The sequence below is a fragment of the Drancourtella sp. An12 genome (assembly GCF_002160935.1).
In the GTDB taxonomy this organism is placed as follows: domain Bacteria; phylum Bacillota; class Clostridia; order Lachnospirales; family Lachnospiraceae; genus Sellimonas; species Sellimonas catena.
Genome location: NZ_NFLO01000024.1, coordinates 1 through 57,671, shown reverse-complemented (window position 1 = coordinate 57,671; position 57,671 = coordinate 1). Strand labels below are relative to the sequence as shown.

At 47.3% G+C, this 57,671-nt stretch carries 60 protein-coding genes; all 60 read left to right on the top strand.

Going from position 1 to position 57,671, the window contains the following annotated elements; translation table 11 throughout:
- The first annotated feature begins 56 nt into the window (after positions 1-56).
- The 60 genes from B5E64_RS15880 to B5E64_RS15595 all read left to right on the top strand — a co-directional run bounded on the left by B5E64_RS15880 (position 57) and on the right by B5E64_RS15595 (position 57,252).
- The gene (locus B5E64_RS15880) at positions 57-827 is read left to right on the top strand and encodes an ABC transporter ATP-binding protein (RefSeq protein ID WP_087169429.1); all 771 of its coding nucleotides are present in this window, start codon (positions 57-59) and stop codon (positions 825-827) included.
- 31 nt (positions 828-858) lie between these two features.
- Positions 859-1,170 carry a PadR family transcriptional regulator gene (locus tag B5E64_RS15875; protein WP_087169428.1) on the top strand — a complete coding sequence of 104 codons (312 nt, stop codon included), beginning with the start codon at positions 859-861 and terminating at the stop codon, positions 1,168-1,170.
- Positions 1,171-1,185: 15 nt separating this feature from the next.
- Positions 1,186-1,833 carry a hypothetical protein gene (locus B5E64_RS15870; RefSeq protein WP_087169427.1) on the top strand — a complete coding sequence of 216 codons (648 nt, stop codon included), beginning with the start codon at positions 1,186-1,188 and terminating at the stop codon, positions 1,831-1,833.
- Positions 1,749-2,606 (top strand): ABC transporter ATP-binding protein, encoded by an 858-nt coding sequence (locus tag B5E64_RS15865; protein WP_343284093.1) that lies wholly within the window; start codon positions 1,749-1,751, stop codon positions 2,604-2,606. The genes B5E64_RS15870 and B5E64_RS15865 overlap by 85 nt, the downstream gene beginning before the upstream one ends.
- 39 nt (positions 2,607-2,645) lie before the next feature.
- A complete protein-coding gene (locus B5E64_RS15860) occupies positions 2,646-3,347 on the top strand; it encodes a hypothetical protein (RefSeq protein WP_087169425.1) in 702 nt (233 codons plus the stop codon).
- Between the two features lie 27 nt (positions 3,348-3,374).
- Complete coding sequence (locus B5E64_RS15855) at positions 3,375-4,052, top strand: hypothetical protein (RefSeq protein ID WP_087169424.1); 678 nt, start codon at positions 3,375-3,377, stop codon at positions 4,050-4,052.
- Between the two features lie 189 nt (positions 4,053-4,241).
- Positions 4,242-5,159 carry a 1-phosphofructokinase gene (gene pfkB, locus B5E64_RS15850; protein WP_087169423.1) on the top strand — a complete coding sequence of 306 codons (918 nt, stop codon included), beginning with the start codon at positions 4,242-4,244 and terminating at the stop codon, positions 5,157-5,159.
- Positions 5,160-5,162: 3 nt separating this feature from the next.
- Positions 5,163-7,079 carry a fructose-specific PTS transporter subunit EIIC gene (locus B5E64_RS15845; protein ID WP_087169422.1) on the top strand — a complete coding sequence of 639 codons (1,917 nt, stop codon included), beginning with the start codon at positions 5,163-5,165 and terminating at the stop codon, positions 7,077-7,079.
- Positions 7,080-7,183: 104 nt separating this feature from the next.
- A complete protein-coding gene (locus tag B5E64_RS15840; RefSeq protein WP_343284092.1) occupies positions 7,184-7,963 on the top strand; it encodes a DeoR/GlpR family DNA-binding transcription regulator in 780 nt (259 codons plus the stop codon).
- Between the two features lie 354 nt (positions 7,964-8,317).
- On the top strand, positions 8,318-8,614 hold the full coding sequence (locus B5E64_RS15835; protein WP_140398881.1) for a hypothetical protein: 297 nt from the start codon (positions 8,318-8,320) through the stop codon (positions 8,612-8,614).
- A gap of 91 nt (positions 8,615-8,705) precedes the next feature.
- Complete coding sequence (locus B5E64_RS15830; protein WP_087169420.1) at positions 8,706-9,398, top strand: response regulator transcription factor; 693 nt, start codon at positions 8,706-8,708, stop codon at positions 9,396-9,398.
- The gene (locus B5E64_RS15825) at positions 9,391-10,710 is read left to right on the top strand and encodes a HAMP domain-containing sensor histidine kinase (RefSeq protein WP_087169419.1); all 1,320 of its coding nucleotides are present in this window, start codon (positions 9,391-9,393) and stop codon (positions 10,708-10,710) included. The genes B5E64_RS15830 and B5E64_RS15825 overlap by 8 nt, the downstream gene beginning before the upstream one ends.
- 362 nt (positions 10,711-11,072) lie before the next feature.
- Complete coding sequence (locus tag B5E64_RS15820; protein WP_087169418.1) at positions 11,073-11,975, top strand: ComEC/Rec2 family competence protein; 903 nt, start codon at positions 11,073-11,075, stop codon at positions 11,973-11,975.
- Between the two features lie 80 nt (positions 11,976-12,055).
- Positions 12,056-12,739 carry a response regulator transcription factor gene (locus tag B5E64_RS15815; protein ID WP_087169417.1) on the top strand — a complete coding sequence of 228 codons (684 nt, stop codon included), beginning with the start codon at positions 12,056-12,058 and terminating at the stop codon, positions 12,737-12,739.
- A complete protein-coding gene (locus tag B5E64_RS15810; protein WP_087169416.1) occupies positions 12,736-14,205 on the top strand; it encodes a HAMP domain-containing sensor histidine kinase in 1,470 nt (489 codons plus the stop codon). Before B5E64_RS15815 ends, B5E64_RS15810 begins: the two co-directional genes overlap by 4 nt.
- Positions 14,206-14,286: 81 nt before the next feature.
- Positions 14,287-14,901, top strand: a complete 615-nt coding sequence (hisH, locus tag B5E64_RS15805) for an imidazole glycerol phosphate synthase subunit HisH (RefSeq protein WP_087169415.1) — start codon at positions 14,287-14,289, stop codon at positions 14,899-14,901.
- Between the two features lie 3 nt (positions 14,902-14,904).
- Complete coding sequence (hisF, locus tag B5E64_RS15800) at positions 14,905-15,666, top strand: imidazole glycerol phosphate synthase subunit HisF (RefSeq protein WP_087169414.1); 762 nt, start codon at positions 14,905-14,907, stop codon at positions 15,664-15,666.
- Positions 15,667-15,680: 14 nt separating this feature from the next.
- Positions 15,681-16,355 (top strand): uracil-DNA glycosylase, encoded by a 675-nt coding sequence (ung, locus tag B5E64_RS15795; protein ID WP_087169413.1) that lies wholly within the window; start codon positions 15,681-15,683, stop codon positions 16,353-16,355.
- A gap of 18 nt (positions 16,356-16,373) precedes the next feature.
- On the top strand, positions 16,374-16,745 hold the full coding sequence (locus B5E64_RS15790) for a metalloregulator ArsR/SmtB family transcription factor (protein WP_087169412.1): 372 nt from the start codon (positions 16,374-16,376) through the stop codon (positions 16,743-16,745).
- 40 nt (positions 16,746-16,785) lie between these two features.
- Complete coding sequence (locus tag B5E64_RS15785; protein WP_087169411.1) at positions 16,786-17,322, top strand: tetratricopeptide repeat protein; 537 nt, start codon at positions 16,786-16,788, stop codon at positions 17,320-17,322.
- Complete coding sequence (gene hflX, locus B5E64_RS15780; RefSeq protein ID WP_087169410.1) at positions 17,319-18,557, top strand: GTPase HflX; 1,239 nt, start codon at positions 17,319-17,321, stop codon at positions 18,555-18,557. Before B5E64_RS15785 ends, hflX begins: the two co-directional genes overlap by 4 nt.
- A gap of 9 nt (positions 18,558-18,566) precedes the next feature.
- Entirely contained in the window at positions 18,567-21,914 is a 3,348-nt protein-coding gene (gene addB, locus B5E64_RS15775; RefSeq protein WP_087169409.1) for a helicase-exonuclease AddAB subunit AddB, read from the top strand.
- Positions 21,915-21,919: 5 nt separating this feature from the next.
- Entirely contained in the window at positions 21,920-25,477 is a 3,558-nt protein-coding gene (gene addA / locus B5E64_RS15770; protein ID WP_087169408.1) for a helicase-exonuclease AddAB subunit AddA, read from the top strand.
- A 9-nt stretch (positions 25,478-25,486) separates the two neighbouring features.
- Positions 25,487-25,756, top strand: coding sequence for a DUF1294 domain-containing protein (locus B5E64_RS15765; RefSeq protein WP_087169407.1), 270 nt, complete (start codon positions 25,487-25,489; stop codon positions 25,754-25,756).
- A gap of 15 nt (positions 25,757-25,771) precedes the next feature.
- Complete coding sequence (locus B5E64_RS15760; protein ID WP_087169406.1) at positions 25,772-26,674, top strand: carbon-nitrogen hydrolase family protein; 903 nt, start codon at positions 25,772-25,774, stop codon at positions 26,672-26,674.
- 1 nt (position 26,675) lies between these two features.
- Complete coding sequence (crcB, locus tag B5E64_RS15755; RefSeq protein ID WP_087169405.1) at positions 26,676-27,050, top strand: fluoride efflux transporter CrcB; 375 nt, start codon at positions 26,676-26,678, stop codon at positions 27,048-27,050.
- Between the two features lie 203 nt (positions 27,051-27,253).
- Positions 27,254-27,574: a PadR family transcriptional regulator gene (locus B5E64_RS15750; protein WP_087169404.1), complete on the top strand. Its 321-nt coding sequence runs from the start codon at positions 27,254-27,256 to the stop codon at positions 27,572-27,574.
- Positions 27,574-28,302 (top strand): DUF1700 domain-containing protein, encoded by a 729-nt coding sequence (locus B5E64_RS15745; RefSeq protein WP_087169403.1) that lies wholly within the window; start codon positions 27,574-27,576, stop codon positions 28,300-28,302. The genes B5E64_RS15750 and B5E64_RS15745 overlap by 1 nt, the downstream gene beginning before the upstream one ends.
- A 1-nt stretch (position 28,303) precedes the next feature.
- Positions 28,304-29,137 (top strand): DUF4097 family beta strand repeat-containing protein, encoded by an 834-nt coding sequence (locus B5E64_RS15740; RefSeq protein WP_087169402.1) that lies wholly within the window; start codon positions 28,304-28,306, stop codon positions 29,135-29,137.
- A gap of 50 nt (positions 29,138-29,187) precedes the next feature.
- Positions 29,188-29,391, top strand: a complete 204-nt coding sequence (locus B5E64_RS15735; RefSeq protein ID WP_087169401.1) for a PspC domain-containing protein — start codon at positions 29,188-29,190, stop codon at positions 29,389-29,391.
- Between the two features lie 50 nt (positions 29,392-29,441).
- Entirely contained in the window at positions 29,442-29,639 is a 198-nt protein-coding gene (locus B5E64_RS15730; RefSeq protein WP_087169400.1) for a small, acid-soluble spore protein, alpha/beta type, read from the top strand.
- A 278-nt stretch (positions 29,640-29,917) separates the two neighbouring features.
- Positions 29,918-30,616, top strand: a complete 699-nt coding sequence (locus B5E64_RS15725; protein WP_162610211.1) for a WecB/TagA/CpsF family glycosyltransferase — start codon at positions 29,918-29,920, stop codon at positions 30,614-30,616.
- Between the two features lie 197 nt (positions 30,617-30,813).
- Positions 30,814-31,902: a helix-turn-helix domain-containing protein gene (locus tag B5E64_RS15720; protein WP_087169398.1), complete on the top strand. Its 1,089-nt coding sequence runs from the start codon at positions 30,814-30,816 to the stop codon at positions 31,900-31,902.
- Positions 31,903-31,950: 48 nt separating this feature from the next.
- Positions 31,951-32,637: a cell division ATP-binding protein FtsE gene (gene ftsE / locus B5E64_RS15715; RefSeq protein WP_087169397.1), complete on the top strand. Its 687-nt coding sequence runs from the start codon at positions 31,951-31,953 to the stop codon at positions 32,635-32,637.
- Positions 32,627-33,535: a permease-like cell division protein FtsX gene (gene ftsX, locus B5E64_RS15710; protein WP_087169396.1), complete on the top strand. Its 909-nt coding sequence runs from the start codon at positions 32,627-32,629 to the stop codon at positions 33,533-33,535. Before ftsE ends, ftsX begins: the two co-directional genes overlap by 11 nt.
- 21 nt (positions 33,536-33,556) lie before the next feature.
- Positions 33,557-34,729, top strand: coding sequence for a M23 family metallopeptidase (locus B5E64_RS15705; RefSeq protein ID WP_242960258.1), 1,173 nt, complete (start codon positions 33,557-33,559; stop codon positions 34,727-34,729).
- 23 nt (positions 34,730-34,752) lie between these two features.
- Entirely contained in the window at positions 34,753-35,961 is a 1,209-nt protein-coding gene (locus tag B5E64_RS15700) for a S41 family peptidase (protein WP_087169395.1), read from the top strand.
- Between the two features lie 96 nt (positions 35,962-36,057).
- Positions 36,058-37,392, top strand: a complete 1,335-nt coding sequence (locus tag B5E64_RS15695; RefSeq protein ID WP_087169394.1) for a dihydroorotase — start codon at positions 36,058-36,060, stop codon at positions 37,390-37,392.
- 5 nt (positions 37,393-37,397) lie between these two features.
- Positions 37,398-38,324 (top strand): orotidine-5'-phosphate decarboxylase, encoded by a 927-nt coding sequence (gene pyrF, locus B5E64_RS15690; RefSeq protein ID WP_087169393.1) that lies wholly within the window; start codon positions 37,398-37,400, stop codon positions 38,322-38,324.
- A gap of 24 nt (positions 38,325-38,348) precedes the next feature.
- Positions 38,349-39,131, top strand: a complete 783-nt coding sequence (locus tag B5E64_RS15685) for a dihydroorotate dehydrogenase electron transfer subunit (RefSeq protein ID WP_087169392.1) — start codon at positions 38,349-38,351, stop codon at positions 39,129-39,131.
- Positions 39,131-40,036 (top strand): dihydroorotate dehydrogenase, encoded by a 906-nt coding sequence (locus B5E64_RS15680; RefSeq protein ID WP_087169391.1) that lies wholly within the window; start codon positions 39,131-39,133, stop codon positions 40,034-40,036. Before B5E64_RS15685 ends, B5E64_RS15680 begins: the two co-directional genes overlap by 1 nt.
- A 125-nt stretch (positions 40,037-40,161) precedes the next feature.
- Positions 40,162-40,299, top strand: coding sequence for a hypothetical protein (locus B5E64_RS18830; protein ID WP_343284091.1), 138 nt, complete (start codon positions 40,162-40,164; stop codon positions 40,297-40,299).
- A gap of 12 nt (positions 40,300-40,311) precedes the next feature.
- The gene (locus B5E64_RS18825; protein WP_343284090.1) at positions 40,312-40,587 is read left to right on the top strand and encodes a GNAT family N-acetyltransferase; all 276 of its coding nucleotides are present in this window, start codon (positions 40,312-40,314) and stop codon (positions 40,585-40,587) included.
- Between the two features lie 163 nt (positions 40,588-40,750).
- The gene (pyrE, locus tag B5E64_RS15670) at positions 40,751-41,431 is read left to right on the top strand and encodes an orotate phosphoribosyltransferase (protein WP_087169390.1); all 681 of its coding nucleotides are present in this window, start codon (positions 40,751-40,753) and stop codon (positions 41,429-41,431) included.
- 13 nt (positions 41,432-41,444) lie between these two features.
- The gene (locus B5E64_RS18230) at positions 41,445-41,597 is read left to right on the top strand and encodes a hypothetical protein (protein WP_171027886.1); all 153 of its coding nucleotides are present in this window, start codon (positions 41,445-41,447) and stop codon (positions 41,595-41,597) included.
- Positions 41,598-41,609: 12 nt separating this feature from the next.
- A complete protein-coding gene (locus tag B5E64_RS15665; protein ID WP_087169389.1) occupies positions 41,610-42,113 on the top strand; it encodes a VanZ family protein in 504 nt (167 codons plus the stop codon).
- Positions 42,061-42,462 (top strand): DUF6142 family protein, encoded by a 402-nt coding sequence (locus B5E64_RS18530; RefSeq protein ID WP_087169388.1) that lies wholly within the window; start codon positions 42,061-42,063, stop codon positions 42,460-42,462. The genes B5E64_RS15665 and B5E64_RS18530 overlap by 53 nt, the downstream gene beginning before the upstream one ends.
- A 1-nt stretch (position 42,463) precedes the next feature.
- Complete coding sequence (locus tag B5E64_RS15655; protein ID WP_242960256.1) at positions 42,464-44,512, top strand: aminopeptidase; 2,049 nt, start codon at positions 42,464-42,466, stop codon at positions 44,510-44,512.
- 164 nt (positions 44,513-44,676) lie between these two features.
- Complete coding sequence (purE, locus tag B5E64_RS15650) at positions 44,677-45,198, top strand: 5-(carboxyamino)imidazole ribonucleotide mutase (protein ID WP_087169387.1); 522 nt, start codon at positions 44,677-44,679, stop codon at positions 45,196-45,198.
- Between the two features lie 33 nt (positions 45,199-45,231).
- Positions 45,232-46,257, top strand: coding sequence for a phosphoribosylformylglycinamidine cyclo-ligase (gene purM, locus B5E64_RS15645; RefSeq protein WP_087169386.1), 1,026 nt, complete (start codon positions 45,232-45,234; stop codon positions 46,255-46,257).
- Positions 46,251-46,877, top strand: coding sequence for a phosphoribosylglycinamide formyltransferase (gene purN / locus B5E64_RS15640; RefSeq protein WP_087169385.1), 627 nt, complete (start codon positions 46,251-46,253; stop codon positions 46,875-46,877). Before purM ends, purN begins: the two co-directional genes overlap by 7 nt.
- Before the next feature lie 72 nt (positions 46,878-46,949).
- Positions 46,950-48,224 carry a phosphoribosylamine--glycine ligase gene (gene purD, locus B5E64_RS15635; protein ID WP_087169384.1) on the top strand — a complete coding sequence of 425 codons (1,275 nt, stop codon included), beginning with the start codon at positions 46,950-46,952 and terminating at the stop codon, positions 48,222-48,224.
- Between the two features lie 203 nt (positions 48,225-48,427).
- The gene (gene cysK / locus B5E64_RS15630) at positions 48,428-49,357 is read left to right on the top strand and encodes a cysteine synthase A (protein ID WP_087169383.1); all 930 of its coding nucleotides are present in this window, start codon (positions 48,428-48,430) and stop codon (positions 49,355-49,357) included.
- A 98-nt stretch (positions 49,358-49,455) separates the two neighbouring features.
- On the top strand, positions 49,456-49,830 hold the full coding sequence (locus B5E64_RS15625) for a GntR family transcriptional regulator (RefSeq protein WP_087169434.1): 375 nt from the start codon (positions 49,456-49,458) through the stop codon (positions 49,828-49,830).
- A gap of 20 nt (positions 49,831-49,850) precedes the next feature.
- The gene (locus B5E64_RS15620) at positions 49,851-52,289 is read left to right on the top strand and encodes an ATP-dependent Clp protease ATP-binding subunit (RefSeq protein ID WP_087169382.1); all 2,439 of its coding nucleotides are present in this window, start codon (positions 49,851-49,853) and stop codon (positions 52,287-52,289) included.
- A 68-nt stretch (positions 52,290-52,357) separates the two neighbouring features.
- Positions 52,358-52,771, top strand: coding sequence for an endosialidase (locus B5E64_RS15615; protein WP_087169381.1), 414 nt, complete (start codon positions 52,358-52,360; stop codon positions 52,769-52,771).
- A gap of 130 nt (positions 52,772-52,901) precedes the next feature.
- Positions 52,902-54,257: a DNA repair protein RadA gene (gene radA, locus B5E64_RS15610; protein ID WP_087169433.1), complete on the top strand. Its 1,356-nt coding sequence runs from the start codon at positions 52,902-52,904 to the stop codon at positions 54,255-54,257.
- Between the two features lie 74 nt (positions 54,258-54,331).
- Positions 54,332-54,985 carry a TetR/AcrR family transcriptional regulator gene (locus B5E64_RS15605; protein ID WP_087169380.1) on the top strand — a complete coding sequence of 218 codons (654 nt, stop codon included), beginning with the start codon at positions 54,332-54,334 and terminating at the stop codon, positions 54,983-54,985.
- An 83-nt stretch (positions 54,986-55,068) separates the two neighbouring features.
- Positions 55,069-55,971, top strand: a complete 903-nt coding sequence (locus tag B5E64_RS15600) for an ATP-binding cassette domain-containing protein (RefSeq protein ID WP_087169379.1) — start codon at positions 55,069-55,071, stop codon at positions 55,969-55,971.
- A 24-nt stretch (positions 55,972-55,995) separates the two neighbouring features.
- A complete protein-coding gene (locus tag B5E64_RS15595) occupies positions 55,996-57,252 on the top strand; it encodes an MFS transporter (RefSeq protein ID WP_242960255.1) in 1,257 nt (418 codons plus the stop codon).
- Positions 57,253-57,671 lie beyond the last annotated feature (419 nt).

Sequence of the window (57,671 nt, the reverse complement as noted above, 5' to 3'; positions counted from 1 at the left end):
TATATAATATAGTCAAGAGAAGAACCTTATCATACAAGGTAGACTGGAGGGAAATCATGGGAACAGTGTTAGAAGTGCAGGATATTATCAGAAATTATTCTAAAAAAGGTGATGGAGCCCGTCCGGCAGAGGATGATATCAAGGTCATCCGCGGGATCAGTATGAAAGTCGAGAAGGGAGATTTCCTTGGCATTATGGGAAAGTCCGGATGTGGAAAGTCGACTCTGCTGCGGGTGCTCGGACTTCTGGACCGGCCGACAGAAGGAAAAATTTATTTTGAAGATTTTGATACGGAAGAATTGTGGAAAGATGAGCTGGCAGACATCCGCAGAAGGAAGATCGGATTTATCTTCCAGGACTACTACCTGATGGACAGTCTGACGGTGAGGGAAAACATGATTCTGCCGATGATTTTAGACAAGGCGGATTCCGCGGAAATGAAAAAGCGGGCGGAAAAATATGCGGAACAGTTTGAGATTTCGCATCTTCTTGAGAAAAAGCCGACGGAGCTTTCCGGCGGAGAGAAGCAAAGAGCCGCGATCTGCCGGGCGCTGATTAATGACCCGGAACTGATTCTGGCGGACGAACCGACGGGAAATCTGGATTCCAAATCCGGAAAAATTGTTCTGGATGCACTCAAAGAGATTAATAGATGGGGAAAGACTATCATCATGGTGACCCATGACCCTCAGATGGCGAGCAATTGTAAGCATGTGATTTTGCTGAAAGATGGCGTGATTTTAAAGACACTGGACCGCAAAGGAGACGATGAAAAAGAGCGGGAACGCTATTATCGGGAGATTCTCGGAGAAATGGAGCAGCTTTAAGTGAAACAACAAGAGACAGGCGGTGAGAAATATGGACAAAGCGCAGCTTATGAAAGGAATTCTGGAAGGATGTATTCTGAAGATCATTGATCAGGAAGAAACATACGGATATGAGATCGTAACAAGGCTCCAGGATTATGGATTTTCTGATGCAAAAGAAGGCACGCTTTATCCGCTTTTACTCCGTCTGGAGAAAAAAAAGCTGATCAAGGGAACCTTTAAAGAAAGTCCTTTAGGGCCGAAGCGGAAGTACTACGCACTGACTCAGGAGGGAAAGGACTATGTCGATCAGTTTTATCAGGCATGGCAGGAAGTGAAAGAGTCTGTTGACCGGATCTTCTGACAGGAGGCGAGAAAAATGTTATGGAAAAATGAATTGACAGAAATAAGAAATGAGAATGCAGAGCAGATCAGAGAAATGAGCGAAACAATGTGGGATCAGCTTTCTCCGATGGTAGAATATATTTCCTCTTTTTCGATTCCGATGTTTGAAGAGGAAGTGATCAAAAAAGATCTGATCGGCATGGCAGAGGAGGCAGAGATCGAAGAGATTTCTCTGGAAGAAAAACTGGGGATGCCGCGGAAAGAATTTTGCGACAATCTGGTGAAAGAGGAAATGAGAAACGAAAGAATAGCAGAGAACATCATGGAGTTTGCTGTACATTTTGTCTGGAATCTGACGTTTTTCTGGGCAATAGAGCTTTTTCTGTTTGGAAATCCTGACAAGGTTTATGTGGCAGACGCAGTAGTATCCTTAGTGATGGCGTTTTTAGGCGTATGGAATTTGGGAGGGCGTATGGCATGGAATAAATGGAAAGAGTGGATCAAATGTCTGTTATTCATCGGTTTTATTGTGATGCTTCTGGCTATGAATGTCCGAACAGATCTGGCTATTACAGGAAATGGATTTGTCATAGGAGGGTGTCTGATTTTGTTATCTGTTTTGGCAGCTTTTATCAGTACGAACTACTGGAAAAAGCAGTCACAGCAATACAACTGGAAATAGAAAGCGGGGGAAAGAAGATGTATGTGCTTGAAGTTGAAAATTTAATTCGTAATTATCAGAAGGCTGTAGGGAAAAAGGGAACAGAAGATATAAAAGTTTTAAAAGGACTGAACTTTCAGGTGGAAGAAGGAGATTTCACCGGAATTATGGGAAAATCCGGATGTGGAAAGACGACCCTTCTGAAAGTTCTGGGGATGATTGATAAGCAGACAGATGGAACGGTCCGATTCATGGGACAGGACACAAAAGGACTTTCCGGAGATACGCTGGCGGATATCAGAAGAACGAAACTCGGATTTATCTTTCAGGACTATTACCTGATGGACAGCTTAACGGTTGAGGAAAATATCATGCTTCCGATGATTCTCGGGCAGGAGGATGCACAGAAAATGATGGATGCGGCAAAGGCATATGCGGAAAAGTTTCAGATCGATCATCTGTTAAACAAGAATCCGTATGAACTCTCCGGTGGAGAAAAACAGAGAGTGGCAATCTGCCGGGCACTGATTAACAATCCGGATTTGATTCTGGCCGATGAGCCGACGGGAAATCTGGACTCCAAGTCCGGCAAAATCGTGATTGAAGCACTTCGAACCATCAATCAGGAAATGAAGAAGACGATCGTCATGGTTACTCACGACCCGCAGATGGCAAGCAACTGCCGGAAGATTATCCTTTTGAAAGACGGAGTGATTTTGGAAACGCTGGAACGGGGAGAAAAGAGCCAGGAAGAATTTTATCAGGAAATCATCGGAAAGATGGAGGAACTGTAAAAAAGTAGAGACAGGTCAAAGCGGGGAAGAAGGGATCATATGCTGCTGACAAAGTTATGGGAAAATGATCTGATCAAAATCAGACAGGAAAATGTAAACCGGATATCCGTTCTGGATGGGAAAATGTGGGATCAGCTTTATCCGATTGTAGAATATCTGGATTCCTCGTCACTTCCGCTCTTTGAAGAGGAAGTGATCAAAAAGGAACTGATCGGAATGGCAGAAGAAGCCCTGATTGAAGGAATCACTCTGGAAGAGAAGCTTGGCATGCCGGGACAGGAGTTTTGTGATCAGATGCTAAGCTCCAGAGAGAAAAGTGACAGGAGAAAAAAAGGAGAATATTTGGTAGAATTTGCAGTTCACTTCGTCTGGTTTCTGACATTTTTCAGTATAGAAACCATCTTGACAAATCAGATTGAACTGGATATGAGTACTGTGATCCTGGCAGTGATAGGTGCGGCCGCTTCTCTTTGGATTCACGATCAGATATTTATTCATCCTATTACAGATTACAGAGGGAAGATCGCATTCCGGTCTAAAAAATCACAGGCGCTGATCATCCTTTTGGTGATTCTGTGTCTGATCTTTGCAGACTGGCTGCTTTGGAGAATGGATATCCGGATTTCCATTCCATGCGGAGGCAGAATCTTCTTTGCAGGAATGCTGGTATTATCCTACCTGATGCTGCTTGTAAGAAAACAGTACTGGAACCGCCGGTCAAAGGAATATGAATGGGCATGATGAAGAAAAGGCAGGAGGCATAAAGACATGTTCTGGAGGAACGATTTGACAACATTAAGAAAAGAAAATACAGGCCGTATCGCGGACATGGGAGAAGAGATGTGGGAACAGCTGTATCCCGCACTACAGTACCTGTCGACCAGGCAACTTTCACTTTTTGATCGGGAACTGATCAAAAGCGAACTGATCGGCATCGCGGAAGAGGCAGAGATCCAGGGGGCCAGGCTGGACCGGAAGATGGGGATGCCTTATCAGGCATTCTGCGATTTTCTGATTGAAAAACGGGGAATCAGGAAAAAAAGTTCCATTGGAGAACAATTACTGGAAACAGGGACTTGCTTTATATGGTGGCTGACGTTCTTTGCAGTAGTCAATCTGATTCAGAATGATAATGCTGTCCGCTCTAATGAGATTCTGGCGGCGCTGGTAGCAGCCATGGCGGTTGTTCTTCTGGGAGACCACATGTTTGAGTACAGAGGAAGACTTTCCGTGGATCAAAAGAAATGGCGGATACAGATTGGAGTGATGGTGGTCTGCTTTTTCGTTCTGGCGGCTGTGACATCCAGGTATCCGATTGCCATACCTCTGACAGCAGGTAGATGGATTGTGATCGGGATTCTGCTTGTTGCTTCCGTTCTTCTGCTGCTTATCAGAAACTGGTACTGGAACAGCAGGTCAAAGCAATATAACTGGAAATCTGAATAAAGAGTGGAAAAGAACTCCTGCGATGTTGGGGAATGAAATCGCAGGAGTTCTTTGTTACACTTAAATGATTGAATTTGACTGATTGTGAAAGATTTACAAAAAACAAGTAAAAATATTGTGAAATAAAATGATTGATTATGACTGATAATGGTGCTATGATAAGCATAGAAAGAACGGAGGTAGAAAAGAATGATTTACACAGTAACATTTAATCCGTCACTGGATTATATTGTGACAGTCAATGATTTCCGGCTTGGAGAGACGAACCGGACGGCATCAGAGCAGATGCTCCCGGGAGGCAAAGGAATCAACGTGTCTACGGTACTGGAAAATCTCGGATTTGATAATACAGCGCTTGGATTTGTGGCAGGATTTACCGGAAGAGAGATTGTAAGCAAAGTACGGGAGCTTGGATTTCAAAGTGAATTTATTGAGCTTGACGAGGGATGGTCAAGAATCAATATCAAAATGAAGGATTTTGACGGAACCGAGATCAATGGACAGGGACCGGCGATCAGCGGGGCGGCTTTGCAGGCACTTCTGGAAAAGCTGGACGGACTGAAAGAAGGAGACGTCCTGGTGCTGGCAGGAAGTATTCCGGCAAGTATTCCGGAAACGATTTATGCGGAGATTATGAAGCGGTTGGATGGAAAAGGAGTGCTCACAGTGGTGGATGCGACCAATGACCTGCTGATGGAAGTACTTCCGTATCATCCATTCCTGATCAAACCGAATCAGCACGAACTGGGAGCGATATTCGGAGTGGAACTTGATACGCAGGAATCTGTTGTGCCGTATGCCCGGAAAATGCAGGAACGGGGTGCGCTGAATGTGCTCGTATCCATGGGCGGCAAGGGAGCCGTGCTTCTGGATGCAGACGGAGAGGTGCATATGCTTCCGGCGCCGGAAGGAACTCTTGTCAATGCAGTGGGCGCAGGAGACTCCATGGTGGCAGGATTTCTGGCAGGATGGCTGGAAAAGAAAGATTACGAACATGCTTTCCGGATGGGAGTGTCCGCAGGAAGTGCCAGTGCCTTCTCGGAGCGTCTGGCAACAAGAGCAGAGGTGGAAACATTGTATCGATCGATAGAGGATGGGAGGAAATAGAGGATGAGAATCACAGAATTACTGGATAAAAGAAGTATTTCTCTTACTGCCGCGCCGGCTTCCAAAAGCGAAGCACTTGATATGGCAGTGGATCTGATGGCGGCAAGCGGAAAGATCCGGGACAAAGAAGCGTACCGGAAAGAAGTGTATTTAAGAGAAGAAGAAAGTACGACCGGAGTCGGAGGCGGCATTGCGATTCCGCACGGAAAATGTGACGCAGTGGAAAAGCCTGGCCTTGCAGCGATGGTGATCAAAGACGGAGTGGATTTTGATTCTCTGGACGGGGAACCGGTAAATTTGATTTTCCTGATTGCCGCGCCGAATACAAAGGATAATATTCACCTGGATGTGCTGAGCAAACTTTCTATTCTCCTGATGGATGAGCAGTTTTCAGAGAATCTGAAAAAAGCATCCACACCGGAAGAATTCCTTCAGATCATCGATGAGGCAGATGAAGAGAAACCGGATGTCGATGAACAGCTGGCGGCACAGACGGAGTCCGAACCGCAGGAAAAGGCATGCAGGATTCTGGCAGTGACTTCATGTCCGACTGGTATTGCACACACGTATATGGCTGCGGAAGGAATCGAAAAAGCAGCGAAAAAGGCAGGATGCTTTGTAAAGGTAGAGACGAGGGGATCCGGCGGAGCAAAGAACGTACTGACAGAAGAGGAAATCGCAGAGGCAGACTGTATCATCGTTGCAGCAGACGCAGAAGTACCAATGGACCGTTTCCATGGAAAACGTCTGATCGAATGCCCGGTTTCCGATGGAATCGGTAAGGCAGATCAGCTTGTAGAGCGGGCGATGCATGGTGATGTGCCGATTTACAAAAGCGGAAATCCGAATGCAGGCAAGTCACAGAAATCATCCGGAGGCGGAGCCCACAAGGTATATACACAGCTGATGAACGGAGTTTCCCACATGCTTCCGTTCGTAGTTGGAGGCGGTATCCTCATTGCCCTTGCGTTTCTGATTGATGGCCTCAGCGTCGATATCAATTCCCTTTCCGATGAGATGCGTGCAAACTTCGGTACGATCACGCCGGTAGCAGCGGCATTGAAAGGAATAGGAGATACGGCATTTGGATTCATGCTCCCAGTACTTGCAGGATTCATTGCCATGAGCATCGGAGACCGTCCGGCACTGGCAGTCGGATTTGTCGGTGGAATGCTCGCATCTCAAGGAAAATCCGGATTTCTTGGAGCTCTTCTTGCGGGATTTGTAGCAGGATACCTGATTCTCCTTCTGAGAAAAGTATTTGTGAAACTGCCGCAGTCCATTGAAAAGATTGCGCCGGTGCTTCTGTATCCATTGTTCGGAATTCTGATTATGGGACTTCTGATGAACTATGTGATTGAGCCTCCGGTCGGAGCATTGAATACCGCGCTCAATACAGGACTGACCAATATGAGCGGAAGCAGCAAGATTCTCCTTGGAATTATCGTTGCGGGTATGATGTCCATCGATATGGGAGGACCGTTCAACAAAGCGGCATATGTATTTGGAACCGCATCCATTGCAGCCGGTAACTATGATATCATGGCAGCTGTTATGATCGGCGGTATGGTACCTCCATGCGCCATCGCTCTGGCGACACTGCTCTTTAAGAAGAAATTTACAAAAGAAGAACGGGAATCCGGTCCGGTAAACTTTATCATGGGACTTGCGTTTATTACAGAAGGAGCGATCCCGTTTGCGGCATCTGATCCGATCCATGTCCTTCCGTCCTGTATCATCGGTGCCGCAGTATCAGGTGCGCTTTCCATGGCATTTGGCTGTACTTTGATGGCTCCGCATGGCGGAATCTTCGTATTCCCGGTTGTGGATCATGCCCTGATGTATCTTGTATCCCTGGTAATCGGTACGATTGTCGGAGCCGTACTCCTTGGAATACTTAAAAAAAGGGTAGAAGAATAAAGAAAAAATCAAACAGCATTACGCCGCGAGAAGATTATCACATCCGCGGCGTATTTTGATTCGGGTGGGAGATTGACGGGAAAGGAGAATTCTACTATAGTTATATGAGAGAAAAAGGTTTAGTCGGAGGGAAGGTTATGCTGACAGAAAAACGACAAAAAGAGATCCTGAAACTTCTGGGAGAGAAAGGAAGCGTGACCGTTCAGGAACTGACAGAAAAGCTGAATGCGTCCGAGTCCACAATTCGGAGAGACCTGACACTTCTCCATCAGAAAGGAGAGTTGGTCAAGGTGTTTGGAGGAGCTGTCCAGACAGAATCCAGGATCAATATCCGGGAAGAAAAAGTTGCTCTCAGGAAAGAATTGAAAAAAGAGGAAAAAATCCGGATTGCCAGGTATGCGGCATCGCTTGTGGAGCCGGATGATTTTGTCTACCTGGATGCCGGCACGACAACGGAATACATGATTCCGTTTCTGACAGAGAAGTCAGCCGTCTTTGTGACCAATGCGGTTTCACACGCTCTGCAGCTCACGGAGAATGGGTTCCGGGTGATCCTGATCGGCGGCGAACTCAAAGCGGCGACCGAGGCGATTGTTGGAAACGAAGCCTACGTCAATCTCCAGAAATATAATTTTACAAAAGGTTTTTTCGGAACGAACGGGGTAAACCGGACGTCCGGGTTTACGACGCCGGATATCAATGAGGCGATGATAAAAGGATGTGCGATGAAACATGCCCAAAAGCCGTATGTACTCTGTGACAGCAGCAAATTTCTGGTATCGAGTCCTGTAAGCTTTGGAGAATTCGGGGATGCAATGATTATTACGGACCGATGCCCGGATGAAAGCATGTATTCGGACAGCAATATTATCATAGTAGAATAGGACAGATACATGTTATGATCCCGGAAAAAACAGCAGGAATTCATCCTGCTGTTTTTTTGTTGACAGAACACTGATCTTTCGATAAGATGGGAAATATTTAGAGGGATGATGAGCCGGAAAGGGGAAATCTGCATTAAGAATTGTTCAGAACTTTTTCAGGAACGGTTAAGATCTGCCGTTGATAATAGAAGTATCAAAGGAAGCAGATATAAAGATACATAACAAAGCAGCCTTTGAAACAGAAAAAGAAAGTGAGGAACAGATTTTATGCAGGAACAGAAAAAAGAAAAAGGAAAAAAAGGATTTGTAAAGAAAGGCCTCATTCTGGCACTGGTTGGAGCAATGGTGTTTGCCATGGCAGCATGTGGAGGAAAAGATGATAAAAAGTCCACAGCAAAAAGCACTGCCGGGAGCAGCTCAAGCTCCGAAAAAAAAGATTCCGATAAGAAAGTCACTGAATCTGAAAAGAAGGACTCCGATAAGAAAGTCACTGAGTCTGAAAAGAAGGACTCCGATAAAAAAGTCACTGAGTCTGAAAAGAAGGATTCCAAAAAGAAAAGCGGGAAAACTTCAAAGAACAACAAAACAAGAGGAAAAGCATCCGGGAATACGAAATCAGGAAAGACGGGTTCAGGAAAGAGTTCAAAATAATAAGAACAGGAATCAAAACAGGTGATACAGGGTGTGCTTCTTTCGGGAGGCGGACCCTGTTGTTTTGTCAGAGTGAGTGTAAGGTGAGTAAATGGAACGGATTTTAATGATTGAAGATGATGAAGACATCAGGGAAGGAGTGAGGATTCTTCTTGAAGGAGAAGGTTATGAAGTGCTTGAGGCAAAGAATGGGGGGGAAGGTCTGCAGCTGCTGGCAGAGGGGCCTGATCTTGTGATTCTGGACATCATGATGCCCGGGATGTCCGGACTGAAGACATGTGAAGAGATCCGGAAAATTTCGTATGTACCGGTACTGTTTCTGACCGCAAAAGCGCAGGAATCGGACAAACTGATCGGATTAATGGCAGGCGGGGATGATTATCTTCCGAAGCCGTTTTCCTATTCGGAACTTCTTGGAAGAGTCAAGGCTTTGATCCGCAGATGGAAAACATACCGCGGAAAGGAACCGGATCGAAAAAAGGACACGTATCTGGAACAGGCCGGAATCCGTTTGAATGAAATGTTTAATGAAGTTTTTGTCCGGGGTGGAAGTACAGAGCTTTCCGAAATTGAATACCAGATTTTAAAACTGATGATGCAGCATCCGGGGAAGATTTTTTCGGCCCAGAATCTTTATGAAAGTGTCTGGGATGAACCATATTTTTACAATTGCAATGGTACGGTAATGGTGCATATCCGGAAACTACGGGTAAAAATAGAGGAAGATCCGAAAAATCCACAGAGAATTCAGACTGTATGGGGGAAGGGGTACCGATTTGGATAATGGGAAGAAAAAAATTCATTCATTATATTTTGAACTGATCCGCCTGCTTCTGGTATCAGCAACAGTTTCTCTTTTGTTTTTTTTCATATTGAACCGGGCGGGGGAAAATCTGCTTACATTTTATTTTTATGAAAGTGATTATGTACAGAAAGCAAGTGACCATTCCATCAAAAATCTCCAGGAATATGTTACAGAAAACCATGTTTCCTCCAATGATTCTGAAAAGCTGACGAAATGGGTGAATGAACAGAAAATCGTTGCAATCAGTGTCTATAAGGAGGAACTTCTGACATATGATTCTCTGTATCCGGATGAAGAAGTGGAGAATGCCGCAATAGAAGGCGGGTATTATGAGTGGGAGTCTTACTATACAGTTGAATTTTCGGACGGAACCGCAGATGTATTTCTGTATGGATTCTTTTCCTACCAGTTTTACAGCTATGCGCTGATTGCCGAGATTCTGCTTGCTGTGGCGTTGTTTATTATGACAGCGGTACTGGGGATCCGTAAACCTGTAAAATATATTGGAAAGCTGAAAGAAGAATGTGAGATTCTGGGAAATGGCGATCTGGAATATCAGATTTCGGTAATAGGAAAGGATGAGCTTGCCGATCTTGCGTCCGGAATGGATCACATGCGCAGGGCTTTGAAAGAAAGTATAGAAAAAGAAGAAGAACTGTCCCGGGCAAATCGAAGAATGATTACGGAAATGTCCCACGATCTGAGAACACCGCTCACTTCTTTGCTTCTCTATACAGATATTCTGGCGAAAAAAGAGATCCATGATATGGAGCAGATCCGGGAATACATCCGCAAAATTGACCGGAAAGCCCACCAGATCAAAGTTATGTCGGACCATATTTTTGAGTATGCCCTCGTAACAGAAGATATGGAAGTCAGGACCGGAGAGCAGGAAAGCCTGGACAGCATCTTTTATGATCCGCTCTCTGAGATGGCGGGGTATCTGGAAGAAAAAGGCTACAGAGTCGATGTAGAATGGAAAGACGAGGATGGGAAAATTTGTGTGGATCCGGAATACATCAACCGGATTCTGGATAATCTCGTCTCTAATATTGTAAAATACGCAGATCCGGAAGAACCTGTCCGGATTCGGACAGTCTGCAGGGATTCCTGTCTGGGGATCTGTTTTTCCAACCGGATCTTGCGGGAAACGGACGAAAGAAAAGAGAGTACGAAAATCGGGCTTCACAACATTCGAAAGATGATGAAAAAAATGCGGGGAGTTTCCGAGGTATGTCAGGAAGACGGCATGTTCTTTCTGACGATACTCTTTCCAAGAACAGAAGAATAGAGCAAATCCTGCCGGGAGATATGATGTTTCCACAGGCAGGATTTTTTCGTGTACCCGGGAAAGTTCTGAACAAAAAAAGGAGGAGCCGTCCTGGCGGCTCCTGAAGGAAGAGAGAAAAATCTATCTAAAAAAATCTAAATGTCTAGGCGAAGGACAACAATCACAAAGAATTAGGAACTCTTTCCAACTGTTGTCTTCTTCTTCTCTGAAGATGTTTATAGTATAGCGCACAAATGTGAGTAATTTATGTCTCCGCGATGAAGGATTTATAAAAGAACTTAAGAAAATATAAACATCATCTGAATGATTTGGAAAGCTTGCAGATACAATAAAAGGAAACAGGTTTTCCGGAGGATGAAGAAGTGAGAAAGAAGAGAAGAATAGTCATATATCTGTTTGTTCTGGCGCTTTTGGCAGGTATGTCTGTTATCTGTATTCTGGGCAGAAAAGCAGAGAATCCGGAACAGAATAATACGGAAACAGTATCCGGAAACATGGAGGTGCACTTTCTGGATGCAGGACAGGGGGACAGCATTCTTGTGCGGTCGGAGAATGAAAATTTACTGATTGATGCAGGGACCAATGAGGATGAAGAAATGGTCGTTTCCTATTTAAAAAAACAGGGGGTAGAAAAGCTTGATTATGTCATTGCCACACATCCTCATATTGATCATATCGGCGGGATGGATGCTGTAATTGAAACCTTTCCGGTGGGAACCTGTTTCCTTCCGGAAGAAACGTATGATACAGAAAGCTTTCAAGAAGTTCTTACCGCGCTGGATGAAGCGGACGTAAAGATCAGACATCCTGAGTTTATGGAAAACTATGAAATAGGAAGCGGCAGATTTGTATTTATCACGCCGGATTCTGAAAAACAGTATGAAGATATCAACGATTCATCACTCGGGATTCGTCTGACAAATGGTGTACACAGCTTCCTTTTATGCGGAGACATCAGTCAGAGAATCGAAAAAGAGATCCTGAAATCCGGGATCTCAATCCGCTCGGATGTCATGAAACTGAATCATCATGGAAGCCGGGACGCCAACTCATGGAAGTTTTTAAAAGCGGCATCTCCTTCTTTTGTCGTGATAACCTGCGGCACCAGAAATGAGTTCGGACATCCACATGAGAAAGTCATGAAACGGGTGGAGAAACTGGGGGCAGGTGTTTTCCGGACCGACCTTCAGGGAACCATCGTGTTTGAAAGTGACGGGGAAACTCTGAAATGCAGCACCGGTCCGGAGGAAGGAAGCAGAAAATAAGATTGTACACAAAAAGGACATAATTATCTGTTAAAATACAGAAAATAGATAGATTATCGAGAAGAAGGGATGAATTGTTTATGGAGCATATTAAGATACTGGTGGTGGATGACGAAAGCAGAATGCGCAAGCTTGTCAGAGACTTCCTGGAAAGAGCCGGATTCCAGGTGCTTGAAGCAGGAGACGGGATGGATGCGCTGGATGTTTTTTACGATAATCAGGATATCGGACTTATTATTCTGGATGTGATGATGCCGAAGATGGATGGATGGGAAGTATGCAGGGAGATCCGCAAGGAGTCCAAAGTTCCGATCATCATGCTGACGGCAAGAGGAGAAGAGCGGGATGAGCTGAATGGGTTTGAACTTGGCGTCGATGAGTACATTTCCAAGCCGTTCAGTCCGAAAATCCTTGTGGCCCGTGTCAATGCGCTCTTAAGAAGGACGAGCGGACTTGCCATGGATCAGACGGTTTCTGCAGGAGGTATTGAGATTGACAAGGCAGCCCATATCGTGAAAATTGACGGCAATCCGGTCGATTTAAGTTTCAAGGAGTTTGAGCTTCTTACCTATTTTATGGAAAATCAGGGGATTGCCCTGTCCAGAGAGAAGATTTTGAACAATGTATGGAACTACGATTATTTCGGAGATGCCAGAACGATTGATACTCACGTGAAGAAGCTTCGAAACAAGCTGGGGGACAAAGGCGAGTATATCCGGACCATCTGGGGGATGGGCTACAAATTTGAGGTTGCAAAATCATGAAAAAATTTGGAGCAAAGCTCTCTATCCGAAAAAAGATGATGTTCATTTTTGTCGGACTGATTCTTTTTCTTCTGATTCTTCTTGTGTTTGTAAACGGTACATTTGCAGAATGGTACTATATGGCAAATAAACGGTCGGACTTAGTGAGTATTTATAAGGAAATCAGCAAGGTGCAGGAGAAGGATCTTCTGGGAAACGACTCGGAAGTGCTGAAACTGAACCGTATGACCGAGAGAAATAATGTTTCCGTCCTTTTGATTGACAGTTCCATGAGGGTACAGTATGCGAACGTCTATGATGTGAGCATCCTGATAGATCAGGTTCAGGATTATGTGCTCGGCAACAAGCCGCCGCTGCTTGACAGCGGGGACTACCTGATTACAAGGGCGAGAGATGTGATGAGCGGAGCGGAATACCTGGAAATGTGGGCACAGTTTGATAATTCCAATTATCTGCTGATGCGGTGTTCCCTTGACAGTATCCGCTCTAATGTGTCGATTTCCAACCAGTTTATTTTCTATATCGGTATTCTGATTCTTGCGATTGGAATTATTCTTGTTTGGTTTTTCTCAAGAAGAATTTCGGAGCCGCTTCTGGAACTGGCGGAGCTGTCAAAAAAGATGGCAAAGCTTGATTTTGACGCAAAATATACAAGAGGCGGAGCAGACGAGATCGGAATTCTTGGAGAAAGTTTTAATACGATGTCAGATGAGCTGAAAGACAAGATTTCCGAATTAAAGACAGCCAACTATGAACTGCAAAGAGACATCAAAAAGAAGGAACAGGTAGAGACCATGCGTACAGAGTTTATCGGGAATGTATCGCATGAACTGAAAACACCGATTGCACTGATCCAGGGATATGCGGAAGGTTTGAAAGACGGGATCACGGATGATCCGGAAAGTATGGAGTTTTACTGCGATGTCATTATTGATGAGGCCAACAAGATGAACAGGATGGTGAAAAACCTTCTGACGTTGAACCAGCTGGAACAGGGCAGAGACGATACCCAGTTTGAACGGATCGATATCACAAGCCTGATCCGGGGTGTGGTGCAGAGCCTTGAAATCATGGCAAAGCAGAAAGAAGCGGATATCCGTATGAATACCCAGGAGCCGGTTTTTGTATGGGCAGATGAGTTCAAGGTAGAACAGGTTGTGCGAAACTATGTAAGCAATGCCCTGAACCATGTGGATGAAAACCGGATCGTGGATATCCGGATTGAAGAGCGGGATGGTAAGATACGGATCAGCGTCTTCAATACAGGGGAGCCGATACCGGAGGAGGATATCGAACACATCTGGGAGAAATTTTATAAAGTGGACAAGGCAAGAACCAGAGAATATGGAGGAAATGGAATCGGACTTTCGATTGTCAAGGCCATCATGGAATCCTTCCATCAGGATTACGGGGTAAAAAATTATGAAAACGGAGTACAGTTCTGGTTTGAACTTGACAAAAAGTAAAAATGCGGGCGTGTCCCGCATTTTTACATTTTCTTTTTGAAAGGGGTGTGTTAAACTTAGAAAGATAAGGAGTGGATAACAATGATTGCATTGATTGATTATGACGCAGGAAATATGAGAAGTGTGGAGAAGGCGCTTGATTTTCTTGGAGAGAAGCCGGTTGTCACACGAAAACGGGAGGAGATACTGGGAGCAGACCGGATTATCCTTCCGGGAGTCGGGTCTTTTGGAGACGCGATGCACAATCTGGAAGCATTTGGACTGACAGAGGTGATCAAAGAGGCGGTAGAAAAGAAAATTCCGCTGCTTGGAATCTGCCTTGGCATGCAGGTCCTTTTTGAAAAGAGCGAGGAAAGTCCGGGCGTGAAAGGTCTTGGAATTTTAGAAGGTGAGATTGTCAGGTTCCCGAAGACGGAAGGGCTTAAGATTCCGCATATGGGCTGGAATTCTCTTTCCTGTTCGAAGGACGGCAGGCTGTTTGAGGGACTTGAGGAGAATCCTTATGTATATTTTGTCCACTCATACTATCTGAAAGCGAAAGATCCAAAGATCGTAAAAGCAACTGCCGAATATGGAGTGACGATTCATGCCTCGGTGGAGAAGGGCAGCGTCTTCGGATGCCAGTTCCACCCGGAAAAGAGCGGCGGGACAGGGCTTCATATTCTGAAAAATTTCATAGAAAGACAGGGGGAGTAGCAGATGTTTACGAAGAGAATTATTCCATGTCTGGACGTGAACAATGGACGGGTTGTAAAGGGAGTCAACTTTGTAGATTTAAGAGACGCCGGAGATCCGGTGGAAGTCGCAAAGGTTTATGATAAAGAAGGGGCGGACGAACTGGTATTTCTGGATATTACCGCTTCCTCTGATGCAAGAAATACAGTCGTTGACATGGTAGAACAGGTGGCTGAGAATGTCTTTATTCCGTTTACGGTTGGCGGCGGAATCCGTACAGTGGAGGACTTCCGGACGATTTTAAGAGCCGGGGCGGACAAGATTTCCATCAATTCCTCTGCGCTGAATACTCCGGATCTGATCTCGGACGCGGCGTACAAGTTCGGGAGCCAGTGCGTGGTGGTCGCCATCGACGCGAAGAAGCGTGCGGATGGAAGCGGATGGAATGTATACAAAAACGGCGGAAGGATCGACACCGGCCGGGATGCTGTGGAGTGGGCCATGGAGGCCGAGCGGCGCGGCGCAGGGGAAATTCTTCTGACGAGTATGGACGGAGACGGGACGAAGGCAGGATATGACCTGAACGTGACAAGACAGATTGCGGATGCGGTGTCGATTCCGGTGATTGCTTCCGGAGGAGCAGGAGAGCTGTCCCATTTCTATGACGCGTTCAGCGAGGGACATGCGGATGCGGCTCTGGCGGCATCGCTGTTCCATTATAAAGAGCTTACGATCCGGGAAGTCAAGGAGTATCTGAGGGACAAAGGAATCCCGGTCAGACTCTGATGTGAGGAGGCAGCATGGCAGCAATTCAGAATGACTGGCTGGATGCTCTGAAAGAGGAGTTCAGACAGCCTTACTATAAAAAATTATTTCAGACGGTCAACGAGGAGTACCGGACGAGGCAGATTTTCCCGCCGGCGGACGACATTTTCAATGCATTCCACCTGACGCCGCTTCATGAGGTGAAGGTGGTGATACTGGGACAGGATCCGTATCACGGAGAGGGGCAGGCACACGGGCTCTGCTTTTCCGTAAGGCCGGGAGTGGACATTCCGCCTTCTCTTGTCAATATTTATCAGGAGCTTCACGATGATCTGGGATGCACGATCCCGAATCACGGATGCCTCACCAAATGGGCGAAGCAGGGAGTGCTGCTTTTGAATACGGTACTGACAGTACGGGCGCATCAGGCCAATTCCCACAAGGGAATCGGATGGGAAGAGTTTACGGACGCGGCGATCCGGAAATTAAATGAGCAGGACCGGCCGATCGTCTTTATGCTGTGGGGAAGACCGGCCCAGGCGAAGAAATCCATGCTTCACAATCCTAAGCATCTGATTCTGGAGGCCCCGCATCCGAGTCCGCTTTCCGCATACCGGGGATTTTTCGGAAGCAGGCCGTTCAGTCAGGCCAACCGGTTTCTGGAGGCACAGGGGGTAGAGCCTGTGGACTGGCAGATTGAGCCGATGTAAGAAAAGGGAGTATGATGTATGAGCAGAAAAATTGATTGTATGGAGACAGAGTGCTGTGACTGTATCGAGATCCACGGGGACTGTATCAAGAAGGTCATGGAACGGATGCCTGCGGAAGAGACACTGAATGATCTGGCCGCCCTGTTTAAGGTGTTCGGAGATCCGACGAGAGTGAAGATTCTCTATGTGCTCTTTCAGTCAGAGCTTTGTGTCTGTGATCTGGCGGAGGTACTGCATATGACACAGTCTGCAATTTCGCATCAGCTTCGGATTTTAAAGCAGATGAAACTGGTTAAGAGCAGACGTGAGGGGAAGACGGTGTTTTATTCGCTGGCGGATGATCATATCCAGACAATTATGAATCAGGGAATGGAACACATACTGGAATAAGAACAGGGAATCATAAAGAAAGATAAGGGTGACAAGGGAAATGAAAAAGCGAGTTGGAATGATTATGGCGGCATGTCTTTTATCCTTTACGATGACAGGATGTGCCACACAGATTGATAAAGGGAAATCCCTTCTTGAGGAGGGAAACTATGAGCAGGCCGCCGAGGCTTTTGAAAAAGCTTTGAAGGATTCCGATATGGAACAGGAAGCATACCGGGGGCTTGGCATCAGCTATTACGAGCTGGAGCAGTATGACAAGGCGGTTTCCGCCTTTGAGTCGGCACTTGAGAAAGGGGCCGAGGCAACGCCGGAGCTTTATAATCTGCTTGGAATTTCGTATATGCAGAGCGGCCAGTATGAAAAAGCGGCAGACTCTTTTGAGACCGGCAGCCAGATGGAAGGCGCCGGGGATGATCTGAAAAAGGAAATGGCCTACAACCAGATCTTCTCTCTGGAAAAGGCAGGAAAGTATACAGAAGCCAGGGAAAAGGCGGACGCATATCTTCAGACCTGGCCGGATGACGAAGATGTGAAAAAAGAGGCAGAGTTTTTAGAAACACAGGCGGGAAATGAATGATTGAAACAGGAAGGAAAAAGGAAAAGGTAATTCTGGTGGCGGCGGCTCTGGATGATCTGGAAAAGGCAGAGCAGTCGCTGGATGAGCTTGGCGAGCTGGTAAAGACAGCGGGAGCGGAAGTGGCCGGACAGATGATCCAGCTAAGAGACGCGGTTCACCCGGGGACTTATATCGGAAGCGGGAAGCTCGACGAGTTAAAGTGGCTTGTATGGGAAAAGGAAGCGGACGGCATTGTCTGTGATGATGAGCTCAGCCCGTCCCAGATCAACAATCTGGAGGAAGTGCTGGACTGTAAGATTATGGACCGGACGCTTGTGATTCTCGATATTTTTGCGGCCAGAGCATCGACTAAAGAGGGAAAGATTCAGGTAGAACTGGCCCAGTTAAAATACCGGCAGTCGAGACTGACCGGACTTGGAAAGAGTCTTTCCAGGCTCGGTGGAGGAATCGGGACAAGAGGACCGGGAGAGAAGAAGCTGGAGATGGACCGGAGACTGATCAAAAGCCGGATCGCCCAGCTGAACCGGGAACTTGCGGATGTCCGCAGACACCGGGAGGTGACAAGGGAGCAGCGAAGCAGAAACCATATGCCGGTCTGTGCGCTTGTGGGATATACCAATGCCGGAAAGTCTACGCTGTTAAATACACTGACAGGTGCATCGGTGCTGGAAGAGGACAAGCTGTTTGCAACACTGGATCCGACAACCAGAGTGCTGAATCTTCCGGGAGGCCAGAAGATTCTTCTTACCGATACGGTCGGATTTATCAGCAAGCTTCCGCATAACCTGATCGAGGCATTCCGCAGTACGCTGGAAGAGGCAAAGTATGCGGATGTGATTCTGCATGTGGCGGACATGTCCAATCCACAGATGGATGAGCAGATGTATGTAACCTATGAGACACTGGAAGAACTCGGAGTATTGAACAAGACCGTGATCACGGTGTTTAATAAATGTGACAAAGCAGGAGAAGACCTTTTGATCCGGGATTTCAAGTCGGATGCAAGAGTCGTGGTCTCTGCAAAGACAGGGCAGGGACTGGATACGCTGAAAGAGATTCTGGAAGACTGGATCAGAGAACAGAGAATGGAGATTAAGCGTCTTTATCCGTATGCGGAGGCAGGAAAGATTCAGTTGATCCGTGCCTACGGAGAAGTGACGAAAGAAGAGTATCAGGCGGAGGGGATCTATATTGAAGGATTCGTTCCGAGAGAACTGTACGGAAAAGTGAATTAGGAGAATGTCATGGCATTACAGTTTATTTTTGGGAGTTCCGGTTCAGGGAAGTCCCATTCTCTATATCAGAAGACAGTAGAAGAAGCGGCTGCAAATCCGGAGAAGACTTATATTGTTCTCGTGCCGGAGCAGTTTTCCATGCAGACTCAGAAAGATCTTGTGGAGGCAAGCCCGAATCATGCGATCATGAATATTGATGTGTTAAGTTTTGGAAGGCTTGCTTATCGTGTCATGGAAGAGACCGGGGGAAACGACCGGATTGTTCTGGATGACGAGGGGAAAAATCTGATTCTCCGGAAGATTGCGGGGGATTATGAGGACGATCTGACTGTCCTTCGTGGAAATCTGAAGCGGCAGGGGTATATCAGCGAAGTGAAATCGGTCATTTCCGAGTTTACCCAGTACGATATTGGAGAAGAAGAGCTTGACCGGATGATGGAGCAGGCGGGGGAAGGAACCTCGCTTTATTATAAGCTTTCTGATTTGAAGAAGGTGTACGAAGGCTTCTATGCCTATCTGGAGGAAAAATATATCACAAGAGAGGAGATTCTGGATCTGCTCTGCGAGAGGGTGCCGCAGTCTGCCATTCTGCGGGACAGCATCATTGCGCTGGACGGTTTTACCGGATTTACCCCGGTTCAGAACCGGCTGCTGGAGCAGCTTCTCAAGGTGTGTCAGGATGTCCGGGTGACAGTGACGATTCCGAAGAATGAGAATCCTTATCTTTATCAGGGACCGTACCAGCTGTTTTCTCTCAGTAAAGAGATGACGACAAAGCTCCTTGCCATCTGCCGGGAGAAGAAGATTACGGTGAACGATCCCGTATGGATGGAGGGAGAGATTCCGTACCGGTTCCGCGAAAATACTCCGATGGCCTTTCTGGAACGTCATCTTTTCCGCTACGGCAAGGCCCGTTACGAAGAAGAACAGGACCGGATCCGGATCTGCCATGCGGCAACGCCGGGGCAGGAAGTGGAAGCGGCAGCAAGAAAGATCCGTTCCCTTGTCCGGACAAAGGGATGGAGATACCGGGATTTTGCGGTGATCGTGCCGGATCTGTCCGCTTATTCGGATGATATCCGGACAATTTTTTCCGAATACGGGATTCCGGTATTTGCAGACCAGAAACGAAGTGTGCTGTTAAATCCATTTGTAGAATACGTCCGCAGTGTGACGGCCATGATCCAGAAGGGATTTACCTACGAAAGCGTATTCCGGTTTCTGAGGACGGGCCTTAGCGGATTTACGATGGAGGAAGTTGACACACTGGAAAACTATGTGCTTGCCCTTGGAATCCGGGGATACAAAAAGTGGCAGGGCGCCTGGATCCGGAAAAGCAAAGGGATGAGCGAAGAAGAGCTTGCAAAAGTCAATCATCTTCGTGTCCGGTTTATCGAAAAGGTGGACAGTCTTGTCTTTGTGCTGCGGCAGCAGAAAAAGACGGTAAGGGACATTACGGAAGCGCTTTATGATTTTCTCGTGCAGGAAGGCATGTACGGGAAGGTCCGGGAGCAGGAGCAGTTTTTTGAGAAGAGCGGCGAAGCAGCCCTTGCAAAGGAGTATTCCCAGGTGTACCGGATTGTCATCGATCTGTTTGATAAATTTGTAGCGCTTCTCGGGGAGGAGACGGTTTCTCTGGAGGAATACGGGGAGCTTCTGGACGCCGGACTCGAGGAAGCCAAAGTCGGTGTCATTCCGCCGGGAATTGATGAAGTTATGGCCGGGGACATGGAGCGGACGAGGCTTACTGATATCAAAGCCCTGTTTTTCCTTGGCGCAAACGACAGCTTCCTTCCAGGGCAGCTTGGCTCGGGCGGGCTGCTCTCCGAGTATGACCGGGAGAAAATCCGGTCCGGAGGGACGGAACTTTCCGCCGGAGGGAAAGAACAGGCCTATATTCAGAAATTTTATCTGTACACGATGCTGACTAAACCACAGGAACTGCTGTACCTGTCTTATGCTTCGGTGGCGGCGGACGGGACTTCTCTCAGACCGTCTTATCTGATCCGGGATATTCAGAAGCTGTTTCCGCGTCTGACTGTGACGCGGGAGGAGGAACGGACCCTGAAAGAGACGGAACTGACCGGGAAAAACGGTCTGGAACTTCTGATCCGGGGACTTCAGAATGAGGAGACGGAAGATCCGCAGTGGCAGGAGCTTTATGCCTGGTATAAAAAGGATTCGAAACGCAGTCAAAGTCTGGAACAGGTGATGCAGGCACATTTTTACCGGATGCCGGATGACCGTCTCTCAAAGAAGGCGGCAGAGATTCTTTACCGGGAAGGAATCGACAAAGGTGTGACCCGTCTGGAGAAATATGCATCCTGTGCTTTTGCGCATTTTATGGCCTATGGACTGCGGTTAAGTGAGCGGCAGGAGTATGAATTCAAACCTCTGGACTGGGGAAATCTTTTCCACAAGGCAATGGAACATTTTGCGGGAAAGGCGGAAAGGCTGGATATCCCGGTTACGGATATCACCGACGAGATGCGCCGGGAAATGGTGGACGCCTGCGTGGAGGAAAGTATCATTGATTATGAAAATACCGTGCTTTACAGTACGAAGCGCCGGGAATATCTGATTACGAGGATGAAGAGGCTTGTGGACCGGACGGTATGGGCGCTGCTTCGTCAGCAGAAAATGGGGGATTTCCGGCAGACCGGGACAGAAGTCCGGTTTGCGGGAGGCGTCATCGACCGGGTCGATACGTGTGAAGATGAAAATCAGGTCTATGTCAAGGTGACGGATTATAAGACCGGATCCAAGTCCTTTGACATCACGTCCTTTTATTACGGACTTCAGCTTCAGCTTGCGGTCTACATGAATGCGGCCCTGGAGCTGGAGCGGAAGAAGCATCCGAGCAAGGAAGTGATTCCGGCGGGAATCTTTTATTATCAGATGAAGGATCCGATGGTTCCGAAATCCGACGAAGAGCAGGCCGAGGAGGAGCTGTTAAAAGAGCTCCGTCCCGATGGCCTTGTGAATTCCGATCCGGATGTTCTCGGACATCTGGATCATACGGGAGCGAAAAGTTCTCTTGCGGCGCCGTTTGGAAGGAACAAAGACGGAAGCGTTTCTAAAACCTCCCGGGCCGCGTCAAAGGCGGAATTCGGACTTCTGTCTTCTTATACAAAGAGGAAGACGAAGCAGCTTAAAGAAGAGATCCTGAAAGGGAATGTCAAAAAGGAGCCTTATGAACTGGGGATGAACACCGGGTGCGATTACTGCCCGTACCACAGTATCTGCGGGTTTGATGAGAGAATCGAGGGGTGCGGCTACCGAAGCCTTGTATCGAAAAAACGGGAGGAGATTTTCCGGCTGATTGCGCAGGAACTCTCGGAACAGGAAGGGGAGTGAGAATCATGGGATGGACAAAAGAACAGGAGCAGGTTATAGCGGCCAGAGGATGTAATCTTCTCGTCTCAGCGGCGGCAGGCTCCGGAAAGACGGCCGTCCTTGTGGAGCGGATCATTACCAGACTGACGGAAGGGGAAAATCCTCTCGATGTGGATCAGCTTCTCGTTGTGACCTTTACAGAGGCAGCGGCAGCCGAGATGAAAGAGAGAATCCGCGGTGCCATTGAAAAGAAGCTGGAGACAGATCCGGACAATGCGCATCTGCAGCGGCAGGCAACGCTCATCCACCATGCAAAGATCACGACGATCCACAGCTTCTGTCTGTCTGTGATCCGGGATTATTTCCACACGATTGATCTGGAGCCGGGGTTTCGGACGCTGGAAGAAGGAGAACGAAAACTTCTGATGCAGGAAGTGATGGAAAACCTTCTGGAAGAGGAGTATGCAATAGGGGAAAGCTCATTTACTGACTTTGTAGAGATGGCATCAACGGGAAGAGACGACAAAAAAGTCGAGGAGTTGATTCTGGAGCTCTATGAGTTTTCACGAAGCAATCCGGATCCGGAAGAATGGCTTCTGGACAGCATCGAAGGATATGAATCCATCAAAAGCGAACCGTGGGATACGATTCCGTTTGTCCAGGCGGCTATGGAGCATACAAAGGAAACACTGGAGGATATGGAAAGTGAACTGCGTTACGCGGCAGAGCTGTGTGAGGAGCCGGACGGACCGGCCGCATATGCCGATACGATTTCCTCGGATATCGGACTGATCCGCTCTCTGCGGTCAGAGGAGACCTTTGGGGAGCTTCAGGAGCAGATTGCGGGGGCGTCGTTCGCAAGGCTTGCGGCGAATAAAGATAAATCAGTTTCCGAGGAGAAGACGGCATTTGTCAAGTCCTTGCGGGATCAGGTTAAAAAGGAACTGTCCGCTCTGAAAGAACAGTTCTTCTATGAGACCGAGGCGGATTTAAAAGAGGATATGGAACAGGCAGCCCCGTTTGCCGGGGAGCTTGTGCGCCTGACAATTGCGTTTGGACGGGCTTTTGAAGAAAAGAAGAGAAATGCCGGTGTGATTGACTTTGGGGATATGGAGCAGTATGCGCTCCGGATCCTGAAAAAAGAAGAAATCGCCGAGGAATACCGGAAGAAATACGAAGAGATCATGATCGATGAGTATCAGGACAGCAACCTGATTCAGGAGACGCTTCTGATGCAGATTTCACGGATCAGTCATGGGCAGTACAATGTCTTTATGGTAGGGGATGTGAAGCAGAGCATCTACCGGTTCCGGCTTTCCAGGCCGGAACTTTTCATGGCAAAGTACGCATCCTATGAGACGGCCGGAGAGGGGGACCAGCGCAGAATTGACCTGCACAAAAATTTCCGCAGCCGGGGGGAAGTGCTGGATGCGGTCAATTTCCTGTTTTATCAGATCATGACAGTATCTCTTGGAAGAGTGGAGTACGATGAGCAGGCGGCCCTGTACGTGGGGGCACAGTTCGAGGAAAAGGAAGGATTTGATACGGAGATCCTGCTGATCGAAGAGGGAGAGTCGCTGGAGGCAAAAGAGCTGGAAGCGCGGGCTGTGGCGGCCCGGATCAAGGAGCTTCTGAAAAATACGGAGGTGCTGGACAAGGAGACCGGTGTCTATCGAAAGGCATCCTACAGAGATATCGTGATTCTTCTCCGAAGCCTCAAAGGGTGGACGGATGTCTTTTCGAAGGTGCTGAATGAGGAAGGAATTCCGACATTCTGCGGGACAAAGGAAGGATACTTCCAGACAAGGGAGATCAGTCTTCTTTTAGACTATCTGAAAATTCTGGATAATGAAAAGCAGGATCTTCCGCTTGCGGCAGTGCTTTCCTCCTGTTTTGGCGGACTGACAAATGAGGAGCTTGCAAGGATCCGGTGCGCGTATCCGGAAGAGCCGTTTTACCAGGCGGCGGCAGATTTTGCGAGGGACACGAAAGATGATAAACTTGGCGTATTTTACGAACAGGTACACAGGTTTCGGGAACAGGTGCCGTACACAGCGATTCATGAACTGCTGGAGCAGGTTGTATCTCAAACCGGATACCGGGACTATGTCCTTGCCATGCCGGGCGGCATACAAAGAAGAGCGAATCTGGATATGCTGATCGAGAAAGCAAAAGCGTATGAAAGCACGAGTTACAAAGGACTATTTCATTTCCTGCGGTACGTGGAGCAGCTGCAGAAATATCAGGTCGATTACGGGGAAGCCAATACAAGCGATGAGATGGCTGACACGGTGCGCCTCATGAGTATTCATAAAAGTAAAGGTCTGGAATTCCCGATCGTGATTGTCTCCGGAATGGGAAAGAAGTTTAACACCCAGGATATTCAGAGAAAGGTGGTCATCCATCAGGATCTGGGGATCGGTGTGGATGCAGTCTATTTAAAAGAGCGGATGCAGGCACCGTCCTTTTTGAAAAAGATGATCCAGAATGAAACACGGCTGGAAAATCTGGGAGAGGAGCTCCGTGTCTTATATGTGGCACTTACAAGAGCAAAGGAAAAGCTTATTATCACCGGAACTCTGAAACATGCCGGGGAAAAGCAAAAGCAGTATGAGCGGGTGAAAAGCCAGACAGAGAGGCAGCTTTCCTTCGGGCTTTTGCAAAAGGCAGGAAGCTATCTGGACTTCCTGATTCCGGCGCTGGTCCGGCTGGATGATCCGGAATGGTCAGAGAAGGTGCCGATTCGTGTAGAAATTCTGACGGAAGAAGACGTGCTGATGGAATCCGTGATGGAGGAAGAAAGAAAACAGATCCGCAGGGAGGATATCGAAGCCATTGATCCGGAGCAGCTCTATGATGAGGAAATCCGGAATCATCTGATGGAAAGCTATCTCTTCCGGTATCCGTATGAAGAGGAAAGCCGGTGGAAGAGAAAGTTTTCTGTATCGGAACTGAAACGGGCGGCGCATGAGCCGCAGCCGGAAGAAGAGGAAAGTGTCCGTATGTTTGAGAAGCCGGAAGAAGAGATCATCCCAAAATTCCGGAAAGGGGAAACGAAGATCCGGGGAGCGGCAAGAGGAACAGCCTACCACCGGATTCTGGAACTTCTGGATTTTGGAAAATCCTATACCATGGAAACACTGGAAGAGGAAATCCGGCAGTTCGTGGAAGCGGAAAAGATCGATGAGGCATCCGCCGGGGCTGTGGAAAGAGAAGACATTCTGAAGTTCTTACAGTCGGACTGTGCGGCCCGGATGCAGAAAGCGGCACAGAACGGAAAGCTGAAAGAAGAGCAGCCGTTTGTGCTTGGCGTGGAAGCAGACCGGATTTATCCGGAAAACGGCGGAGAAAAAAGTGGAGAACTTCTGATTGTGCAGGGGATTATTGACCTGTTTTTCGAGGAAGACGGGGAAATCGTCCTGCTCGATTATAAGACTGACCGTGTCAGAACGGAAGAAGAACTGACAGGGCGTTACCGTATTCAGCTGGAATACTATCAGGAAGCTCTGGAAAAGAGTCTTGGAAAACATGTAAAAGAAAAACTGATCTATTCCTTTGCACTTGGAAAGGAGATCAGAGTATAGGAGGAAGCGATGATCTGGCAGTACCTGCTTTTGGTGATGGCGGCCTGGAACGTAATCGTACTGATAATGTACGGAATTGATAAATGGAAGGCGAAGCATGACAGATGGCGGATTTCCGAGGCAGCGCTCCTTGGAAGTGCCTTCTGCCTTGGAGGGGCGGGAGCTCTTTTTGGCATGACCGTTTTTCGCCATAAGACAAAAAAATGGAAATTCCGGATTCTGGTACCGCTCTCTGTTGTTTTACAGGCGGCAGTTGTGTACGGAATCCTTCCGCGATAAAGGAGAGCAAAAGAAATGAAAATTGCACTGGTACAAAAAAAGGCAGTGCCGAATGATGTGAAAGCAAATCTGGATCTGGCTGTCCGTTATATGGAGGAAGCCGGGCGGGCAGGCGCGGATCTGGTGCTTTTCCCGGAAATGTGGTCGATTGGATATGCGCCGCCTTTTCCGGAGGCATTTGATGATCCCTTTCAGAAAGAAAGAGAAAAAGAGCGAAAGGCATGGATTTCTCAGGCGGTTGGAGAGGACAGTGCCTATATCCGGACACTCAGGGAGACGGCAAAGCGGCTCTCCATCGGCGCAGTGATCACCGGTATGTATGAAGGGGAAAAAGGACCGCAGAATGAAGCATTTCTGATAGGAAGAGAAGGAGAAATCCTTCTTCGATATGCCAAGGTACATACGTGTGACTTTTCCCTGGAGGCGCTGTTACAGAGCGGAACGTCCTTTGAAACCGCAGAATTTGATGGTGTCCGGATCGGAATTATGATCTGCTATGACAGAGAATTCCCGGAAAGTGCAAGAATTCTCATGCTGAAAGGGGCGGAACTGATTCTCGTGCCGAATGCCTGTGACATGAATCCTGCCCGCCTGCACCAGCTGGAGGCACGTGCCTTTGAAAATATGACCGGAATTGCCATGGCCAATTACCCGGGCAGGGGATGGGGACAGTCCTGTGCGTTTTCTCCGGTTGTGTTCGGTGAAGATGGATATCAGGATCCGACAATTCTGATGGCATCGGAGGAGGAGGGGATTCTGATGGCGGAGTTTCCTATAGAAGAGATCCGGGAGTACCGGAAAAACGAAACGTGGGGGAATGCCTACCGGAAAACCGGAGCCTACGAAAAGCTTCTGGATCCGGCTGTAGAAGAGCCGTTTATACGGACCCCACTGACAAAGGAAAAGGAGGAAGGTTAAGATGCCGGGAGTTTGTTATGTGGCGCTGGGAGGAGCACTTGGCGCATCGGCAAGGTACGCACTGAGTCTTCTGCCGGTCAGGGGAGATTTTCCGGTCTGGACCTTCCTGACCAATCTGCTGGGCGCGGTGGTAATCGGTTTCCTGGCAGGAATACTGGCGGGGGAGGATCCTGATGTGTCAAAAAGACACGCATGGTTCTGGAAGACCGGATTCTGCGGAGGCTTTACCACATTTTCCACATTTTCGCTGGAAGCCTGGACGCTTCTGGAACAGGGAAAAATGCTGAGCGGAGGACTTTATATTGCCCTGAGTGTAATCTGCTGTCTGGCAGGTGTATGTCTTGGAAGAATGATTGCAGTTCAGGTGCGGGGATAGAAGACAGGAGAATCCTGGAAACGGGGTTCTCTTTTATTTTGCAGAAAAGTCCTTTGTGGCAGTCTTCAGAAAATCTTTCGCATTTCTTTTATATAAATTCATTGACGTACAATATTATACGACGTATAATATAGAAAACGATATGATATAGGAGTCAATAAGTTTCGGGGAGGATACCCCGGCATATAAAAGGAAGTGAGGCTATGGTTTTTAATACCGGAGCAGCCCTTTTGGATGCAATTGTGCTGGCGGTTGTATCGCGGGAAGAAGAGGGGACATACGGTTATAAGATTACGCAGGATGTCAGAAAGGCGATTGACATTTCCGAATCCACACTCTACCCGGTGCTTCGCAGACTGCAGAAAGATGAGTGCCTGGAGGTCTACGACAGACAGTATGACGGAAGGAACAGACGGTATTATAAAGTAACTGACAAGGGAGCGGTCATGCTGGAGCTGTACAGGTCCGAGTGGCTGAAATATTCAAAAAAGATTACTGATATTTTTGAGGGAGGAATGATTTGATGAATCGTCAGGAGTTTTTGGAAAGATTGAGAATACTTCTCGGCGATCTTTCAGAAGAAGAGCGGGAAGAGGCCGTCCAGTATTATGAAGACTATTTTGCGGATGCAGGACCGGAGATGGAGGAACAGATCATAAAAGAACTGGGAAGTCCGGAGAAAGTTGCCCTGATGATCCGGGAAGGATTAAGAGGGGAAGATGCAGGGGATGCGTACGCTGAGAATGGATTTTTTCAGAGCCGGTACGACGACAGAGAGGTGCCGGCGGACTATACGACAAGCAGCGGTTACACGGGAAAAGAGGAGTCGTACCGCGGATACGGAGACGGGCAGCCGGAGAGGAGGCCCTGGACCAGCAGGACATTAAAAGTCATTTTGATCATACTTATTATCTGTGTAGGATTTCCTGTCGTGATTCCAATCGTCGGCGGAGCTGTAGCAGGGCTTTTTGGACTGATTGCAGGAGCCTTCGGAATCTTTTTTGCTTTTGTTATTTTTTCATTCTGCATTGCGGTTTGCGGAGTGGCGATGGCAGTGGCAGGAGTGACAGTAATGTTTTCTTCAATTTCAGCAGGATTCCTCGTCTGCGGAATCGGGCTTCTTCTGCTTTCCGCGGGAATTCTGCTTACCGTGTTCAGCGTCAGACTCTGCTGCGTCATGGTTCCGTCTATTTTCCGGGTGTTGACAGGAGTCACAAGGAGACTGTTTTACAGAGGAAAGGAGCGCGCATAGTATGAGAAAGAGGTGGAAAGGTGTTCTGATTACTTGTGGAATACTGGCTGTTCTGGGAGCGGGGATGTGTGTCTCGGCAGCAGCGATCGGAATAGACCGGTCAGAAATACCATCTGATTTTTTCCCGTATGTCAGATGGCTTCATGAAAATGACACAGAACATCACGAAAAAACAGGAGATACTGTATATTTCAAGAGTTTTTCGGGAATTCAAAGTCTGGATATCCGGGCAGAAGCAATGAAAGTCGAGGTAAAGACCAGTACGGACCAGTCCGGCCAGATACGGATTGACACAAGAGATGTGGATACGGAGTCCGAGCTGGAAGTGAAAAAAGACGGGACAAAACTTGTGGTTCGCTCAGAAAAGGAAAGAAATAATCATTGGCAGGATGACTCGGATGCTACGGTGATTATTACTGTACCGAAGAAGATTGAATTTGATAAGGTAAAAGGATATGCCGGTGCAGGATCTATATGGTTTGAGGAGATTCGATGCGAGAAGCTGGATCTTGATGTTGGCGCTGGAGCTGTAGAGGCAGATACATTTTCGGCAGGGAAGATAGAGATTGAATGTGATGCAGGAAGTGTAGAACTGAGCAGAGGGAACAGCCCGTCCGATACAGACGTTTCCTGTAATGCAGGAGGCATTACACTCGAACTTTCCGGGGACCGGTCTGAATACGATTATAAGATGAAGGCAAGTGCAGGAGATATCAGTATTGACGGTGAATCCGTTGCTTCGGGACTTCAGGAAAACTATGATCAGGACCATGGAACAGGGAAAAAGATCAAAGCTGACTGTATGGCAGGAAGCATCGAAATTGTATTTAAATAATTCGGGAAGAAACGGAGAACTCAGATAAACGGACAGGAGGAATAGAAGATATGGAACCGGAAAAAAGATTATACCGTTCAAATCATGACAGGCTGCTCTGCGGAGTGTGTGCAGGTGTGGCAGAATATTTCCACATTGATCCGACCATCATACGGCTGGGATACGTTTTGTTTACCTGCGCAAGCTTCGGGACAGGAGTCCTGGGATATTTCATCGCGGCCGTTGTGATGCCGGAGCGTCCGGAAGGCGTATAAAGAAGGAAAAGGATGGAAATACTCTCTCCATGAAAGGAGAGGGTATTTTTATGTCTCAGAAAAAAGAAAAGAAAATCAACTTAAGCGAACTGACAGAAGAGGAAAAGTTAAAATACGAGATTGCGGAAGAACTTGGACTTCTGGACCGGGTGATGAATGACGGATGGAAGTCTCTTTCCTCGAAGGAGACAGGGAGAATCGGAGGAATGGTGAACCGAAGGAGGAGGGAAAAGAAAACCGGGGAGTGAATGGAGATACGCCAGGGGCAAGCTCGGAAATCGGAGGGAGGGGAGGTAGAAGAGGGGGAGTGAAATGACCGATTTCCTCGCTTGATGGCTGTCGCCATACACCCAGAAACATATGTACGCCGTCCAGCAAACGAGTTTGCTTTCCGTCGTCCAATGTTCCTGGCCCCCTGGCTTGTAGCTTTACAAAAGTGTTAATTTGTGTGAAGAGTTTGTGAGAATTGTTGAAATTCGGCTGGGGGTCTGCTATAATTGCCCGGTTAGGAATGATAGGTGATAGTATGTGTGAAAAGTTTGAGGTTTTAGGCGTACAATTAGACGGATATACAGCAAAAGAGGCAATGCAGGAAGCAATCCGCTATATGGAAACGGAACCGATCAGTACTATAGAGATCCTGGCCGGAAGTTCAGTAATCGAACTGACAGAAACAGGTGATCTTCGGGAGAAGATTGCACAGATGGATCTTCTTGTCGTGGGAGACAGGACACTTCTGGAGTTGTCGGGGGTGGAAGACCGGACGCTTCTTCGGGAGGCTGAAACGAATCTGTTTGTCAAGATGTTTCTCAGATATCTGAAAAAGGATCGTCGGAAAGTATTTCTGCTGGCGCCGGGAGACGACAAACAGGAAATTCTGAGGGAGTATCTGGAGCGGTACTATTCCGGAATTGAGATTTCCGGTGCCGAGATCGTTGAGGACAGGTCCGGAGTGAGTGATATGATTGTCAATAAGATCAATGGAGCTGAGATTGACTGTATTATTTCCGTGCTTCCATCTCCGCTTCAGGAAGATTTTATTGGCGAGAACAAGTCTGTGCTGGATGCCAGAATCTGGGTGGGCCTTGGTGAAGTAATTAAGAATATACAACAGAAAAATAATAAAAAAAGCCGACTGCAGGATTTTTTTGTAAAATTCAAACTGAAATCGGAAATAAAAAGGAAAGAAAAGGAACAGCAGGGGCAGTCGGGAAGCAAACAGTAATTTCGTCACAATGCACAGAGTCATGCAGTGGAAAGACCGGATGCGGGGAGAGGAAATGCATAAAAAAATGCTATTTCCTCTTTCTTTTTTTGTGAATTTATATTAGTATATAACATAGGTGAGTTTTAGAAAACGAAAGAAAAGAACAATGCGATTGTGAAAATTGCATACAAAAAATGGAGAAAAGAGGAGTCGGAATGATATCAAACCAGATACTACAGAACACCATTGAAGGATTAAAGGGAATAACGAGAATTGATTTATGTGTCATGGATATCGATGGGAAGGTGCTGGCATCGACATTCCCTGAAAACGGCGATTATGAGAATGCGGTACTTTCTTTTGTAGCATCTCCGGCCGACAGCCAGGTGATCCAGGGATATCAGTTCTTCAAGATTTTTGACGAACATCAGCTGGAGTACATCCTTCTTGCAAACGGAGGAAATGACGACGTATATATGATCGGAAAGATTGCGGCATTCCAGATTCAGAATCTGCTTGTCGCATATAAAGAGCGGTTTGATAAAGACAATTTTATCAAAAATCTTCTGCTGGATAATCTTCTTCTGGTGGATATTTATAACCGTGCCAAAAAATTGCATATTGACACTGACGTCAGACGTGTTATCTTTATTATTGAAACTTCTCACGATAAAGATACGAATGCACTTGACAATGTTCGTACTCTTTTTGGTGGAAAGACAAGAGATTTCATCACGGCCGTAGACGAAAAGAATATTATTGTCGTAAAGGAGCTTTCCGCGGGAGAAGGCTATGCCGAGATGGAAAAGGTTGCCGAAGAGATGCTTTCTATGTTAAAATCAGAAGGCGAAGAGGGGGCTCATATCGCATACGGTACGATCGTAAGTGATATCAAGGAAGTGTCAAAATCATATAAAGAGGCAAAGCTTGCTCTGGATGTCGGGAAGATCTTCTTTGAGGAGAAGGATATCATTGCATACAGCGCGCTTGGCATCGGCCGGCTGATCTACCAGCTTCCGATTCCGCTGTGCAAGATGTTTATCAGGGAGATTTTTGAGGGAAAATCCCCGGATGACTTTGATGAGGAGACGCTGACAACAATCAACAAGTTTTTTGAAAACAGCCTGAATGTATCTGAGACATCGAGACAGCTGTATATCCACAGAAATACACTGGTATACCGTCTTGACAAGCTTCAGAAGAGCACCGGGCTGGATCTTCGTGTGTTCGAGGATGCCATTACTTTCAAGATTGCGCTGATGGTAGTCAAATACATGAAGTATATGGAGACACAGGAATACTAAAAGGCAGCCAGATTACAAGGAGTATCAGTAATTAGCAGGAGGAGACTTATGATTGAATTTAAGGAAGTAACGAAGGAGTATTCCAAAGGGATTGCTGCGCTCAATGGTGTAAACCTGAAGATTGAAAAAGGAGAGTTTGCATTTATTGTCGGTGACAGTGGTTCCGGGAAATCTACACTGATTCGTTTACTGTTAAAGGAACTGGATCCGACCAGCGGCAGTATTATTGTCAACGGCCAGAACCTGAACCGTCTGAAACACAGAAAGATACCTCAGTACCGGAGACATCTGGGGGTTGTATTCCAGGATTTCCGTCTTCTGAAAGACCGGAATATCTATGAGAATATTGCATTTGCTCTCCGCGTGACAGAGACATCACCGCGTATTATCAAGCAGAAAGTGCCGGCAGCATTGTCGCTTGTGGGACTGGCACAGAAATATAAAGCGTTTCCGAAAGAACTCTCCGGAGGGGAACAGCAGAGGGTGGCCATTGCAAGAGCAATTGTTAATGAGCCTGCGATCCTGCTGGCGGATGAGCCTACGGGAAATCTCGACCCGACCAATTCATGGGAGATCATGAAGCTTCTTGAGGAGGCCAATGACCGCGGAACGACGGTCCTTGTCGTGACACATAACCAGGAAATCGTAAACGAGATGAAAAAACGCGTTATCACAATGAAGAAGGGCGTTATTGTAAGCGACGAACAAAAAGGTGGGTATAATAATGAAAATTAGTACAATAGGATATTCGACAAAGCAGGGGGTTAAGAACATTTTCCGTAACAAGCTGTTCTCACTTGCTTCTGTTGCAACGATGGCAGCATGTATTTTCGTGTTTGGCCTTTTCTTTGCGATCGTCATGAACTTCAATTACATGGTTCAGAAGGCAGAAGAAGGGGTTGCGATTACAGTTTTCTTTAATGAAGGCACCTCCGAAGAGCAGATTCAGGCCATCGGAGATGATCTGAAACAGCAGGACGGTGTCCTGAGAGTAGAGTACGTCTCAGGAGAACAGGCATGGGAAGAGTTCCAGGAAGATTATTTTGCAGGCAATGAAGATGCGGCAGAGGGATTTGCTGATGACAACCCGCTGATCAATTCCAATCACTATGAGGTGTATATGAGCGATGTCTCAAAACAGCAGGATATCGTAGAGCATGCACAGAGTCTGGAGGGAGTCGGCAATGTCAACAAATCTGACGTTGTTGCCAAGACACTGACAAGACTGAACTCCCTGATCTGGTATGTATCCATTGCGATTATCGCGATCCTGCTTGCTGTATCCGTATTCCTGATCAGCAACACAGTTACAATGGGTGTGACGGTACGGCGTGAAGAGATTGCCATTATGAAATATATCGGTGCGAAGGACGGGTTTGTCCGGGCGCCGTTTGTAATCGAAGGTCTTATCATCGGAATCGTGGGAGCGATTATTCCTCTGATTCTTCTCTACTTCATGTATAATAAGGCAGTAGAGTATATTATGACGAGATTCAGTCTTCTGAACAATATTATTGATTTTATTCCTGTCATGGATGTTTACCGTACGTTGCTTCCGGTAGGGCTTGCTCTGGGTGCCGGTATCGGATTCCTTGGAAGTTTTATCACCATTCGGAAGCACTTGCGCGCGTAGTCATAAGGAGGACAAAAGATCATGTTGAAAAAGAAAGCCAGACATATGGCAGCTGCGTTCATGGCGGGCATCATGATATTTTCACTTACCGCAGTTCCTGTGCAGGCTGATTCTATTTCAGAGGCCGAGCAGAGAGGAAAGGAGCTTCAGCAGCAGAAAGAAGCGGCGGAGAATGAGAAAAACTCCCTTGCCGGTCAGCTGAATCAGGTGATCAGCGATATGCAGGAAGCGGAGGAAAAGCTGACAAAGAAGCAGGATGAGATCAAAAAAGCGCAGGATGAACTTGTGCAGGCCCAGATCCAGGAAAATGACCAGTATGAAGCGATGAAGCTTCGCATAAAATATATGTATGAGAACGGAAACACCAGCCTGATTGAGATCCTTTTAAGTGCCAGGAGTATGGGAGACCTGCTGAATAAAGCAGAATATGTTCAGACAATCTCCGAGTACGACAGAAACATGCTGGAAAAGTATGAACAGCTGACAAAGGAGATTGAAAAGAAAGAACAGGCACTGAAGAAAGAGGAAGAGGAATTAAAGACACTTCAGAATGACCTGATTGCAAAGCGTGACAGTGTCAACCAGCTTCTCGCGGAAAAGGAAGTGCAGATTTCCAGCCTGGAACAGCAGATTGGTGAAAATGCCGCAAAGCTTCAGCAGCTGATTAAGGAGGCCGAAGAGGCCAAGAGACGTCAGGCGGAAGCGGAAGCTGCCAGAAAGGCAGCAGCAGAAGCTGCAAGGAGAGCCGCTCAGGCCGCATCTTCTTCCGGAAGTTCATCAAGTGCGGGAAGTTCCTATGTGTCCGGAAATGGTACACTGGCTTACCCGGTTGCAAGTCCGCGGATCACAAGCGGGTATGGATATCGTACAGCTCCGACGGCAGGTGCGACGAGCAGACATGACGGTATCGATTTTGGCGGAGCGACCGGAACGCCGATCTATGCGTCGGAAGCCGGAACCGTTGTCACGGCATCTTATAACAGCGCACGTGGAAATTATGTAGTAGTCAATCATGGAAATGGAATCCAGACATGGTACCAGCATTGCAGCGCCGTGTATGTCAGTGCAGGACAGAAGGTGTCCAGGGGACAGAATATTGCGGCGATCGGTGCGACGGGAATTGTAACCGGACCGCATCTTCACTATGAAGTACATGTAAACGGAACACCGGTGAATCCATTGAGTTACTTATAATTTCAGACTCAGAAAGGGATCAGATGGAAGATCAAAGGAAAGAAAAACGAATTTTATTTAAGGGGGCGCTTTACGGCGCCCTCACGATGTTTATGGCGGCACTGCTTGTGCTGGCAGGATTAACAGCAACGGGAAGGATCAGTCTTCACACGGATGCAATCAGTGCCGGCACGTCAAGGAAGGCTGCCGAGATACAGAGTATTATCGAAAATCAGTTTCTCTACGAGGATGAGGTAAGAGAGGAAGATCTGCAGGATATGTCACTGAAAGGCTATGTGGCGGGACTTGGAGATCCCTACTCGGTCTATTATGACAAGGAGGAGACAGAAGACCTTCTTGCTTCCACCGAGGGAAAATATGCGGGGATAGGGGCTTTGATGGCACAGGATCAGGAGACACTTGAGATTACCGTGCAGGAAGTCTACGAAGACACCCCGGCTGAGGACGCAGGAATGAAAAACGGAGATGTCCTTCTGTCGGTAGACGGAAAGGACGTGACGGGAATGTCCCTCTCAGATGTTGTAGATCTGGTAAAAGGAGAAGAAAATACGAAGCTCACCGTAACTGTGCGCAGAGATGGCAGCAGTATTGATATGGAATTGACAAGAAAGATTGTGGAGAACCGGACTGTAAAGACCGAGATGAAGGAAGGCGGAGTCGGATATCTTAAGATTACCGAGTTTGACAGTGTTACTTATGAACAATTCCAGAACGGACTGGAAACGTTGGAAAAAGAAGGAATGACAGCTCTTGTCGTGGATCTTCGTGACAACCCGGGAGGAAATCTGGATACCGTTTGTCAGATTCTTGATCTGCTTCTCCCTGAGGGGACAATTGTCTATACTGAAGACAAAAACGGGGAGCGTGTGGACACGAAAACATCAGATGATGAGCACCAGTTTACGAAGCCCCTCGCAGTTCTTGTGAACGGCAGAAGTGCAAGTGCTTCTGAAGTTTTTTCCGGCGCGGTTCAGGACTATGGGACAGGAACCATCATCGGGACACAGACTTACGGGAAAGGGATCGTACAGACGCTCTACTCCCTGTCTGACGGCTCCTGCTTAAAACTTACGACGGCACAGTATTTTACGCCGGACGGCCGAAATATCCATGGAGAAGGAATTACCCCGGATATTGTTGTGGAAAAGTCAGCGGATGATCAGACGGACAATCAGCTGGAAAAAGCGGTCGAGACAGTACAAAATGCCGTAGATGGAACAGAAAAGGAATGATATTTTCATTCCTTTTTTTTATGTCCTATGGTAAGATAGATATGATATATACTTGAGCATGAGGAATATGCAAAAGCAGAAAGGAAAGAAAACTGAATGAAAACATGGATTCAGAATGGACATGTGCTGGATCCGCTTACCGGAACAGACCAGGTCTGTGATGTTCTGGTAGACGGAGAAAGAATCAAAAAAGTAGGAACCAGAGAAGAAATACAGAGATGCCTTGAAAGTGAGGATGTGCAGATGCTGGATGCTTCCGGCTGCTACGTGATGCCGGGATTTATCGATCTGCATGTACATTTCCGCGATCCGGGGCTGACGTATAAAGAGACTTTGAAAACAGGAGGCGAAGCGGCTGCCCGGGGCGGGGTAACAACAGTATGCGCCATGCCGAATACAAAACCGGTGATTGATACGAAAGAAAAGGTGGAGGAAGTACACCGCCGGGCAAAGGAAGAGTCGCCGGTGAATATCATCCAGCTTGGAGCAATCACGGTAGGAGAAGAGGGAAAAGAACTTGCCGATATCAAGGGAATGGCAGAAGCAGGGTGCATGGCACTTTCCGAGGACGGAAAGTCAGTCATGAATTCCGCACTGTACCGTAAGGGAATGAAACTTGCGAAAAAGTACGGACTTCTGATTTTTGCGCACTGCGAGGAGATCGATCTGCGCCGGGATCCGGATACCGGAGAGGACGGCGTGATGAACAAATGTCAGAGAAGCGAGGAGCTTTCGCTTCCGGGAATCACCAATTCCGTTGAGGACATTATCACCGCTCGTGATATTTTTCTTGCAAAGGATACCGGAGTACACCTGCATCTGTGCCACTGCTCCACAAAGGGCACGGTGGATCTGATGCGGATGGCAAAGGCGGAAGGCATTTCTGTTTCAGCAGAAGTCTGCCCGCACCATTTTACCCTTTCCACCGATGATATTACGGAGGACCATGGACGGTTCAAGATGAATCCTCCTCTTAGGGAGATGGAAGACGTGGAAGCGCTCCGCCAGGGATTGAAGGAAGGAGTCATGGAGGCTATCTCCACGGATCATGCCCCGCATTCCGTTGAGGAGAAAGACGTACCGATGAGAAAGGCGGCGTTTGGAATTGTAGGACTGGAGACCAGCGCGGCGCTGACTTATACAGAGCTTGTCGAGGGAGGTGTGCTTACGCCGATGCAGATGGCAGAGCGGATGAGTTTTGCGCCGGCAAAAATTCTGGGATTGAAAGACAAAGGTTCTGTATCCGAGGGAAAGATCGCGGATCTGGTTGTCTTCGATCCGTCCAGAGAGTATGAGATCGATACGGACACCTTTTTCTCGAAAGGGAAGAATACTCCGTTTGACGGATGGAAGGTCAAAGGAGATGTCAAATACACACTGGTAGACGGAAATGTTGTCTATAAAAATCAAGCATATGAGGAACAGGAGTAGAGAGTATGATTAACAAATTAGTGGAAAACATTAAGAAAACAAATGCACCGATCGTAGTAGGACTGGATCCGATGTTGAATTATATACCGGATCAGGTAAAAGCAAAAGCATTTGCAGAATTCGGAGAGACACTGGAAGGAGCTGCGGAAGCAATCTGGCAGTTCAATAAAGAGATCGTGGACAAGACTTACGATCTGATTCCGGCAGTGAAACCGCAGATCGCCATGTATGAGCAGTTCGGTATTCCGGGACTTGCGGCATTTAAAAAGACAGTAGATTACTGCAAGGAGAAAGGGCTTGTTGTTATCGGAGATATCAAGAGAGGGGATATCGGATCTACATCCGCAGCCTATGCGGTAGGACATATCGGAAAGGTACAGGTGGGAAGCAGATCCTACGCCCCGTTTGACGAGGATTTTGTGACAGTCAATCCGTATCTTGGTTCCGACGGAGTCAATCCGTTTATCGATGTCTGCAAAGAAGAAAAGAAAGGTCTCTTTATTCTTGTTAAAACATCCAACCCGTCAAGCGGTGAATTCCAGGATCAGCTGATCGACGGACGTCCGCTCTACGAACTGGTTGGAGAAAAAGTTGCCCAGTGGGGAGAAGGATGCATGGGAGATGAGTACAGCTACATCGGCGCGGTTGTAGGAGCAACGTACCCGGAGATGGGAAAAGTGCTCCGCAAGATTATGCCGAAGTCCTATATTCTGGTACCGGGATACGGCGCACAGGGCGGACAGGGCAAGGATCTCGTACACTTCTTTAACGAGGACGGTCTTGGAGCAATTGTCAATTCATCCAGAGGCATTATCGCGGCCTACAAGCAGGAGAAATACGCACGTTTTGGAGCCGAGAATTTTGGAGATGCTTCCAGAGCGGCTGTAGAAGATATGATTGCGGATATCAGTCAGGCACTGAACAACAGATAATACCGGATAAGGGGAAAAGAAGAGATGGCAGAAAGAGAAAAAGAACTGGCAGTGATTCATTCTCAGGAACAGCTGGCAGATGGAATTTTCAGTATGTGGATTAAGACGAAGGCGGCCGAAAGTGCAGTGCCGGGTCAGTTTATTTCCATGTACACAAACGATGGAAGCAAACTGCTTCCGCGCCCGATCAGTATTTGTGAGATCGACCGGGAGCAGGGAATGCTCCGGGTCGTATACAGGGTAACAGGAGAGAATACCGGAACAGAAGAGTTTTCCAAAATGAAAGCGGGAGATACACTTCCGGTCATCGGACCTCTTGGGAACGGCTTTCCTCTTGAGGCGGCAAAAGGAAAGAAAGCGTTTCTGATGGGAGGCGGAATCGGGGTACCTCCGATTCTCGAACTTGCCCGTCAGATTGACTGCGAAAAGCAGATTATTGTGGGATACCGGGATGCGCAGACATTCCTGAAAAAAGAGTTTGAGCAAAATGGAACGGTATATATTTCCACAGAGGACGGAAGTGTAGGAACAAAAGGAAACGTGATGGATGCGATCCGTGAAAATCAGCTGGATGCGGACATTATCTATGCATGCGGACCGACACCGATGCTCCGTGCAATCAAAGACTATGCGGAGGGAAAAGGCATTCCGTGCTACATTTCTCTGGAAGAGAGAATGGCATGCGGAATCGGCGCCTGCCTTGCCTGCGTGTGCAAATCAAAGGAAGTCGATCATCACAGCCATGTGCACAACAAGCGCATCTGTAAAGACGGTCCGGTATTTCTTTCGACGGAGGTGGAATTATAATGGCAGATACAAGAGTAACGATTGCGGGAGTAGAGTGGAAAAACCCGGTTACAACAGCCTCCGGAACCTTCGGATCCGGTGCGGAATTCTGTGAATTCGTAGATCTGAACAAACTTGGTGCTGTGACGACAAAAGGTGTTGCCAATGTTCCATGGGAAGGCAATCCGACCCCAAGAGTGGCGGAAGTCTACGGCGGTATGATGAATGCGGTAGGACTTCAGAATCCGGGGATTGATGTCTTCTGTGAGAGGGATATTCCGTTCCTCCGTCAGTATGACACCAATATCATTGTGAATGTCTGCGGACGTTCCGAGGAAGATTACTGTGAAGTCGTGGAACGGCTTGCGTCCGAAGATGTGGATATGCTGGAGATCAACATTTCCTGTCCGAACGTCAAAGAGGGCGGAATCGCTTTCGGACAGAATCCAAAGGCGGCAGAAGCAATTACAAAGGCGGTAAAGAAATATGCAAAACAGCCGGTCATCATGAAGTTAAGCCCGAACGTGACGGACATCACGGAGATGGCAAAAGCGGTAGAGGCGGGTGGAGCCGATGCGGTTTCCCTGATCAATACGCTGACCGGCATGAAGATCGATATTAACCGGAAACAGTTCGTACTGGCAAATAAAACCGGAGGAGTATCCGGACCGATTGTAAAACCGGTGGCAGTGCGGATGGTATATCAGGTGGCAAACGCCGTGAAGATTCCTGTGATCGGTATGGGAGGAATCAGTACCTGGGAAGATGCTGTGGAGTTTATTCTTGCGGGAGCAAGTGCCGTATCAGTCGGAACAGCGAATTTCTTCAATCCAAAGGCGACAGAAGAAATCGCAGAAGGCATTGCGGCGTACATGGACAAGAATGGATTCCAGACCGTGGCCGACATGACAGGCATTGTCAAATAACATTTGATTTTGGAAAAACGAAAGAAGATCGAAATACCAAAAAGAAAGAGTCTGGCGTATCGTAAAGGTACGCCTTTTCTTTTTCAACTTCTCTGTAAAAAGAAAGGAAGAAGGAGGAAAGCGGTATGATTCGCATGATGGAAGAAAAGGATCTTGACCAGGTGGCAGCAGTCTGGTTAAGTGGAAATAAAGAGGCACACCCGTTTGTGCCGAAGCAATACTGGGAGGAAAACCTTCCGGAGGTCAAAAAGCAGTTTTTGTAGGCGGAGATCTTCGTGTATGAGGAAGAGCAGGCTGTAAGAGGATTTGCCGGACTTCAGGGAGACTACCTTGCAGGAATCTTCGTGGAACAGAAATTCCGTTCCCGCGGGATCGGAAAGAGGCTTCTCGATGAGGTCAAAAAAACGCATCCGAAACTGACGCTGCATGTCTATCGGAAAAACAAGGGTGCAGCAGCGTTTTATGAAAGAGAAGGATTCCGGATTGCCGGAGAAGGTGTGGATGAAGCAACCGGGGAAGTAGAATACACGATGAGTTATACGAGAAAATAACCGGATATCAAATCTGATATGGAGGCCCCTGGGAATTGAAAAACTTCAGGGAGTATGTTAGAATTGAAAAGAATTTAACCGTTGCTGCCTGATGATGACGGGCAGAAGGATAAAAATAAAGAGTCTGGATGAAAAGTCCACAAACACGGAGGTTTGAAAAGAGATGGAAGCATACAAGAAAGAGTTTATCGAATTTATGGTGGAGAGCGATGTGCTCAAATTTGGAGAATTTACGTTAAAGAGCGGACGGAAATCTCCGTTCTTCATGAACGCAGGAGCTTATGTGACAGGATCTCAGTTAAAGAAGCTTGGAGAATACTACGCAAAAGCCATCCACGACACATACGGTGATGATTTTGACGTGCTGTTTGGGCCGGCTTACAAGGGGATTCCGCTCAGCGTTGTAACAGCGATTGCATACAGTGAGCTTTACGGAAAAGAAGTACGTTACTGCTCTGACAGAAAAGAGGAAAAAGACCACGGCGCAGACAAGGGAAGCTTCCTTGGGAGCCAGTTAAAAGACGGTGACCGTGTGATCATGATCGAAGATGTAACGACATCCGGAAAATCCATGGAAGAGACCGTGCCGAAGGTCAAAGGTGCTGCAGATGTAACAATCAAAGGACTGATGGTATCTCTGAACCGTATGGAAGTAGGGAAAGGCGGCGAGAAATGTGCGCTGGACGAAGTAAAAGACCTGTATGGATTTGATACGGCGGCGATTGTTACAATGGAGGAAGTTGTAGAGCATCTTTATAATCAGCCTTGCCAGGGAAAGATTGTGATAGATGATGCATTAAAAGCAGCAATTGACGCATATTATGAACAGTACGGAGTAAAATAAGGAGGCCTGTAAGATGGAAGAAAAAGTATACCGCAGCATGGGAGTCATCGGTGCATGCAATCTTGCAGTCGGAATCATTCTGATGGTTGTCGGAGTGACCTGCGGGATTTTGTCAATCATCGGAGGAGCGCACTTATTTAAAAATCAGAAAAAGCTTACATTTTAAGGCGGTGCCGATTTGAGAACACAGGAAAGAAACTGGCTGAGGAGACTTGGCAAATTGTTGTTTGTTCTTTACATTGTGTTTCTGTTCTGGTTTTTGTTATTTTCAGACTGGTATGGCCGAAGCGGTGAGATGAGGGAGTATCATTACAATCTGGAACTGTTCAGAGAAATCCGGAGATTCTGGACGTACCGGGAACAGCTCGGCCTGCTGACATTTACCAATCTGATTGGAAATGTACTGATTTTTGTGCCGTTTGGTTTCTTTATGCCGATGGCAAGCAGATACTGGAACCGGAGTTTTTTCCTTACCGTGTTTTATAGTTTTGGAATCAGCTTTTTTGTGGAAGTATTTCAGCTCCTTACGAAAGTAGGGAGCTTTGATGTAGATGATCTGCTTTTGAATACAGCCGGGGGACTGTGCGGATATATACTGTTTGCGCTATGTAATGTAATAAGGAGAAACTATGTGGAAAAACGACAAAGAAAACGACAGAGGCAGAAGAAGAATAAGAGGTAGAAAAAGACGGGAGAGGGAAAGAGAAAGACGAAAAAAAAGGATCCAAAAGAGAGATGAAAATAGAACACCTCATGCATCCAGAGGAATCACATCCTGTATCTATGCGGGAGGTTTTTTTGTGGCGCTGATTGTTATGATTATTATTTCCATTGTCACAGGAGGAAATGCTCCGGCGTTCGTCGGCGGGCTTGCGCTTGTGATCTTTTTTGGCTCATGGATGGGTGTTATCACCGGTTTCCGGGGATTCAAAGAACGAGACAAAAATTATATTACCTGTAAGATCGGAGTTGCATGTAATCTGGCAATTCTGATTGGTTTCGCGGGAATTTTTATCAGGGGGCTTTTGTAAGATGGATGATGTGATGGTAAGAGAACGATATGAGCTTTCCAAAGAGCGTCTCGGCGTTATCATGTTAGAGGAGACGGTCAAAGAGCCGTACCGGGATTATTTCAGAAAGACAGCAGAATTTCTTCTGATGCTGGACGAGGTACAGGAACTGGTACGAAACAGAGACTGGGAGAGTGCGGATATTTTGATGCTGGCGGAGGAGAACCGGAAGCTTTATGAGGATATTCTCCCGGAACAGTATGAGACAAGCTATGGAAATCCGGCTTATGCACAGAAAATGCTGGGAGAGACGTTTGGCAGTTTTTTAAGTGCGCTTTACAGTGAGATGCGTTCCGGCATTGTGTATGCATATGAAGGACAGATGGAATATCTCTCCATTCTGAACGAATTATTTATTGAGATTTATAACTGCTTTGAAGAGGAACCGGAGTATCAGGCAGTCAGAGATATTTTTTACTGGTACGCGAATGATTACTGTGAAGTATTTGCGGCAGACCGGATTATGGATCAGATTGATCCGGACCGTACCTTTGCGGTGGATATTATCTGCAGGAGTGATTTGAGCGATCTGAAGTATCTGTACCGCTATGGCGAATATATTTCCGACAATGAGATCGAGACGGCAAAATATATTGCCGATCTTCCGGAGGAGACGATTCAGAAGATGGCGGATGTTTATACAGAGGGATTCCGCAAAGGATTTGTTCTTGGAAATAAAGATCTGTCAAAGAAGACAACGGTAAACATCCGGTTTAAGCTTGGATTTGAGCGGGTCGTAAAGCAGGCAGTCGCAAACTTTGAAGCTATGGGGCTGCGCCCAACGATCTACCGTGCAGGGGCAAGTGTGCTGACAAGACGCGGTGTTTCCAGAAACGGGTATTTCGGAAGAATTCCAAATCAGCAGTATGATTACGACCATAAGGACGATCAGGCGCTGTTTATGGACAAGCACTATGTGGAGCGCAGGCTGGAAGTGATGAAGACTGTATACGAGCAGAATAAAGAGCTGGCAGCAGGATTTGCCGGCCCGGCAGTGATGGAAGTCTTCGGTGAGATTCCGTTTGCTCCGCAGAAGAAAGAAGAGGCGCTTACTCTTACGAAAAAGCAGGAAGAAATGCTGCTTTCCTTTGACGGCAAGGCAGGCCAGATCACAAATACCTATATTCCGGGCGATGAGAGAAGCTTTACGATCATCTCATGGCCGGTGCCGGAGATCGGAGAGAAGTTTGAGGAGATCTTTGGAGAAGTGATCCGGATCAATACGCTGGATTCAGACCTGTATTCCAAAGTACAGCAGACCATGATTGATGCTCTGGATGAAGGGGAGTCCGTACACATTCTCGGATCAGGCGAAAACCGTACTGATCTGACGGTACAGCTTTACCGCCTTCAGGATCCGCAGAAAGAAACGATTTTTGAAAACTGCGTTGCGGATGTCAATATTCCGGTGGGAGAAGTATTCACCTCTCCGGTGCTCAGAGGCACGAACGGAGTGCTGCATGTAAGCCGGGTATATTTAAACGGTCTTCAGTACCGGGATCTGGAAATCCGTTTCCAGGACGGCATGATTTCCGGGTATGGATGCGGAAATTTTGAGGATGAAAAAGCGTGCAGGGACTATGTGAAGGAAAACATTCTGTTTAACCATGAGACCCTTCCGCTGGGGGAATTTGCCATCGGAACCAATACGACTGCCTATGTGGCAGGACGCAGATTCGGAATCGAGGACAAGTATCCGATTCTCATTGCGGAAAAAACCGGACCGCATTTTGCGGTAGGCGATACGTGCTACAGCTACAGTGAGGATACGAAGGTCTACAATCCGGACGGAAAAGAGATTGTGGCAAGAGATAACGAAGTTTCCATTCTGCGAAAAGAGAATCCGGAACAGGCCTACATGCACTGCCATACAGATATCACCATCCCGTACGATGAACTGGGAGCGATCACGGTGATCCGGAAAGACGGAAGTGAAATTCCGCTTCTGAAAGACGGACGTTTTGTCCTGCCGGGAACAGAGATTTTGAACGAACCTTTGGACTGCCGCTAAATCATAAGCAGGGCAGGTTCCCAGTTATAAGAAAATATAATCACTACACAGGCGGGCATCGGTTGACAGAGCCCGCCTGTATTAGTAAAATAACTTATAAATAGGAATCTATTTATTTAGAAAACTTATAAATCATAGACCTGAGAAAAGAAAGGAAGGACACTATGCCAAAAGTAGGAATTGTTATGGGCAGCGACTCAGATATGAAAGTAATGAGCCAGGCTGCTGATATGCTGGAAAAATTAGGAGTAGAATACGAGATGACAATCATCTCCGCACACCGTGAGCCGGATGTTTTCTACGAATACGCGAAATCTGCGGAAGAAAAGGATTTCAAAGTAATCATCGCAGGAGCCGGAATGGCTGCGCATCTTCCTGGCATGTGCGCTGCAATCTTCCCGATGCCGGTCATCGGTATTCCAATGACAGGAAAGGTACTGGACGGTCAGGACGCACTTTATTCCATCGTACAGATGCCGCCTGGAATCCCGGTTGCAACAGTAGCAATCGACGGCGGAAAGAATGCCGCAATCCTTGCAGCGAAAATTCTTGCAACCTCTGATCCGGAACTGCTTCAGAGACTGAAGGATTACTCAAAAGAGATGAAGGAAGAGGTCGAGGCAAAGGCGGAGAAGCTTGCAAAGCTTGGACATAAAGAATACATGGCTCAGAAAGCCGCAAAATAAATTCAGAAAACACGATCTTATGGAGGAACGATCATGGATTATAAGAATGCAGGTGTGGATATCGAAGCAGGTTACAAGTCAGTAGAACTGATGAAAGAGCACATCAAAAAGACGATGCGTCCGGAAGTGATCGGAGGACTGGGAGGATTTTCCGGTGCCTTTTCACTGGAGAAAATCAAAAACATGGAGGAGCCTGTATTGTTATCCGGTACAGATGGATGCGGAACAAAGGTAAAGCTTGCCATGGTACTGGACAAGCATGACACCATCGGAATCGATGCAGTGGCAATGTGTGTCAATGACATTGCCTGTGCAGGCGGTGAACCGCTGTTTTTCCTTGACTATATTGCCTGCGGGAAAAATGAACCGGAAAAGATCGCTACGATCGTAAGCGGAGTTGCAGAAGGATGCGTACAGTCCGGCGCGGCTCTGATCGGCGGTGAAACAGCAGAGCATCCGGGACTGATGGCAGAGGATGAATACGATCTGGCCGGATTTGCCGTAGGTGTCTGCGACAAGAAGGATATGATTACAGGAGAGACATTAAAAGAAGGAGATGTCCTGATCGGCATCGCTTCCTCCGGTGTACACAGCAACGGATTTTCTCTTGTAAGAAAAGTATTTGACATGAGCAGAGAATCTCTGGAGACATATCATGAGTGTCTGGGATGTACGCTCGGAGAAGCCCTTCTTGCACCGACAAGAATTTATGTAAAGGCTCTCAAGAGTATCCGCGAGGCAGGCGTGACTGTAAAAGCATGCAGCCACATCACGGGAGGCGGATTCTATGAGAATGTACCGCGTATGCTCAAAGACGGCACACATGCAGTAATCAGAAAAGACAGCTATGAAGTTCCGGCGATCTTCCGCATGCTTGCGAAAGAAGGAGATATCGAGGAACATATGATGTACAATACCTTCAACATGGGAATCGGAATGGTGATTGCCGTGGATGAAAGCGATGTGGAAGCAACACTTTCCGCAATCGAAGCAGCAGGAGACAAAGCCTGCGTGATCGGAAACATTGAGGCAGGAGAAAAAGGAGTCACATTATGCTAAGAGTGGTAGTCCTGGTATCCGGCGGCGGTACGAATCTTCAGGCCGTTCTGGATGCAGTGCGGGATGGAAAGATCACAAACACCGAAGTGGCCGGTGTGATCAGCAACAATAAAAAGGCATATGCCCTGACGAGGGCCGAGCAGGCAGGGATTCCGGCAAAATGCGTTTCCCCGAAAGACTTTGAGGACCGTGCCCGGTTTAACCATGCCCTCATGGAGGCGGTGGATGCGTTCCAGCCGGATCTGATCGTGCTTGCCGGATTCCTTGTGGTGATTCCGGCGGAGCTGATCCGTAAATATGAAAACCGGATTATCAATATCCACCCGTCTCTGATCCCGTCTTTCTGCGGAACGGGATATTACGGGCTGAAAGTACATGAGGCTGCCCTGGCGCGTGGAGTGAAGATTACAGGAGCGACCGTGCATTTTGTAGATGAAGGGACAGATACCGGACCGATTATTCTTCAGAAAGCAGTGGAAGTGTTCCCGGACGATACGCCGGAAGTGCTTCAGAGACGTGTGATGGAGCAGGCAGAGTGGCAGATCATGCCGGAAGCGGTCAATCTGATCGCCAACGGGAAAGTGTCTGTAAAAGACGGACACGTCGTGATTCAGAAATAGAGACAAAAAGGGGTATTGTAGGAAAGAAAGACAATACCCTTTTTCTGGTTGATACAGTAAGGAGGATGTCAGATGAAAGTAATGATTGTCGGCGGAGGCGGGAGAGAACACGCTATCGCCATGAGTGTCGCAAAGAGCAGCAAGGTGGAGAAGATTTACTGCCTTCCGGGAAATGCAGGGATCGAGGAGGTTGCAGAGTGTGCGCCGATCGGACCGATGGAGTTTGAGAAGATCCGGGACTTTGCAAAGGAAAAGAAGATCGATCTTGCTGTGATCGGAATGGATGATCCGCTGGTAGGAGGACTGACGGATGTCCTGGAGGAAGCCGGAATCCGTACCTTCGGACCACGGAAAAATGCGGCGATCCTCGAGGGAAGCAAGGCGTTTTCCAAAGATCTGATGAAGAAATACAATATTCCGACGGCTGCTTACGAAAATTTCGACAATGCAGAGGAAGCGGTTTCCTATCTGGAGACAGCCAAATATCCGATTGTCTTAAAGGCAGACGGACTTGCGCTTGGAAAGGGCGTTCTGATCTGCAACAGTTTTGAGGAAGCAAAAGAAGGCGTCAAAGAGATCATGCTGGATAAGAAATTCGGAGCATCCGGAAATACAATGGTAGTGGAAGAGTTCATGACAGGAAGAGAAGTATCGGTTCTCTCTTTTGTGGACGGCAAAACCGTAAAAACGATGACTTCCGCACAGGACCACAAGCGTGCCAAAGACGGAGATGAAGGATTAAATACCGGTGGAATGGGTACATTTTCACCGAGCCCGTTCTATACCGAAGAGATTGCGGCATACTGTGAGCAGCACATTTTCCAGCCGACCGTGGACGCTATGCGTGCGGAGGGAAGAGAGTTCAAGGGAATCATCTTCTTTGGCCTGATGCTTACAGAAGACGGACCGAAGGTACTGGAATATAATGCAAGATTTGGAGATCCGGAGGCGCAGGTTGTACTTCCAAGAATGAAGACAGACATTGTAGATGTCATGGAAGCATGCATTGACGGAACGCTGGATCAGGTCAATCTGGAATTCGAAGACAATGCGGCAGTCTGCGTTGTGCTGGCGTCTGACGGCTATCCGGTTTCCTACGAGAAAGGCATCCCGATTACCGGATTTGAAAACTTCAAAGACAAAGAAGGATATTACTGTTTCCATGCGGGAACGAAGAAAAATGAGAAAGGCGAGATCGTAACAAACGGCGGCCGTGTTCTTGGCATTACCGCAAAGGGAGCAGACTTAAAAGAAGCAAGAAAGAACGCTTACGAGGCAACGGAGTGGATTTCCTTTGCCAACAAATATATGCGCCATGATATCGGAAAGGCCATTGACGAGGCATAAAGGTGCGGGAAAACCGGAAGAACGGGTACAGAAAGAGGCTCTGTATCCGTTTTTTCATTTAACAGGAAACTTCGTTCCCTGTTAAACAAAAACGCTCCGCGGGATGCGCACTCGCGGAACTCTTTGTTCTTTCCAGCCTTGATTGCAAAAGGAGAAAGAAGGGCATATAATAAGAAGAACGAGAAGAAAAGGAGTAAGGTCAGATGATTTATGAAAATATACTTGAGGCGGCAGGGAATACCCCTCTGATCCGTCTGCAGCACATGACAGGGAAGGATGACGCGCAGATTCTTGTGAAATTTGAGGCGGTCAATGTGGGTGCTTCCATCAAGACGCGGACGGCACTTGGAATGATCGAGGCGGCTGAAAAGGAAGGAAAAATTACAAAAGATACCGTGATTGTGGAGCCGACAAGCGGAAACCAGGGAATCGGTCTTGCATTGATCGGTGCAGTAAAAGGATATCGTACAATCATCATCATGCCGGATTCTGTCAGTGAGGAGAGAAGAAAACTGGTCCGTCAGTACGGAGCGGAAGTCCGACTGATCCACGATGCGGGGAATATTGGCGACTGCATTCAGGAATGCCTGAACACTGCCCTTCGGATGGCCGAAGAAAACCCGAATGTTTTCGTGCCGCAACAGTTCGAAAATGAGAATAATGTCCGGGTGCACTATGAATGGACCGGACGGGAGATTCTTTCACAGGCAGACTGCACCATCGACGGATTTTGTTCCGGAATCGGTACCGGGGGTACCATAACGGGAATCGGGAAGGCACTGAAAGAGGCAAATCCGGACACCGTCATCTGGGCAGTCGAACCGGAACATGCGGCGATTCTTTCCGGAAAGGAAGTGGGAACCCACGTGCAGATGGGAATCGGGGACGGGCTGATTCCGGGCATCCTCGATCAGGAGATTTATGATGATATTACAATTGTGACAGACGAGGAAGCCCTTCAGACAGCCAGAGAACTTGCGGCGAAAGAAGGACTGATGTGCGGGATCTCCAGTGGAACGAATGTGGCAGCAGCCCGCAGAATGGCAGCACAGCTTGGAAAAGGAAAAACTGTGGTAACGATCCTCCCTGACACGGCAGAACGGTACTTCTCCACGCCGCTGTTTGAAGCATAGGAAAGCCGGATAAAGTATCTTTTTCTTGCAAAATCATGCCATCTGTTATATGATGTGTGTAACAAACGAAAGAAAAGGGTGGAGCGTTTATGAAAGAAATCATGATAGAGATTGATTTTAACAGTGATGAAGCGATCTACATGCAGCTGCGCAACCAGATCATTATGGGGATCGCACTTTCCGCGATTCAGGATGGAGACACGCTCCCATCGGTGCGAAAACTCTCCGAGCAGATCGGCGTGAACATGCACACGGTCAATAAGGCTTATACCGTACTGAAGCAGGAGGGATTCATACAGCTTGACAGAAGGAGGGGAGCTGTGATTGCGGTCAGTGAGGATAAACTTCACGCGCTGGAAGATATGAAGAGGCAGCTCCGTATGGTCCTTGCAAGAGGATACTGTAAAAATATTACGCGGGAAGAAGTACACGAGCTGGTGGACGAGATTTTCCACGAATACGAGACAGAGTAAATCAGATCAGGAGGATAGGCATGGAGAACAGATATACAAGGCAGGCCCAGGAAGCACTGGATGCGGCCGGAAACTACGCGAAGGATTTCAAGCATCCGTACATCGGGACAGAGCATCTGCTTCTGGGGCTGAAATCTGTCTATTCCGGAGTGGCAGGGCAGGTACTGGATATGAACGGCCTGAAAGAGGATGAAGTGGTGAAAGTCGTGGGAGAACTGGTGTCCACGGTAGGGGAAGAGACCTTTTCGGGGACACCGGAAGAAAGCCCGAGACTGAAATTCATACTGGAAGAAAGCCGGAAGATCGCGGAGCGTTTCCGTATGGAAGAAATTGGAACGGAGCATATGCTTCTGGCAATTATTCAGGATACTGACTGCGTGGCGGCAAGGATTCTCATCACTTTGAATTTAAATCTTCAGAAGGTGATGCAGGACTGCCTCGCTGCTATCGGAGAAAATCCAAAAGCATTTGCCGAAAAAAATGAAGGCGCTGCAAAAGGCGCAGTTCTGGAACAGTACTGCACCGACCTGACAGCCCTTGCGGAAGATGGAAGGCTGGATCCGGTGGTCGGCCGTGAGGAAGAGATGCAGAGACTGATGCAGATCTTAAGCCGCAGAACAAAGAACAATCCGTGCATGGTCGGTGAGCCGGGTGTAGGAAAGACGGCAATTATCGAAGGCATTGCACAGCGGATCGCCAAAGAGGCGGTCCCGGAAAAAATGAGAGAAAAAAGAGTACTGTCACTGGATCTGGCGGCTCTGATTGCCGGCTCCAAATACCGGGGAGAGTTTGAAGAGCGGATGAAACGACTGGTAAATGAAGTGAAGGCGGACGGAAACATTATCCTGTTCCTGGATGAGATTCATACGGTAGTCGGCGCAGGCGGCGCGGAAGGCGCCATGGATGCGTCCAATATTTTAAAACCGTCTCTGGCAAGAGGGGAGATCCAGCTGATCGGGGCAACGACGATCACAGAATACCGGAAATACATTGAAAAAGATGCCGCACTTGAGAGACGATTCCAGCCGGTCATGGTAGAAGAACCGTCCAAAGAAGAGACCATCCGGATTCTGGAAGGAATCCGTGAAAAATACGAGGTACATCATAAGATCGCAATCAGCCAGGAGGCGCTTGAGGAGGCAGTGGTACTCTCTGACCGTTATATCAGCGATCGATTCCTGCCGGATAAGGCGATTGACGTTCTGGATGAAGCCTGCTCCAAAGCAGCGCTTCGCGGCTTCAAAGTACCGGAGAACATTGAGCAGATGGAACAGCTGGTAAGGAATCTGGATCAGGATCTGGAAGCATCCATCAAAGAAGGGCGTATGGAAGAGGCATCACTTCTTGTGAAGGAGAAAAAGGAAACCAGTGAGAAACTTCGTCAGGCCAAAGGAAGACTGAACCGGAAACAGAAGAATTCCCGGATTGTCCTGACAGAAGGGGATATCGCGGAAGTTGTGGCAGAATGGACAAAGATTCCGGTGCAGAAGCTTGCCCAGTCAGAGACAGAGCGTCTCAGAAAACTGGAGAAGACATTGCACAAACGAGTGATCGGCCAGGAGGATGCGGTGAGTGCGGTAGCAAGAGCAGTAAAAAGAGGCCGGGTCGGTCTCAAAGATCCGACCAGACCGGTAGGCTCATTCCTCTTCCTTGGACCGACAGGAGTCGGAAAGACCGAGCTTTCCAAGGCACTGGCTGAGGCACTGTTCGGGGACGAAGAGTCCATGATCCGGATCGACATGTCCGAATACATGGAAAAACACAGCGTATCCAAGCTGATCGGCTCCCCTCCGGGATATGTAGGACATGAGGACGGCGGACAGCTCAGCGAAAAAGTCAGACGGCATCCATATTCTGTGGTACTCTTTGATGAGATCGAGAAAGCGCATCCGGATGTATTCAATATCCTGCTTCAGGTGCTGGATGACGGACATATCACAGATTCTCAGGGAAGAAAAGTAGACTTCAGAAACACGGTGATCATTATGACCTCCAATGCGGGCGCACAGTCCATCGTGGATGCAAAACGTCTCGGATTCAATGCCGTGCAGGACGAAAAAGAAGACTATAAAAAGATGCAGAGCAATGTAATGGATGAAGTGAAACGGATCTTCCGGCCGGAGTTTTTAAACCGGATCGATGAGATCATTGTGTTCCATGCCCTGACAGAAAAAGAACTGGAAAAGATTGTAGGACTGTTATGCCAGGATCTTGTCAGAAGGGCAAAGGAACAGCTGGATATTACACTGAAAATCCGAAGCTCTGTGAAAAAGAAGATTGCCGGAGCCGGAAATGACCGGAAATACGGAGCAAGACCGTTGAAACGTGCTCTGCAGACACAACTGGAAGATCCGCTGACAGAAGCGATACTGAATGGAGAGATCAAGCGGGGCGATCTGGTAGAAGCAGGAGTTTCTAAAAAAGAGATAAAATTTACAGTGAAAGAGACAAAGAACTAGAAAAAAAGAGCCGTTTATTATATAATGAGACTACGGTAAATATAAGATACGACCAGGAGGAAAAAGACATGACAGCAGTCAAAGAGTTACTGAGGGCGAATGAGGATGGAACGATCAGCTTCGGCGATTATACCTTACCTTCCAAGACGAAGAAAGAAGGATTCGAGTTTGAGGGAGATATCTATAAGGTGAAGACCTTTTCAGAGATCACAAAGCTTGAGAAAAATGGCATGTTCGTTTACGAATCGGTCCCAGGAACTGCAGTAGAAGGATTCCGCGCGGAGGAAAGCGGAGTATCTTTTCAGGTGAGCGGTAAAGAGGATGCTCAGTTTACACTGGAACTGGAGGCGGACAGCGAATACACTGTATATCTGGATGATGTGAACGCAGGGAAGATGAAGACAAACCTGAGTGGAAAATTAAGTGTCAGTGCAGAGCTGCAGCCGGATCAGACTGTTTGTGTGAGAATCATAAAAGCATAACTGGACAGGCAAAATGCTGCAAAGACCGGAAGATGGCTTTGCAGCATTTTTTTATTCTATCAGGAAAGTATATTGGACTTACTTCAGGTATTATCAGAGAGAAATTCAGTCAGGAAAGAGGAAAATCAGAATGGCAAAGACAAAAAAGACGGTATTTTTCTGTCAGAATTGCGGGCACGAGGAGGCAAAATGGCTTGGGCAGTGTCCCGCATGCAAGGAATGGAATACATTTGTAGAAGAAAAGAAAATCCCGGAAAAGGGCAGTATGACCAGAGACCGGGAAAAAGCAGAGCCGGTTTCCCTCTCACAGATAGAAACAAAAGGGGAGGACAGAATCCGGACAGAGATGGAAGAACTGGACCGTGTACTTGGTGGAGGGATTGTCAAAGGCTCTCTCGTTTTGGTGGGCGGGGATCCGGGAATCGGAAAGTCCACGCTGCTTTTGCAGATGTGCCGGATTCTGGGAGATAAGAAAGAAGATATCATTTATATTTCCGGAGAAGAATCTGCAAGGCAGATCAAACTTCGGGCAGACCGGATGGGGGACTTTAGTGACCGGATTACCCTTTTGTGTGAAACAAATCTGGAAACAATCGAGGAAGTGATTCAGAGGAAAAAACCGGATGTGGCAGTGATCGATTCTATCCAGACGATGTACAGCGAGGAGATTGGTTCTGCGCCGGGAAGTGTTTCGCAGGTACGGGAGGCAACCAACACATTGATGCATCTGGCAAAAGGTATGGGAATTACGATCTTTATTGTCGGCCATGTGACAAAGGAAGGAACAGTGGCCGGTCCGAGAGTGCTGGAACATATGGTGGATACGGTTCTGTATTTTGAAGGAGACAGACATGCGTCCTACAGGATTCTGCGGGGAGTCAAAAACAGATTTGGTTCCACCAATGAGATCGGCGTCTTTGAAATGAGAGAGGACGGGCTTCACGAAGTCAAAAATCCGTCTGAATTTATGCTGAACGGCAGGCCGGAACAGGCGTCAGGTTCCATTGTAGCATGCTCCATGGAAGGAACAAGGCCGATTCTTCTGGAAATTCAGGCGCTGGTCTGCCGGACAAACTTTGGTATGCCGAGAAGAACGGCAGCGGGCACAGATTATAATCGTGTAAATCTGCTGATGGCAGTACTGGAAAAACGGCTTGGCATGGCTCTGGGAGACTGCGATGCTTATGTGAATATTGCAGGTGGAATCCGGATGAATGAACCTGCCATTGATCTTGGTATTGTTCTGGCGCTTGTATCCAGTTATCAGAATAAAGTCACAGATCCGCATATGATTGTGTTTGGAGAAGTCGGATTAAGCGGGGAAGTCCGTGCGGTCAGCATGCCAAAGCAAAGAGTTCTGGAAGCGAAAAAACTTGGATTTCAGACCTGTATGCTGCCGGCTGTTTCCATGGACAGCGTTGGCAAGGTTGAAGGGATGAGGTTGATCGGGGTAAAAAATGTCGGCGAAGCAATTCAATATCTATAAAAGGGTTGACAAACATACCGACAGTATGATAAATTCTATACATACTAAAAGTATGTATAGAGGAGAGGATTGAAATGGCACGAAACAAGCATCCGGAAGAGACTGTGGAAAAGATCCTGGATGTAGCAAGCCGCCTGTTTCTGGAAAAAGGTTATGAGCATACATCTATCCAGGACATCATCAACAACCTGGGGGGCTTGAGTAAGGGGGCAATTTATCATCATTTCAAATCAAAAGAAGACATCCTGATCGCAGTAACAGACCGTATGACAATGGAATCAAACCAGGGACTTGCAAAGATACGGGATGCATCCGCCATGAACGGGAAGGAGAAGCTGCAGGAGATTTTCAAGGCTTCAATCAACCGTCCGGTACAGAATGATATTTTTACGGTGGCTCCGGATTTTCAGAATAATCCCCGGCTGCTTGACAGTCTTCTCCGGGAGACGGTCGAAGTAGTGGCACCGTACTATATTCTTCCGATTATCAAAGAGGGAATTGAAGATGGATCGATTCGGACGGAGTTTCCGGAACAGCTTGCTGAGCTGATTATACTGGCGGCTAATATCTGGATGAATCCGATGGTGTTTGACAGTAGTCCGGAAGAGTCCTATGCAAAATTTATGGTATTCAGACAGATGATGCAGGGATTCGGACTGGACATTGTGGATGAAGAAATGGTGCAGAGACTGCAGGAACTGGCAGTGATTTACAACAAAAAGAAATAGTAAAGGGATTCTGCCCTGAAAAACGGGCAGTTCTTTTATAAAATTTTACATACCGACGTCCGGTATTAAAAGGAGGAAAGAATATGGTCATAGCAGAAGCAAAAGGAATCGGGAAATGGTATGAGGACAAGTGTGTACTTTTGCAGTGCAGTATGGAGATCCGGGCAGGGGAAAGTTATGGACTTGTAGGAATCAATGGAGCCGGTAAGACAACATTGATGAAAATTTTGCTGGGACTTCAGAGGGCAGAGGAAGAAAGTGTTCTTCTATTTGGCGAAAAGCCGCAGACAGACAGAAGATATCTGACCCGGATCGGCAGTATGATAGAAAGGCCCGTATTTTATGAACATCTGAATGCGGTGGAAAATTTAAAAATGCATCTTGCGTATATGCAGAGATCTGGAAATATTTCAGAGATCCTGCATCAGACCGGATTGTTTTCAGTCAGGAATAAGCCGGTATCTACATATTCGCTTGGTATGAAACAGAGGCTTGGACTGGCGCGTGCTATGATTCATCATCCTGATCTGCTTGTACTGGATGAACCTTTTAACGGGATGGACACTTTTGTTTTTGGCGGTCTCGCAGACGGAAGGAGAGGAAGATACGATTTTTCTTATTTGGGAAGGACAGGCGGCACTAGTGAGTGCGCTAAACTTTGCGTGCTGCACTATCTTTGTGACAACGGCAACAGGAAATGTGATCATCAGGGATTATGGAAAAGAGAAAGCATCCCTTCTTTTTTCTTATCCTGTTCCAAGAAAAAAGATCTATCAGGTCAAATGTCTGTTGGTAGGTGCGTTGACTTTGCCAGTCGCAATTACAGGAATTGGAGTACCGCTTGGAGTGTTGTATGCAGTGTCATGGGTAACAGGGATTCAGCTTCAGACGATTTCAGGCAGATTCTGGATGGAGGTACCTGCAGCAGGAATGAGCGTAGTATTTGTGGCGGGAGCCATGTTTACCTGCAACAGAACAGCAAATAAAATAGAAAAAATGGAGGTATAATCATGATGAAAAAAGCACGATTTTCGAGAGACTTTATCCTTGTTGTAATCGGGCAGATCATTTCCCTGTTTGGAAATGCAGCACTGCGCTTTGCGATCCCGCTTTATCTACTGAACCAGACCGGCTCTTCTGTGCTTTATGGTACGGTGACGGCCTGCGCATTTCTGCCATCAATAGTTATGTCGCCGATTGGAGGAATTGTGGCAGATCGTGTAAACAAAAGGACGATTATGGTTGTTCTTGATTTTTTTACAGCTGCATTAACTATTTTCGTTTCGATTTTTTTGGAGCAGGACGGTCAGATTTTCCTTTTGGCAGGTGCTCTGATGCTGCTGTATGGAATTGCCGGAGCGTATCAGCCATCTGTTCAGTCCGCAATTCCCGTATTGGTAACACAGCAGCATGTCATGAAAGCGAATTCGGTGATTAATACGGTGAATTCATTGTCTTCTCTGACCGGACCTGTACTCGGAGGAGTCCTTTACAGTACTTATGGACTGCGTACTGTTCTGATTATCTGTTCAGCCTGCTTTTTTGCATCGGCAGTAATGGAAATCTTTATTCATATTCCATATAAGAAGCCGGAGAAAAAAGAGGGAATCTGGAAAATCGTCCGTGCAGATTTTGAGCAAAGTTTTCAATTTATAAGAAGAGAGCGCCCGGAGATCGGAAAAGTTGTGCTGGTAATCTGCGGAATCAACCTGTTTTTGTCAGCAATGATTATAGTAGGAATGCCATACATCATTACAGAAGTATTGGAGATTCAGACCAATCTGGCAAACAGACTTTGTGGATTTGCAGAAGGAGCACTTGGAGCAGGAGGGCTTGCCGGTGGCATATGTGCGGGAATCTTTTCAGAAAAGCTACAGATAGAAGATGCAGGAAAAGCAATACTGATCTGCGCGTTGTGTTTGTTTCCAATGGGGATTTCGATGCTTCTTCCTGTTTCTGCGCTGACAGTTTATGGAGTAATGGCAGTATGTTGTTTTATAGTCATGCTGTTTTCCACGATTTTTACAGTACAGATGATATCGTACATTCAAATTGCGACACCTCGGAATCTGATAGGAAAAGTAATTGCAATGACACTGACGGTGTCGACATGTTCACAGCCTTTAGGTAATGCACTGTATGGAATCTTGTTTGATGCATGTCGGGATAAAGAAGCATTTGTTATATTGTTTGCCGGAATCACGTCTCTTCTTCTGGCAGCAGGAACCGGGAAATATTTTGGAAGCCTGAGATCACAGCCGCGCTGAAAAGCGCGGCGAAACAGGTAAAAAAAGCAAAAAAACCAAAGTGCGAAAAAAGATAGAAAAAGTCAAAAAAAGTTGTTGACATTTATAAGCCTGGATGATAATATATAACACGTTCCGCTGATAACTGTCAGCACAAAACATCTCAGAGTGACAATCCTGAGGACGGCTTTTCCGCATTGGCTTGACGGACCGCCACAGAAATTACTCGAAAAAAGATGAAAAAAGTGGTTGACAAAAAGGAACGGATGTGATAATCTAATATAGCTGTCGCGAGAGAACGGCAACGAAAACAAAGAACTTTGATAACTGAACAATAGACAACGATCCCTGAAAATTCATGAGAATTATTCAGAACAAGGAACTTCAAGTTCCACAAACCAGACAACAGTAACGGGATGGATTAGCGAGAGTTGATCTTG

Bases quoted from the DNA above. Each gene is read 5' to 3' on its own strand.
- B5E64_RS15880 (WP_087169429.1), top strand. From the start codon at position 57: ATGGGAACAGTGTTAGAAGTGCAGGATATTATCAGAAATTATTCTAAA.
- B5E64_RS15875 (WP_087169428.1), top strand. From the start codon at position 859: ATGGACAAAGCGCAGCTTATGAAAGGAATTCTGGAAGGATGTATTCTG.
- B5E64_RS15870 (WP_087169427.1), top strand. From the start codon at position 1,186: ATGTTATGGAAAAATGAATTGACAGAAATAAGAAATGAGAATGCAGAG.
- B5E64_RS15860 (WP_087169425.1), top strand. From the start codon at position 2,646: ATGCTGCTGACAAAGTTATGGGAAAATGATCTGATCAAAATCAGACAG.
- B5E64_RS15855 (WP_087169424.1), top strand. From the start codon at position 3,375: ATGTTCTGGAGGAACGATTTGACAACATTAAGAAAAGAAAATACAGGC.
- pfkB (WP_087169423.1), top strand. From the start codon at position 4,242: ATGATTTACACAGTAACATTTAATCCGTCACTGGATTATATTGTGACA.
- B5E64_RS15845 (WP_087169422.1), top strand. From the start codon at position 5,163: ATGAGAATCACAGAATTACTGGATAAAAGAAGTATTTCTCTTACTGCC.
- B5E64_RS15840 (WP_343284092.1), top strand. From the start codon at position 7,184: ATGAGAGAAAAAGGTTTAGTCGGAGGGAAGGTTATGCTGACAGAAAAA.
- B5E64_RS15835 (WP_140398881.1), top strand. From the start codon at position 8,318: ATGGCAGCATGTGGAGGAAAAGATGATAAAAAGTCCACAGCAAAAAGC.
- B5E64_RS15830 (WP_087169420.1), top strand. From the start codon at position 8,706: ATGGAACGGATTTTAATGATTGAAGATGATGAAGACATCAGGGAAGGA.
- B5E64_RS15815 (WP_087169417.1), top strand. From the start codon at position 12,056: ATGGAGCATATTAAGATACTGGTGGTGGATGACGAAAGCAGAATGCGC.
- B5E64_RS15810 (WP_087169416.1), top strand. From the start codon at position 12,736: ATGAAAAAATTTGGAGCAAAGCTCTCTATCCGAAAAAAGATGATGTTC.
- hisH (WP_087169415.1), top strand. From the start codon at position 14,287: ATGATTGCATTGATTGATTATGACGCAGGAAATATGAGAAGTGTGGAG.
- hisF (WP_087169414.1), top strand. From the start codon at position 14,905: ATGTTTACGAAGAGAATTATTCCATGTCTGGACGTGAACAATGGACGG.
- ung (WP_087169413.1), top strand. From the start codon at position 15,681: ATGGCAGCAATTCAGAATGACTGGCTGGATGCTCTGAAAGAGGAGTTC.
- B5E64_RS15790 (WP_087169412.1), top strand. From the start codon at position 16,374: ATGAGCAGAAAAATTGATTGTATGGAGACAGAGTGCTGTGACTGTATC.
- B5E64_RS15785 (WP_087169411.1), top strand. From the start codon at position 16,786: ATGAAAAAGCGAGTTGGAATGATTATGGCGGCATGTCTTTTATCCTTT.
- hflX (WP_087169410.1), top strand. From the start codon at position 17,319: ATGATTGAAACAGGAAGGAAAAAGGAAAAGGTAATTCTGGTGGCGGCG.
- addB (WP_087169409.1), top strand. From the start codon at position 18,567: ATGGCATTACAGTTTATTTTTGGGAGTTCCGGTTCAGGGAAGTCCCAT.
- addA (WP_087169408.1), top strand. From the start codon at position 21,920: ATGGGATGGACAAAAGAACAGGAGCAGGTTATAGCGGCCAGAGGATGT.
- B5E64_RS15765 (WP_087169407.1), top strand. From the start codon at position 25,487: ATGATCTGGCAGTACCTGCTTTTGGTGATGGCGGCCTGGAACGTAATC.
- B5E64_RS15760 (WP_087169406.1), top strand. From the start codon at position 25,772: ATGAAAATTGCACTGGTACAAAAAAAGGCAGTGCCGAATGATGTGAAA.
- crcB (WP_087169405.1), top strand. From the start codon at position 26,676: ATGCCGGGAGTTTGTTATGTGGCGCTGGGAGGAGCACTTGGCGCATCG.
- B5E64_RS15750 (WP_087169404.1), top strand. From the start codon at position 27,254: ATGGTTTTTAATACCGGAGCAGCCCTTTTGGATGCAATTGTGCTGGCG.
- B5E64_RS15745 (WP_087169403.1), top strand. From the start codon at position 27,574: ATGAATCGTCAGGAGTTTTTGGAAAGATTGAGAATACTTCTCGGCGAT.
- B5E64_RS15740 (WP_087169402.1), top strand. From the start codon at position 28,304: ATGAGAAAGAGGTGGAAAGGTGTTCTGATTACTTGTGGAATACTGGCT.
- B5E64_RS15735 (WP_087169401.1), top strand. From the start codon at position 29,188: ATGGAACCGGAAAAAAGATTATACCGTTCAAATCATGACAGGCTGCTC.
- B5E64_RS15730 (WP_087169400.1), top strand. From the start codon at position 29,442: ATGTCTCAGAAAAAAGAAAAGAAAATCAACTTAAGCGAACTGACAGAA.
- B5E64_RS15725 (WP_162610211.1), top strand. From the start codon at position 29,918: ATGTGTGAAAAGTTTGAGGTTTTAGGCGTACAATTAGACGGATATACA.
- B5E64_RS15720 (WP_087169398.1), top strand. From the start codon at position 30,814: ATGATATCAAACCAGATACTACAGAACACCATTGAAGGATTAAAGGGA.
- ftsE (WP_087169397.1), top strand. From the start codon at position 31,951: ATGATTGAATTTAAGGAAGTAACGAAGGAGTATTCCAAAGGGATTGCT.
- ftsX (WP_087169396.1), top strand. From the start codon at position 32,627: ATGAAAATTAGTACAATAGGATATTCGACAAAGCAGGGGGTTAAGAAC.
- B5E64_RS15705 (WP_242960258.1), top strand. From the start codon at position 33,557: ATGTTGAAAAAGAAAGCCAGACATATGGCAGCTGCGTTCATGGCGGGC.
- B5E64_RS15700 (WP_087169395.1), top strand. From the start codon at position 34,753: ATGGAAGATCAAAGGAAAGAAAAACGAATTTTATTTAAGGGGGCGCTT.
- B5E64_RS15695 (WP_087169394.1), top strand. From the start codon at position 36,058: ATGAAAACATGGATTCAGAATGGACATGTGCTGGATCCGCTTACCGGA.
- pyrF (WP_087169393.1), top strand. From the start codon at position 37,398: ATGATTAACAAATTAGTGGAAAACATTAAGAAAACAAATGCACCGATC.
- B5E64_RS15685 (WP_087169392.1), top strand. From the start codon at position 38,349: ATGGCAGAAAGAGAAAAAGAACTGGCAGTGATTCATTCTCAGGAACAG.
- B5E64_RS15680 (WP_087169391.1), top strand. From the start codon at position 39,131: ATGGCAGATACAAGAGTAACGATTGCGGGAGTAGAGTGGAAAAACCCG.
- B5E64_RS18830 (WP_343284091.1), top strand. From the start codon at position 40,162: ATGATTCGCATGATGGAAGAAAAGGATCTTGACCAGGTGGCAGCAGTC.
- pyrE (WP_087169390.1), top strand. From the start codon at position 40,751: ATGGAAGCATACAAGAAAGAGTTTATCGAATTTATGGTGGAGAGCGAT.
- B5E64_RS18230 (WP_171027886.1), top strand. From the start codon at position 41,445: ATGGAAGAAAAAGTATACCGCAGCATGGGAGTCATCGGTGCATGCAAT.
- B5E64_RS18530 (WP_087169388.1), top strand. From the start codon at position 42,061: ATGTGGAAAAACGACAAAGAAAACGACAGAGGCAGAAGAAGAATAAGA.
- B5E64_RS15655 (WP_242960256.1), top strand. From the start codon at position 42,464: ATGGATGATGTGATGGTAAGAGAACGATATGAGCTTTCCAAAGAGCGT.
- purE (WP_087169387.1), top strand. From the start codon at position 44,677: ATGCCAAAAGTAGGAATTGTTATGGGCAGCGACTCAGATATGAAAGTA.
- purM (WP_087169386.1), top strand. From the start codon at position 45,232: ATGGATTATAAGAATGCAGGTGTGGATATCGAAGCAGGTTACAAGTCA.
- purN (WP_087169385.1), top strand. From the start codon at position 46,251: ATGCTAAGAGTGGTAGTCCTGGTATCCGGCGGCGGTACGAATCTTCAG.
- purD (WP_087169384.1), top strand. From the start codon at position 46,950: ATGAAAGTAATGATTGTCGGCGGAGGCGGGAGAGAACACGCTATCGCC.
- cysK (WP_087169383.1), top strand. From the start codon at position 48,428: ATGATTTATGAAAATATACTTGAGGCGGCAGGGAATACCCCTCTGATC.
- B5E64_RS15620 (WP_087169382.1), top strand. From the start codon at position 49,851: ATGGAGAACAGATATACAAGGCAGGCCCAGGAAGCACTGGATGCGGCC.
- B5E64_RS15615 (WP_087169381.1), top strand. From the start codon at position 52,358: ATGACAGCAGTCAAAGAGTTACTGAGGGCGAATGAGGATGGAACGATC.
- radA (WP_087169433.1), top strand. From the start codon at position 52,902: ATGGCAAAGACAAAAAAGACGGTATTTTTCTGTCAGAATTGCGGGCAC.
- B5E64_RS15605 (WP_087169380.1), top strand. From the start codon at position 54,332: ATGGCACGAAACAAGCATCCGGAAGAGACTGTGGAAAAGATCCTGGAT.
- B5E64_RS15600 (WP_087169379.1), top strand. From the start codon at position 55,069: ATGGTCATAGCAGAAGCAAAAGGAATCGGGAAATGGTATGAGGACAAG.
- B5E64_RS15595 (WP_242960255.1), top strand. From the start codon at position 55,996: ATGATGAAAAAAGCACGATTTTCGAGAGACTTTATCCTTGTTGTAATC.